A 57,671-nucleotide genomic window follows, 5' to 3' on the forward strand; every position below is an offset into this window, starting at 1 on the left:
GGACGGCCGTCCTCGACCCGGTCGAGGGCGTGAAGCCCGGCTCGTCCGACGACTACCTGTCGGTGCTGCACCGCGACCTCGACACCCTCCGTCCCGCCCTGGAGTGCTCGTGACCCCGTCCCCCTTCGCGATGACCGGCGGACGCGTCCGCCTGGACGGCCGGGAGGTGCTCGCCGGTGTCGACCTCAGCGTCGGCGCGGGCGACGTCCTGGCCCTCACCGGGCCGAACGGCTCGGGCAAGTCGACGCTGGTCCGGGCCCTGCTCGGGCTGCTGCCGCTCAGCGGCGGGCGCACCGAGATCTACGGACGGATCCCGTCCCGCTTCCGCGACTGGGGCCGGATCGGGTACGTCCCGCAGCGGCTCCCGATGGGCGGGGGCGTCCCGGCGACCGTCCGCGAGGTGGTCGCGTCCGGGCGCACCGCCCGCCAGTCCCGCTGGCGGCCCGCGTCGGCGGCCGACCGGGCCGCCGTCGACCACGCGATCGAGGCCGTCGGCCTCACCGGGCGCGCCCGCGACTCCGCGCACCTGCTCTCCGGCGGCCAGCAGCAGCGGGTGCTCATCGCCCGCGCGCTGGCGGGCGAGCCCGACGCGATCGTCATGGACGAGCCGAACGCCGGGGTGGACGCCGGGAACCAGGAGGCCCTGGCCCGGACCCTCGGGACGCTGACCGGCGAGGGCCGCACGGTGCTGCTCGTCCTGCACGAGCTCGGCCCGCTGGAGCCGCTGATCACCCGGACCGTCCGGCTGGAGGGCGGCCGGATCGCCGCCGAGACCCGCCTGCGCACCGCGCCGCGGGCCGCCGAACAGACCGCGGGGAGCCCGGCGTGAGCGACGTCCTGTCCTACGACTTCATGCGGATCGCGCTGGCGATGGCGGTCCTCATCGGGCTGACGGCGCCCGCGATCGGCACCTTCATCGTCCAGCGGAAGCTGTCGCTGCTCGGCGACGGCATCGGGCACATCGCGCTGACCGGCATCGGGCTCGGGCTGCTCACGGGCACGTCCCCGATCCTGGGCGCGCTCGTGGTGACCGTGCTGGGCGCGCTCGCGATCGAGCTGCTGCGCGCGCGCAGCCGCAGCGGCGGGGACGTCGCGCTCGCGCTGCTGTTCTACGGCGGGCTCGCGGGCGGCGCGCTGCTCACCCAGGCGCAGAGCGGCGGCAGCAGCCTCCAGTCCTACCTGTTCGGCTCGATCAGCAGCGTGACCATGGGCGACCTGTACGTGGTCGCCGGGCTCGCGGTCGCTGTGCTCGCCATCGTGGTCGTGTTCGGCCGCGACCTGTTCCTTCTCTGCCAGGACGAGGAGCTCGCCCGCGCGGCCGGGCTGCGGGTCCGGTTCCTGTCGGTGCTGATCGCGGTGACCGCCGCGGTGACCGTGGTGATCGCGATGCGCGCGGTCGGCCTGCTGCTGGTCGGAGCCCTGATGATCATCCCCGTGGCGGCCGCGCAGCAGCTGGCCCGGGGCTTCCGGGCGACGATGCTGACGGCCATGGTGATCGGTGTACTGTCGGCGGTGTCGGGGCTGTTGAGCTCGTTCCAGTACGATCTTCAGCCGGGCCCGTCGATCGTGCTGCTCGCCCTCGCGGTGTTCCTCGCCGCGGTCGTCGCCGGCGCGGCGCTGCGACGGCGCAGGGCGGTCGTGACCCGGCCGGGGCCCGGAAGGGCGGCGGACGGAGACCCGGGCGCGGCGGTGGAGACCGCGCCGGGAACGACAGGGGGCGCGGCGGCCCGCGCCCGCGTGGAGCCCGAGGCGGAGGTGCTCGGAGGATGACCAGGGGAAGCACGACGTCCCGGCAGAACGCGGTGCGCGAGGCGCTCTCGGACTGCGCGGGGTTTCGCAGCGCGCAGGACATCTACGCCGACCTGCGCGCCGACGGCTCCAAGATCGGCCTGACCACGGTCTACCGGGCGCTGCAGGCGCTGTGCGACGCCGGTCAGGTGGACGTGCTGCGCACCGACGAGGGCGAGGCCGTCTACCGCGCCTGCCGCTCCGAGGAGCACCACCACCACCTGGTCTGCCGCGACTGCGGCCGGACGGTCGAGGTGGCCGGTCCCGCCGTGGAGCGCTGGGCGGACGCCGTCGCCGACGAGCACGGCTTCAGCGACATCACGCACACCGTGGAGATCTTCGGCCGCTGCGCCGACTGCACCGCCGCCACCGAGTAGCCCGCCCCGTTCTCACCCCCCGCACACGTCGCCCGTCACCCGCACGCGTCGCTCGCCGTTCGCATGCGTCGCTCCCCCGCTCCCCCGCTCGCGCGGACGCCGTGGGTGCGGGGGTTCACCGGTGCCGCATTGAGAACATCCGTGCCGGTTTTTGACACTTTTCGCCAGATATTCCGAATACCTCTCATGTCATAAATGTCCCCATAGCCAGGGCGGGTCCGACGGTCGGGCCCTCGGGGGAGCCATGGCGCTCGCATGAGAGGGCGTTCATGAGAAACTCCCCCCGCCTGATGGCCGGTGCCGCGCTGCTCGCCGCGCCGCTCGCCGCCGCCGTCCCCTCCGCCGCCTCTGCCGCTCCCACCCCCACCGCGCCCGTCCCCTCGGTCGCCGCGGCCCGCGCGCTCGGCGCCACCGAGTCCCACGCGGGCGACCTCAAGGCGTCGTCGGACCAGAGGTTCCAGGTCGTCGGCGTGACGGTCGACCGGGACGGGACGTCCCACACCCGCATGGTCCGGACGGTCGGGAACCTGCCCGTGCTCGGCGGCGACGTGGTCGTCCACCAGAGCCCGTCCGGCACGTACGAGGGGACGAGCCTGACCCTGCGGTCACGGCCGAACCCGACCGCGCCGAAGGTCTCCGCCGCGAAGGCGAAGAAGGCGGCCGCCGCGAAGCACTACACGCTGCGCGACAACGGGACGCTGGTCGTCGAGGCCCGCACGGCCGACCACCGGCCGCGCCTGGCCTGGCGCTTCCAGACCTCGGGGAAGAAGGCCGACGGCACGCCCAGCCGCGTCTACACCTCGGTGGACGCGCTGACCGGCGCGGTGCTGTTCCGCGAGGAGACGATCAAGACCGACGCGGGCGACGGCCAGGGCCTGTACTCGGGGACGGTCCCGCTCCAGCTCACCAAGTCCGGCACGTCCTACCAGATGAAGGACCCGACGCGCGGCGGCACCTACACGGGCGACGCGCAGAACCAGGCGGACCTCTGCTTCTTCGGCTTCTGCGTGTTCCGCGCCCCGACGAACGTGTTCACGTCGACCACGACGCACTTCGGCGACGGGACGAACACCAACCGCGCCTCGGCGGGCGTGGACGCGCAGTACGGCACGGACGAGACCTGGGACTTCTACAAGGACGTCTTCGGCCGCACCGGCATCAAGGGCGACGGCAAGGGCTCGTCCAACCGCGTCCACTACGACAACAACTACGCCAACGCGTTCTGGGACGACTCGTGCTTCTGCATGACCTACGGCGACGGTGACGGCACGCAGCTCGCGCCGCTGACCGCCCTGGACGTCGCGGCGCACGAGATGACCCACGGCGTGACCAGCGCGACCGCGAACCTCACCTACAGCGGGGAGTCCGGCGGGCTGAACGAGGCGACGTCCGACATCATGGCGGCGGCCGTCGAGTTCTACGCGAACAACCCGTCCGAGCAGGGGAACTACCTGGTCGGCGAGCGGGTCGTCCTGCCCGGCTTCGGCAGCCCGGCGCTCCGCTTCATGGACAAGCCGAGCCGGGACGGCAAGTCGCCCGACTTCTGGTCCTCCAGCCTGGGGAACCTGGACGTGCACTACTCGTCCGGCGTCGCCAACCACTTCTACTACCTGCTGTCCGAGGGCAGCGGCGCGAAGACGATCAACGGCGTCTCCTACAACAGCCCGACCTCCGACGGCTCCACCCTCAGCGGCATCGGCCGGGACGCGGCGACGCGCATCTGGTACCGCGCGCTGACCACGTACATGACGTCCGGCACGGACTACAAGGCCGCGCGGGCCGCCACGCTGAACGCCGCCAAGGACCTGTACGGCTTGGGCAGCGCCCAGTACAACGCCGTCGCCGCCACCTGGACGGCCGTGAACGTCAACTAGTCCGCGGATCCGCACGCCGCGATCCCCGGAACCCCGGAACCCCGAGACCCCGTGTCCCCTCCCTCAGGACACGGGGTCTCACCGTCGCGCCCGGCAGGCAGACCGATTCGGCATGGCTCCCGGCGAGCCGGGCGGGCAAAGTGGTCAACTGCGTCAAACAAGAAACAACAGGCTTCGCCCCCAAGGAGACCCCCATGCTCCTTACCCGGCCGACCCGACGCACGCCGCCCGTCCTCGTCACGGCCTGCGCGGCCGTCCTCGCCGCCGCCACCGCCTGCGGGACCTCCAGTTCCACCGCCGGCACGACCGGCTCCGACTCGTCCCCCAGGCCCGGCAGGTCCGCCTCCAGCGGTCCGGCGGCCGTCTCGACGCGCGCGCCCGGCTCCTGCCACGCGTCCAGCCTCGACCCGGCCACCACGCACCCGGACCCGAACTGCACGCCGGGCGCGACCAACCCCGACGTCACGCAGGCCGACATCCACCAGACCGTCTGCGTCGCGGGCTACACCCAGAAGATCCGCCCGCCGGTGTCGTACACCAACGCGCTCAAGAAACAGCAGATCATCGAGTACGGCTACAAGGACACGACGATGTCCCGCTACGAGGAGGACCACTTCATCCCGCTGTCGATCGGTGGCGATCCGACCGACCCGCGCAACCTCTGGCCCGAGCCGGGCGCGTCCCCGAACCCCAAGGACCAGGTCGAGTTCGCGCTCTACAAGGCCCTGTGCGCCGGGAGGATCACCCTCGCCGCCGCGCAGAAGGCGATCACCACCGACTGGACCACCGCCGGGAGCCTCGCCCACTGATCACCCGATCCGCCGACGCGACCGGTGCGGGAGGTTGGCAGAATCGGTCCCATGGCTACCACTCGCATCGCCAACGCGCACTGGGAAGGGCCGCTCATGGGCGGCCAGGGGACGGTCTCGCTGGACTCGTCCAAGATCGGCACGTACGAGGTGACCTGGCCGTCCCGCGCCGAGGAGCCGAACGGGCGCACCAGCCCCGAGGAGCTCATCGCGGCCGCCCACTCCACCTGCTACTCGATGGCGCTCTCGCACGGCCTCGCCGGGGCCGGGACGCCGCCGGAGAAGGTGGACACCAAGGCCGAGGTCACCTTCCAGCCCGGTGAGGGCATCACCGGGATCCACCTGACCGTCCGGGCGAGCGTGCCCGGCCTGTCCGCCGCCGACTTCGACAAGGCCGCGCAGGACGCCAAGGCCAACTGCCCGGTCAGCAAGGCGCTCGCCGGGACGAAGATCACGCTCGACGCGGCGCTCGCCTGACCCCTCGGGGTCCCGCCTTCGGCGCACGCTCCCGTTCCGTCCTCGGGTGGAACGGGAGCGGAGCGCTCCCGCCGCAGGTCACGAGCCTGAACCTGCGCTCCCCCGCCACCCGGTCGCCGACGTCGCGGACGTCCCGGTGCTGGGTCGCGCGGTTGTCCCAGACCACCACGTCGCCCGGCCGCCACCGCCAGCGGACGGTGTTCTCCAGCGCCGTCACCTGCCCCTGGAACAGCCGGATCAGCGCGCCCGCGTCCGCCGCGCCGCTGAGGCCGGCGACGCCCCGCGCGTGGGCGCCCAGCAGCAGCACCCGCTCCCCCGTCTCCGGATGGACGGTCACCAGCGGATGCTCCAGCACGCCGTCCGGGCCCGCGTGCTCGATCCACAGCCGGTCGGCGACCTCGCGCAGTTCGAGCGGCAGGCCGTCGTAGGCGGTCGCGGTGTTGGCCCACACGGTGTCGCCGCCGAACGGCGGGACGCTCAGCGCGTGCAGCACCGACACGCCCGGCGGACGCATCGTGCCGCTCCCGTCGGTGTGCCAGGCCCCGGCGCACCCCGCGTGGGCGACGGGCGTCGAGGGCTCGCCGAACAGCGCGGCGAGGGCGGTCTGGTCGGCGGCGGCGACGTCGTCCTGGCCCCGCAGGAACAGGACCTTGTGGCGGAGGAGGGCCCAGCGCAGCAGGCGCGCCGTCCCGGAGTCGGGACCGCCCGCGAGCCGGACGCCCGTGACCGCCGCGCCGATCCGTCCCGCGAGGGGCTCCACGCAGGTCAGAGGCCCCTCAGGCGCGGAGGGCGCGGGCGGAGGATCGAGCAGACGGTACGCCATGCGGACGAAGGTAGGCGGCCCGCGCGCAAATGTCAATCAATCAGGTAGGGAATACCGACTATAGGGAGACGCCCCGCCGCGCCACCGAGGGCAACACGGCCGGACGGAAGGGCTGAAGGGCTGAAGGGCTGAAGGGCTCAAGGGCTCAAGGGCCGAAGGGCGGAAGGGTCAGGCGGACGGCGCGACCGGCACCGGGTTCGGCTCGGCGCCGCCGTAGCGGCGGTCCCGGCTGGCGTAGACCTCGCAGGCGTGCCAGAAGTGACGGCGGTCGAAGTCGGGCCAGAGCGTGTCCAGGAACACCATCTCCGCGTACGCCGACTGCCAGATCAGGAAGTTGGACGTGCGCTGCTCCCCGGACGACCGCAGGAACAGGTCGACGTCCGGGATGCCGGGCTCGTCGAGGTACTTCGCGAACGTCTTCTCGCTGATCTTGTCCGGGTTGACCTTGCCGTCCCGGACGTCCCGCGCGAGCTGCGCGGCGGCGTCCACGATCTCGGCGCGCCCCCCGTAGTTCACGCAGAACTGGAGGGTGAGGACGTCGTTGTCGCGGGTCATCGCCTCGGCGTCCTCGAGCTCCTTGATCACGCTGCGCCAGAGCCGGGGCCGGCGCCCCGCCCAGCGGATCCGGACGCCCATGGAGTTCAGCTGGTCGCGGCGGCGGCGGATCACGTCCCGGTTGAAGCCCATGAGGAACCGGACCTCGTCGGGCGAGCGGCGCCAGTTCTCGGTGGAGAACGCGTACGCCGACACGTACGGGACGCCCAGCTCGATCGCGCCCATGATCACGTCGAACAGCGCGTCCTCGCCGCGCTTGTGCCCCTCGGTGCGGGGCAGCCCGCGCTGCTTGGCCCAGCGCCCGTTGCCGTCCATCACGATCGCCACATGCCGCGGCACCAGATCGCCAGGAATCGCGGGCGGACGCGCCCCGGCCGGGTGCGGGTACGGCGGCTGAACGGCGGCCCTGCTCAAACTGTCTCCCTGTCGCTCGCCCCGCCGGGACCGGCGGGGTCGTCGGGCTCGTATCCATCGAAGTCGAGATCACCGGCACCGGCCGCCGCGCCCGGCGCGGCAAGGCGGCCCCCCACGGCGTCACCGGCGGCGTCACCGGCCGTGGCACCGGCGGCGCCCCGGCGCTCCCGCGTGCCGCCGTCGCGCTCGACGTGGCGGAGCGAGCGGATGCCGTGCTCCAGGTGCCACTGCAGGTAGGCGGCCACCAGGCCGCTGCACTCCACCCGGTGCCGCTGCTCGGAGTCGTCGGCATAGTCCCACTCGCCGCGCAGCAACGCCAGCATCAGCGCGAACGTCGGCGGCGCGGGCGTCGCCGTGCCCGGCTGGCGGCAGCGGGAGCACATCGCGCCGCCGCCCGCGATGGAGAAGCCGCGCAGCTGCCCGCGGTCGCCGCAGCGGCTGCACTCGTCGAGCGCCGGGGCCCAGCCCGCCACCGACAGCGACCGCAGCAGGAACGCGTCCAGCACCAGCCGGGGGTCGTGCGAGCCGTCCGCGAGGGTGCGCAGCCCGCCGACCAGCAGCAGGAACTGCCGCAGCGCCGGCTCGCGCTCGCCGGCGGTCAGCTTCTCGGCGGTCTCCAGCATCGCCGTCCCGGCGGTGTAGCGCGGGTAGTCGACGACCAGGCGCTGGCCGTACGGACGCAGCGTCTCGGCCTGGGTGATCAGGTCGAGCGAGCGCCGCTCGTAGAGCTGGAGGTCCACGTGCGTGAACGGCTCCAGCCGCGCCCCGAACCGGGACTTGGTCTTGCGGACCCCCTTGGCCGCCGCGCGGATCCGGCCGGTGCGCCGGGTCAGGACGGTCACGATGCGGTCGGCCTCGCCCAGCTTCTGGGTGCGCAGGACGACGCCCTCGTCGCGGTACAGGGTCACCCGCCCATTGTCGCCCACGTCCGGGCGTGCGCCCGCACGGGAACACCCGATCCGCACACACTCCTCACATCCCCGGCACGCCCCGGCGCTCCGAGACGAGATCATTACGCTCCGCGACCGGATTCGGCCGCGTCACTGTTCCCGAAGACGTGGCCCGGGTCACCTCGGCGGTGGCAGCGTTGTCCCATGAGATGCACCATCGTGCCTCCGCACATCCTCGACCACATCGCCGACCGGGCCGACGACGCCGCGCTGCGCGAGTCCGCCCGCCGCAGCCTGGTGCTCAGCACCGCCCAGCGCACCGAGCGCCGGGTGCTGCCCGTCGCCGCCCCCGCCGCCACCCAGGACTTCACCCCCCACAGGACGATCAAGGACGCCGGGCACACCGAGACCCTGCCGGGCCAGGAGGTGCGCGCCGAGGGCGCCGCCCCCTCCTCCGACACCGTCGTGAACCAGGCCTACGACTGGCTCGGCGTCGTGTTCGGCTTCTACGAGACCGCCTACCAGCGCGACTCCATCGACGGCGCCGGCCTGCCCATGATCTCGACCGTGCACTACGGGCAGGGCTACGACAACGCCTTCTGGAACGGCGAGCAGATGGTCTACGGGGACGGCGACGGAACGCTGTTCACCGACTTCACCGGGCCGCTCGACGTCACCGGGCACGAGCTCACCCACGGCGTCACCCAGTACACGGCCGCGCTGGAGTACTACGGCCAGTCCGGCGCGCTCAACGAGTCGGTCTCGGACGTGTTCGGCTCGCTGATCAAGCAGTGGCACCTCGGCCAGACCGCCGACCAGGCGGACTGGCTGATCGGCCAGGGCCTGCTCGCCCCGGGCGTGCACGGCGCGGCGCTGCGGTCCATGAAGGCCCCCGGCACCGCCTACGACGACCCCCAGATGGGCAAGGACCCCCAGCCAGCCGACATGGCGCACTATGTCGACACGTACCGTGACAATGGCGGGGTACATATCAACTCGGGAATTCCGAACCGGGCGTTCTACCTGGCCGCCACCGCGATCGGCGGCAACGCCTGGGAGCGGGCCGGGCGGATCTGGTACGGGACGCTGACCGGCGGCAAGCTGCCGTCCTCGGTGGACTTCGCCGGGTTCGCGGCCGCGACGGTGGACACCGCGACGACGCTGTACGGGGCGTCCGCCGCCGAGGTGACCGCGGTACGGCAGGCGTGGACGGGGGTAGGCGTCCACGTGTGATCGTGAGAATCCCACCTCAGGGGACGGGACCTCGCGGCCGCGGGACGAGCGGAGGAGAACGTCGATGAAGGTGACGGTGGTCCGCAGCGGCGGGTTCGCCGGGATCGAGCGGCGCGGAGAGGCCGACAGCGCCGACGACCCCCTGCTGGCCGGACTGGTCGGCCGCGTCGACCTGGCGCGGGTGCCTCCCCCCGGACGCATACCGGACCAGTTCGTGTACGACATCTCCATCGACGGGCGGTCCGCGTCCGTCGGAGAGGCGCAGCTCACCGGGCCTCTGCGGGAACTCGTCCACCACGTCCTCGGCCCCGGCGGCTGACCGGGCCCGAAACGCCGGACGACCGGGACCGGGCCACTCGTGGCGGCCCGGCCCCGGTCACCGCGGGCGATCAGGACGGAGACGGGGTTTCCGGGTGCCTCCCCCGCGCGGGAGGCACCCGGAAAGCCTGTGTGCGGGCGGTGCCCCGTTCCGGACCCTCCGCGAGGGAGGATCGGCGGCCCGGGTCAGGCGCCGCGGGCGACCCGGTTGACGGCCGACAGCATCGCCTTCAGGGACGCGGTGACGATGTTCCCGTCGATCCCTACGCCCCACACGGTCTGCCCGTCGACCTCGCACTCCACGTAGGCCGCGGCGCGCGCGTCGCCGCCCGCGCTCATCGCGTGCTCGGCGTAGTCCAGGACGCGGACGCTCACGCCGACGGTCGCCAGGGCGTCCTCGAACGCCGAGACCGGGCCGTTGCCGATGCCCTCGATCTCGCGGATCTCGCCGTGCACCCGGACGTCGCAGGACAGCCGGTCCTTCTCGTCCACCCGGGAGACGGCGCGGTGCGCCAGCAGCCCGACCCGCGGCCCGTTCGCCAGGAACTCGGCCTCGAAGATCTCCCACATGCGCTCGGGCGTGACCTCGCCGCCCTGGTCGTCGGTGTGCCGCTGGACGACCCGGGAGAACTCGATCTGCAGCCGCCGCGGCAGCTCCAGGGAGTGCTCGGTCCTCATGACATAGGCGACGCCGCCCTTGCCCGACTGGCTGTTGACCCGGATGACCGCCTCGTACGACCGGCCCACGTCGTGCGGGTCGATCGGCAGGTACGGGACGGCCCAGGTGAACTCCTCGACCGGGACCCCGGCGGACGCCGCGTCCCGCCGCAGGTGGTCGAAGCCCTTGTTGATCGCGTCCTGGTGGGAGCCGGAGAACGCGGTGTACACCAGGTCGCCGCCGTACGGGTGCCGCTCGTGGACGGGCAGCTGGTTGCAGTACTCGACGGTGCGCCGGATCTCGTCGATGTCGGAGAAGTCGATCATCGGGTCGACGCCCTGGGTGAACATGTTCAGGCCCAGCGTGACCAGGCAGACGTTGCCGGTGCGCTCGCCGTTGCCGAACAGGCAGCCCTCGATGCGGTCGGCGCCCGCCTGGTAGCCCAGCTCGGCGGCGGCGACGGCGGTGCCCCGGTCGTTGTGCGGGTGCAGCGACAGGATGATCGAGTCGCGGTAGGCCAGGTTCCGGCTCATCCACTCGATCTGGTCGGCGTAGACGTTCGGGGTGGCCATCTCGACCGTGGACGGCAGGTTCACGATGACCTTGCGGTCCGGCGTCGGCCGCCACACCTCGTTGACGGCGTTGCAGACCTCGACCGCGTACTCCAGCTCGGTGCCGGTGAACGACTCCGGCGAGTACTGGAAGTGGATCTCGGTGCCGTCCATCTGCTCGGCGAGCTTCTTGCACAGCTTGGCGCCCTCGACCGCGATCGCGGTGATGCCGTCCTTGTCCTGCCCGAACACCACGCGCCGCTGCAGCGTGGACGTCGAGTTGTACAGGTGGACGATCGCCCGCTTCGCGCCGCGGACGGCCTCGAAGGTCTTCTCGATCAGCTCCGGCCGGGCCTGCGTCAGCACCTGGATCACCACGTCGTCGGGGATCCGGCCCTCGTCGATGATCTGCCGGACGAAGTCGTAGTCGGTCTGGCTGGCGGCCGGGAACCCGACCTCGATCTCCTTGTAGCCCATCCGGACCAGCAGCTCGAACATCTTGAGCTTGCGGTGGGCGTCCATCGGGTCGATCAGCGCCTGGTTGCCGTCGCGCAGGTCGACCGCGCACCAGCGCGGGGCCTCGGTGATCACCCGGTCGGGCCAGGTCCGGTCGGCGATCTTGACCGGAGCGAACGGCTGGTAGCGCTGGAACGGCATTCCGGAAGTGTTCTGCTGCGGATACATCTGGGTCTGCTTCCCTCTGCTCAGTCCTTGCGGCCGACGCTCACGTCAGAGTCCCGCAGCGAGGGAGCCGGCCTGTCTACAGGCCCCCGCTGCGGCCGCTAAGGAGAAGCAGCTCCACGAACACGCTTGTCAAGCTAACAGATCCCATCCGGAACACGGAAACCGGGTCTCACCATCCGAGACGCCCGCGTCTCGCGCCCCTCCCACCAGCCCTTTCAGGAAAGGCGTGTCGGGACGAGCACGGAGAGACACGTCACACAGCCCTCGAGCGCCTCGAACTCGCCGATGTCCACGACCGTCACGCGGAACCCGTCGGCGGCGAGCAGGTCCGCCGTGCGCGGCGCGGACGCGGCGAGCAGCAGGTGCTCCGGGCCGAGCACGACCACGTGCGCGCCGGACGGCTCGGGCGCCACCCGAAGGGCCGGGAGGGCCGAGGTGTCCACCCAGTCCGGGACGCCGATGAGCGAGCCGTCCGGGAGGGCGGTCATCGCCGACTTCAGGTGCAGCGCGCCCCGCACGTCCACCGGGACGACCCGGCGGCCGCCGAGGAGCCGGGCGAGCTGGCAGATGCCCTCCTCGTTGGTGCGGGCGCCGCGTCCGACGTAGACGGTGCCGCCCGCCTGGAGGACGTCGCCGCCGTCCAGGGTGCCGGGCGCGGCGATGCGCTCCACGGTCAGCCCGAGGTCGCGGACGACGCCCTCGGTCCCGGCGACCTCCGCGCGGCGCTCGGGCGCGCCCGGCAGGGTCAGCACCGCGACGTCCCCGCAGACCACGACCGTGTCCTCGACGAACACCGCGTCGGGCGCGTCGTCCGCCTCCGGGACGGCCCGGACGGCCCATCCGGCCGCCCGCAGCGCGGCGGTGTACGCCTCGTGCTGCCGCCGGGCCAGGGCGAGGTCCACCGGCCGCCGCTCGATGTGCGTGACCAGCCCCTCCGCCAGCCGCGGGCCGGGCCTCCGCACCAGGGCGATTCCTGCGTCCGCCATTGCTCTCGTCCCTTCGGGGGGCCGTCCGGGCCTGCGCGGCCCGTGACGGTGTTCGAGACCGAGGTTAGTGCGCCGCGGCCTCGGTCATCGTGATGACGCCGAGGGCATGGGCGCGGCTCATGCCGAGCAGGTGGGCGATCTCGTGCAGGGTCCGGCGCTCGGGCTCGTCCAGGGGGCCGTCGGCCAGGCCGACGCGGACGCAGCGGGCCAGGAACCACTCCTTCGCCTCGACGGCGAGGCCGGCCCCGGCACGGGCCACCTCCTCCTCGAGGAACGCCGTGCGGAGATCCAGGTCGGTGTCGATGGCGCCGTCGTCGTAGCCGCGCTCGCCGTAGCCGGCGACGGCCTCGATCGCGCGGCCCCGGCTGCGCTCGTCATCGGGGTCCCCGGAGCGCAGGACGAGCCCGGCGGCGGCGCGCATCCCGGCCGGGAGGGCGGCGGCGAGCTGCTGGGCGGTGGGAGTGCGCAGGGCCGAGACGGCGAACCGGGTCCGGCAGACGCGGCACTCGACCACCTCGCCGAGGCGGCGCAGCGGGAGGACCGGGAGGAAGAAGAGGGTGAGCCAGCGGCGCGCGGCCCGGCGCCGGTAGGCGCGGTCGCCGCCGCAGCGCGGACAGTGGAAGATCCCCTCACCCGTCGCACGGAAGAACACCGAAAAGCCGAAAACAAGCAACACCGGTCTCTCCTCCCAAAACGGACTCACCCAAACTACCGATCACGGCCGTCTCCCGCGCCCCGCACGATCGTCTCCCGCGCCCCGCGCGATGAAGCCCGCGTCGTCCCCTTACGCTGGGCTCATGACCGGTGACATGGGACGGCCCCGGTTCCTGCCGCCCGAGGAGGAGCCCGCCGAGCCCGCCGAGCACGCGGCCGCCGGGCGGGAGCCCGAACCCGAACCCGAGCCCGCCCGGTCGCGTCCCGGGTCGCGCGCGGGGACGGTCTGGAGCGTGCTGACCGTCCTGGCCTCGACGGCGCTGCTGGTCTCGGCGTTCCTGCCGTGGGCGCACCTGGAGATGACCACCGAGCTGCTCGGCACCTCGTTCAGCGACGATCTCGGGTCGGTCGCGGGCATCGACGCGGACGGCACGGTCGTGGTGGTGCCCGTGCTGGCGCTCGCGGCGGCCGTCGTCGCGCTGTGGGGCGCCGTCGTCCGGGACGTCCGGATCTCCGCCCTCGCCGCGCTGCCCGGCGCGCTCGCCCTGGTCGCCTGCGTCCTGTTCGCGCTGCGGCTGCGCCGGACGGGCGACCGGTACGGCGGGGACGGCGCGCTGCTCGCCTCGCACACCCACGCCGCCCTCGACTACGGCTGGTACCTGGGCGTCGGCGCGGCCCTGCTGGTCGTCGGCGTCGGCCTGGTCCGGCCGTTCGCGCGGCGTCCGCGCGGCCGGGGGACGGACGGGCGGCCGCCCCCACCGGTCATCCCGGAGGGGCCGGATCAGTCGTAGAAGCCGAGACGGCGGAGCTGCTTGGGGTCGCGCTGCCAGTCCTTGAGGACCTTGATCCGCAGGTCCAGGTAGACCTTCGTGCCGAGCAGGGCCTCGATCTGGCGCCGGGCCTGCCGCCCGACCTCCTTCAGCCGGGCGCCCTTGTGCCCGATGATGATGCCCTTCTGGCTGTCCCGCTCCACGTACAGGTGGGCGTAGATGTCGGTGAGGTCCTCGCGGCCCGCGCGCGGCGCCATCTCGTCCACCGCGACGGCGATCGAGTGGGGCAGCTCGTCCCGGACGCCCTCCAGCGCCGCCTCGCGGATCAGCTCGGCGACCAGGACCTGCTCGGGCTCGTCGGTCAGGTCGCCCTCCGGGTAGAGCGCGAAGCCCTCCGGCAGGTGCTTGATCAGCAGGTCGCCGACCACGTCGACCTGGAAGCCGTTCTCGGACGAGCAGGGCACGATGTCGGCGAACTCGCCCAGCTCCCCGACCGCGAGGAGCTGCTTGGCGATCTGCTCCGGCGTGGCGAGGTCGGTCTTGGTGACGATCGCTACGACCGGCGTCTTCTTGACGTTGGCCAGCTCGCGCGCGATGTACTTGTCGCCGGGCCCGACGGGCTGGTCGGCCGGGACGCAGAAACCGATCACGTCCACCTCGGTGAGCGTGGACCGGACGAGGCTGTCCAGCCGCTCGCCGAGCAGCGTCCGCGGCTTGTGCAGGCCGGGCGTGTCGACCACGACGAGCTGGGCGTCCGGGCGGTGCACGATGCCGCGGATCGCCCGCCGGGTGGTCTGGGGGCGGCTGCTGGTGATCGCCACCTTGGTCCCGACCAGGGCGTTCATCAGCGTGGACTTGCCCACGTTGGGCCGTCCGACGAAGCAGGCGAACCCGGAGCGGAACGGGTCGGGCTGCGGGGTCTCTGCTGGCGATCCTGGCGATGTCACGTCACCAATTGTCGCCGACGCGGCGCAGCGCCTCGTCCACCGGCGCGCCCCAGGCCCCCCGAACCGGCCGGGAGGCGGGGTCAGGCGGCCGGAATCCCGAGGGCGCGGAGGGCGGCCGCGGCGGCCTGGGCCCAGGGCGCGGCGCCGGCCCGCCCGGCGATCTCGATCGCGAACCGGTAGTGCCCGGCGGCCTCGTCCGGACGGCCCAGGAACACGGCCAGGTCGCCGAGGGTGTGCGCGATCGGCCCGATCGTGGCGACCGCGCTCGCTCCACCGGCGATGTGGTCGGCGAACGGGAGCAGGTCGCCCACGCACTGTTCGGCCAGGTCACGGTCGCCGAGGACGATCGCCCGGCGGGCCCGGACGGCGAGGGCCAGCTCATAGAAGTAGTCCGGGCGGATCGGGCCCGCGTCCTCGACGGCCCGGCGCGCCTCGTCGACGCGCCCGGCGGCGGCGAGGGCCAGGGCGAGGAGGTCGGCGGTCGCACTGATGTGCGGCCACTGCGCGGCCATCCACGCCGCCGGTTCGACCATCTCGGCCGCGCGCCCGCGCACGAGCCGGATGCAGAAGATCCCGAAGAACGTCACGCCCTGCTCGCTGGCCCAGATCCCCGTGCGGGAGATGGCGTCGCCGACCTCCCGGTAGGCGCGCTCGGCGTCCTCGTACTCGGCGGAGAAGGCGTGGCTGAGGGCCCGGTGCCACTCGCTGATCTGGTACAGCAGGGGCAGCCCGTACTGCTCGGCGAGGCGCTGGCCCTCGGCGCGGTGGCGGGCCGCCTCGTCCATCCGGAGGTAGGCCATGTTGACCTGCTGGAGCTGCAGGTGGGCCAGGACCTGGTAGGACGCCAGCTCGTGCCGGGTCGCCAGCTCCAGCAGCTCGGTCGCGACGGCGTGCCGCTCGTCGCGGTCGGACGCGGCCAGGTAGCAGTTGATGAAGCGGCCGTTCAGCGCGGCGGCGAGGGTCTCCGGACGGCCCAGGCGGCGGGCGATCTCCACCGCCTCGTCGGCGGCCCTCCGGCCCGCGCCGCCGGGCTCGCCCTCCAGCTCGACCGCGATCGTGGTGAGGAGCCGGGCGCGCAGGTCGGCGGCCTCGCCCGGGAGCCCCGCGAGGGCCTCGCGGACGGCGTCCAGCAGCTCGGTGTCGAGGACGCCGTACTCGTGGGCCGTCCACAGGGTCGGGACGTCGAACGCGGTGATCGCGCGGCTCAGCAGTTCCACGTCGCCGAGTGCCCGCGCCTCCGCGACGCAGCGGCCGCGCCGCGCCCGGGACGGCACGACCGCCCCGGCCAGCGCGGACGCCCGGATCGCCCGGATCTCCAGCTCCAGCCGCTCGCGCACCCGCCCGGAGCCGAGGGCGGAGGCGGCCCGGTCCCAGAGCTCGGCGGCCGAGGCGTAGGCGAACCGGGCCTCGGCGGCGGCCGCGGCGAGTTCCGCGAACCGGACGGCCCGGTCCGCGCCGGTGCCCGCCTCCAGGTAGTGGTGGGCGATCGCGCCGACCTCGGCGGGCGCGTGCCGCTCCATCGCGGCGGCGATCCGGCCGTGCAGGCGGGTCCGCCGGGCCGCCGACAGCCCGGCGGAGAGCGTGTCGCGGACGAGGGCGTGCGCGAACCGCATCCGGCCGGGCGCGGGCTCGGTGACCAGACCTGCGGCGAGACCCGCGTCCACCGCGTCCAGGACGGCGTCCTCGTCCCCGCCGGACAGCTCGGTCAGCACCCGGACGTCGGTCTCCGCGCCCGCGACGGCCGCCTGCCGCAGGACGGTCAGCGCGGGCTCCGGCAGCCGGGCGAAGCGGCGGCGCAGCACGTCCCCGACCCCGGCGGGCACCTCGCGCGCCGCCGCGTCCGGGCCCTCGGCGTCCAGCAGCCGCGCGGTCTCCCGGGCGAAGAACGGGTTCCCGCCCGTCCGCTCGGCGATCGCGGCCAGCTCACGGTCGCCGACCTCGGCCGCGCAGGACGCCCGGACCAGCTCGGCGACCTCGGCGTCCGCGAGGCCCTCGAGGTCGATCCGGACCGGCTCGTGCCGGGCGAGCCGGGCGAGCGCGCCCGCCATGCCGTCCGCCTCGGCCGGACGGAACGTCCCCATGATCAGGACGGGCAGCTCGGCCAGCCGCTCCGGCAGCCGGGACAGCAGGACGAGCGTCTCGTCGTCGGCCCAGTGCAGGTCGTCGAGGACGAGCAGCAGCGGCCCGGATCCGGCGAGTTCGGCCAGGTAGTCGCCGACGGCCAGGCGGAGCCGGAACCGTCCGGTCGTGGCGTCGGCGGCGGACGCCCCGGCGCGCGCCGCGGACGCGTCGTCGAGCAGCGGGGCGAGCCGTCCCGCGAGACCGGGGTCCGGGGGCGTCCCGGCCGCGAGGACGCGCAGGATCTCCGCCCACGACCAGGCCGCCGGGGCGCCGTCGGCCTCCTCGGACCGGCCCCGCGCGACCCGCCAGCCGTCCGCGGCCAGCCGCCGCGCGAACCGCTCGACCAGCGCGGTCTTGCCGATCCCGGCCTCGCCCCCGACGAGGCCGACCTGGCACCGGCCGGTCCTGGCGCGGTCGGCGGCGTCCGCGAGGCGCGCGGTCTCGGCCTCGCGGCCGACGAAGGTCTCGCCGTCCGGCGGGACGAGGCGCAGCCTCGGCCGTGCCGCCTCCGGGCGGAGCACCTCCGGCAGGGCCTCGGGCGCCCGCCGCGGCGCGTCCAGATGCGCGGCCTGCCGGAGGATGTCGGATTCCAGCGCGCGCAGCGCCGGGCCCGGGTCCACGCCGAGCTGCTCGGTCAGGACGTCGCGGGCCCGGCGCAGCGCGCCGAGCGCGTCCCCCTGACGTCCGGTGCGGTAGAGGGCGAGGGACAGCAGCCGCCAGGCGTCCTCGCGCAGCGGGTTGGCGGCGACGTGCGCCTCCAGATCCGGGACGGCCTCGGCCTCCGCGCCGAGTTCGAGCATCGCCTCCGCTCGGCGCTCGGTGGCGAGCCGGTGCAGCTCGTCCAGCCGGGCGGCCTCGGCGGCGGCCCACGGCATGTCGGCGAACTCCGCGTACGCGGGCCCTCGCCACAGTCCCCGGGCCCGCTCGGCGAGTTCCCGCGCCTCCGCGGGGTCGCCGGCCTCCCCGGAGCGCTCCACGAGCTCGTCGAAGTACCAGGCGTCCACATCGGCCGAGGGGAGGCGGAGCGCGTATCCGGGCGGGGCGGTCACCAGCACCCGCGCGGGCGTACGAGGCGGACGGTCCGGTTCGAGCGCGCGCCGCAGGTGGGACACGAACGACTGGAGACCGGCGGCGGCCCGGGGCGGGGCGCCGTCCGGCCACAGCTCGTCCACGAGGCGGTCGGCCGGGACGAGGCGTCCGTGGGCGGCGGCGAGCCGGGCGAGGACCGATCGCTGGCGGGGTCCGCCGAGCTCGACCGGTCCACCGCGCAGCACGGCCTCGAAGGTCCCCAGAACACGCACCGCCAGCGCCACGGACAAAAGCCTAATGGCCCGACACTCGGGGCGCTGAACGCCCCGTGCGCCGGGCCTTCCCGGGACCTCCGGGCGATCAGGCGGGCACGGGCGTCCGCTCGTCCTCCGCCTCGGCCGAGCCGTGCGGGTCGAACGCGGGCAGGACACGGGCCAGCGGCCCCGGCAGCCACCAGTTCGCCCGTCCCAGCAGCGCCATCGTCGCCGGGACCAGGACGAGCCGGACGAGCGTCGCGTCCAGCGCGACCGCGACGGCCAGCCCGACGCCCATCTGCTTGATCACCAGGCTCGGGTCGGACGCGAACCCGGCGAACACCGCGACCATGATCAGCGCCGCGCTGGAGATCACCCGGCCGGTGGCGGCCAGCCCGGACCCCACCGAGCCGCGCGCGTCACCCGTCCGCAGCCAGTCCTCCCGCACCCGGGAGAGCAGGAAAACCTCGTAGTCCATCGAGACCCCGAACAGCACCACGAACATCAGCAGCGTGATGAAGCTCGACACCGGCACGCTGTGCGGCAGGCCGAGCAGCGTCGCGCCCCACCCCCACTGGAAGACCGCGACGAGCACGCCGTACGCGGCGCCGATCGACAGCATGTTCATCGCGGCGGCCTTCAGCGGCGCGACCAGCGACCGGAACACCAGCAGGAGCATGACGAACGAGGTCGCGACGACCACGCCGATCACGGGCCACAGCCGGTCGTCCAGGCGGCGGTTGAGGTCCACGTAGATCGCGGTGAGGCCGGTGATCTCCGCGCCGTCCGGGAGGGCGTGCGCGCGCAGCCGGTCCACGACGGCGGGACCGCGCTTGTCCTGCGGGCCGTACGCGGGCGTCGCGACGAGCACGGCGGCACTGCCGTCCGGGGAAAGCTGCGGCGGCGCGACGTTCACGACGCCCTCGGTGCGCGCGATGCGCTCCTGGATCGCGGGCAGCTCGGCGCGGTTCACCTTCCGCAGGTCGACGGCGACGAGCAGCGGCCCGTTCGCGCCGGGACCGTACCCGTCCGCGACCAGGTCGTACGCCCGCCGGACGGTGCTGGACGTCGGCTCGCTGCTCGCGTCGCTCGGCCACGTCCGCATGCCGACGGCGGGGGCGGCGAGCGTCAGCAGGATCACCAGGCTCGCCAGCAGCCACGCCCACGGGTGCCGGCCGACGTGCCCGGCCCAGCGGCGCACCATCGGCGCGTCGGTGTGCACGACCGCGCCGGACGCCCGGTCCCGGCGGCGCAGCACCCGGCGCCCGGCGAGGCCGAGGACGGCGGGCAGCAGCGTGAGCGCGCTCAGCACGGTCGCGGCGACGACCAGGCCGGTCGCGAAGCCCATGGTCATGAAGACCGGGATGCCCGACAGCAGCAGCCCGCACAGCGCGAGCAGCACGGTGAACCCGGCGAACAGCACGGACAGGCCCGCCGTCGCGGTCGCCCGCCCGGCCGCCTCCGGCACCGCCAGCCCCTCGGCGAGCCCCTCGCGGTGCCGCGTCAGGATGAACAGCGCGTAGTCGATGCCGACGCCGAGCCCGACCATCATCGCGAGGGTCGGGGCGGTCGTCGCGATGTCGGTCACGGCGGCGAGCAGCGTGATCCCGGAGACGCCGACGCCGAGCCCGGCGACCGCCACCACGAGCGGCAGCCCGGCCGCGACGACCGACCCGAACGCCAGGAACAGCACGACCAGCGCCACGGCGATGCCGACGCCCTCGCCGACACCGCCCGGCGCGGTCACGTTCTCCGGCAGCTGCCCACCGAAGTCGACGGAGTACCCGGCCGCCCGCAGGTCGGCGGTCGCGCCCTTCAGCAGGTCGAGCGACGCCTGGGGCTTGAGGTCGGTGACCTGCACGTCGTACCGGACGGTCAGCAGCGCGGTCGCGCCCCCCTTCCCCGGCGGCGCCGGGTCCACCGCCGCAACGTGCGGAAGCCTGCCCAGCCTCGCCCCGGCCGCGGTGAGCCGGGCCTGGTCCACCGGCCCGGACGGGTTGTGGACGACGACCCGGGCGTCCGCGCCGGACAGCGCGGGGAAGCGCTCGGTCAGCAGGTCGGACGCGCGCTGCGCGCCGCTCCCCGAGAGCCGGTAGTTGTCGTGGTTCGCGCCGCCGAACGCGGCGGCCAGGCCGGCGATCGCGCCGACCGCGACCAGCCAGACGACGATCATGCGCCAGGGCCGCAGGGCCGCCGCCCTTCCCAGGCGGTACAACAGACGGGACATGCTCGGGCTCCCCCAGACGTCGCGAACGGAACGCCCTCAGGCTGTCCCGCCCCGCTTGCCGCCCACTTGCCACCCGCTTGTGACCGCACCGCTCCCACTTGCGGGCACGCCGCTCCCGCTTGCGGGCGCACCGCCACCACTTGCGGGCGCTCGCCCGAGAGCCCCGCCTCCGCTCGCGAACGCCCCGCCCGTGCCCGGCGCCGGGACGGCCCGTCGGTAGGCTTGCGGGCGTGACCGAGCTGAACGCCGAGGACTCCAAGATCATCACGCTCGCCCGCTCGTCCCGGGCCCGCACCGGCGCCGCCGAGGGCGCGGCCGTGCGCGACGAGACCGGCCGCACCTACGCCGCGACCAGCGTCGACCTGCCGTCGCTGAGGCTGTCGGCGCTCCAGGTCGCGGTCGCGATGGCCGTGTCCAGCGGCGCGGAGGACCTCGAGGCCGCCGCGCTCGTCTCCGCCGGGACGCCCACCGACGCGGACGTCGCCGCCGTCCGGGAGCTCGGCGCGAAGGCCCCGATCCTCGTCGCCGCCCCCGACGGCACCCTCACCACGACCCTCTGAACCGCGCTTCCGCGTCCTAGGGACGCGGCGTCGGCGTCTCCCCCGGAGACGGCGTCAGAACGACCTTCTCCCGGTCGCGGGCGTTCGCCAGCCGGCGCAGCACCCGTGCCTCCATGAGCCGCAACCGGCGCTCGCCGTCACCCGCGAACTCCCCCGGCGCGGCGAGCACCAGCAGGTCGGAACCCTCCCGCGCGAAGATCACGTCCAGCCCGTACCGCTGGTCGCCGTCCGGATGGCTGTACCGGACGGCGACCGCGTCGTCCTGCCCCTCCGGATGGCTCAGCCGCCGGCGCTCGAGCCCCGTCTGGTCGAAGCCGTGGCCGTCCCAGCCGCTGTCGCCGGACCGGCCGAAGTCGATCACCGGGCAGCCCGCGACCGCGTCCCGCGCCGCGTCCACCCGTTTGGCCGCCTCACCGGACGGCAGCCGCAGCACGTGCTCGACGAGGGTCGCCGCCGGATCCGCCCGGTAGTACGCCACATGCGACTGCGGGACGTCCCTGTCCGCCGAGGACGACCTCCCGCTCGCGGCGTCCACCATCCGCAGCAGCCTCGCGCAGTCCGGGTCGGACGGGCGCATCCCCCGGAAGACCTCCTGGTCGTCGGCGGGCAGGAACCCCTCCGGGACGTCCTCCGGACGCAGCGCCGCCGCCGTCATCAGCGCGGCCGGGGCCCGCAGCGCCGCCACATCGGGCACGGCCGCCCGCTCCACCGCCCCGCACCCCGACACGAGCAACGACACGGCCGCAGCCACAGCCACAGCCACGGCCGACGACACCGACGCCGCCGCTGACGCCGCCGCCGAGGCGACCGCGCTCCAGGAACGGCGAGCGCCCGCGACACGACGACCCGCCGACCGCGCCATGGAATCCCCCCGAACCCCGTGCCGCCGGCCGCCCCCGGCCGACGTGACGCGCAAGATCATGCCCCTGCGCCGGCGAGGTTTAACCCCGCTCGATCACGGTGAGAGGACGCCCGCGGGCCCCGCGAGCCCGCAGGTCAGGACCCGGATCAGGACCCCGATCGGGCTCCGGGCCGGGCCCCGTTGGACGCCTCGGAGCGCTCGCGGTGCACCAGCACCGTCCCGATCCGGTTCCGGCGTCCCGCGAGCGACTCGGCCTTCAGCCGCAGCCCGGCCACCGTCGCCGTCGCGCCCTCGATCGGCACGCGCCCCAGCGCGTACGCCAGCAGCCCGCCGACCGTGTCCACGTCGTCCACGTCGATCTCGACGCCGAACAGCTCGGCCAGGTCCTCCACGGGCAGCCGGGCCGTGACCCGCGCGGTGTCGTCGTCCAGCCGGTCCACCGGCGGGATCTCCACGTCGTACTCGTCGGTGATCTCCCCGACGATCTCCTCGAGGATGTCCTCGATGGTGACCAGCCCGGCCGTGCCGCCGTACTCGTCGATCACGATCGCGACGTGGATCCGGCGGGCCTGCATCTCGCGCAGCAGCTCGTCCACCGGCTTGGAGTCCGGGACGTAGGTCGCGGTCCGCATCACCGACCCCACCGACGCGCCCCCGGCCGCCGGGTTCTCGTGCGTGGCCCGGACGATGTCCTTCAGGTAGGCGATCCCGACGACGTCGTCCTCGTTCTCCCCGACCACCGGGATCCGCGAGAACCCCGACCGCAGCGCCAGCGACATCGCCTGCCGCAGCGACTTGTCCCCCTCGATGAACACCATGTCGGTGCGCGGGACCATCACCTCGCGGACGAGCGTGTCGCCCAGCTCGAACACCGAGTGGATCATCTGCCGCTCGTCCGGCTCGATCAGGCTGCGCTGCTCGGCGAGGTCCACCAGGTCGCGCAGCTCCGCCTCGGTCGCGAACGGCCCGGCGCGGAAGCCCTTGCCGGGCGTCAGGGCGTTGCCCAGCAGGATCAGCAGCCGCGGCAGCGGCCCGAACACCCGCGTCACGGCCGGGATCACCGTCGCGCCGGCCAGCGCGAACCGGTCGGCGTGCTGCAGCCCGAGGGTGCGCGGGCCGACGCCGACCACCACGAAGCTCACCACGATCATCGAGACCGCGGCCGTCACGTACGCCTGCCAGGTCTCGCCCAGCCAGGACACGCACAGGTCGGCCACGATCACGGTCGCGACCAGCTCGCAGCCGATCCGCAGCAGCAGGACCATGTTCACGTACGGCGCGGGATCGGCCACGATCTCGGCCAGCTTCGCCGCGCCCCGGCGGCCCGCCGCGACGAGCTCGCCGACGCGGTGCCGGGAGATCCGGGCGAGCGCCGCCTCGGTGCCCGCCAGCAGCCCCGCCACGATCACCAGGGCGGCCGCCAGCCCCAGCAGCCACCCTTGTCCGGACGTCATCGCTCGGCGTTCTTCTCCCGCCAGGACCCGAGCAGCTCGTCCTGGAGCCCGAACATCTCCTTGTGCTCCTCGGGCTCGGCGTGGTCGTAGCCGAGCAGGTGCAGGATGCCGTGCGTGGTCAGCAGCTCCAGCTCGGCCTCCGTCGAGTGCCCGGCCTGCTTGGCCTGGCGCTCGGCCACCATCGGGCAGAGCACCACGTCGCCGAGCAGGCCCGGGTCGAGCTCGCCGTCGTCGTTCGCGCCGCCGTCCAGCTGGCCGGGCCGCAGCTCGTCCATCGGGAAGGACAGCACGTCCGTCGGGCCCGGCTCGTCCATCCACTTGACGTGCAGCTCGGTCATCGCCTCCTCGTCCACGAGGAGGACCGACAGCTCCGCCAGCGGATGCACCCGCATCCCGTCCAGCACGTGCCGGGCCAGGTCGGCGATGGCGCGCTCGTCCACGGGCACGCCGGACTCGTTCAGTACCTCGATGCTCACTTCGTGTTACCGTCCCCGCTTGCGCGGCGCGCCCCCGCGCGCCGCCCCCTGCTTCAGCTCCGCCACCCGCAGCTCGTCGAACCGGCTGTAGGCGTCCACGATGTCGGTCACCAGCTTGTGCCGGACGACGTCGTGGCTGTTCAGCCGGCAGAAGTGGATGTCGTCGATGCCCTCCAGGATGGACTGGACGACCCGGAGGCCGCTCTCCTGCCCGTTCGGGAGGTCCACCTGCGTCACGTCGCCGGTCACCACGACCTTCGACCCGAACCCGAGCCGGGTCAGGAACATCTTCATCTGCTCGGGCGAGGTGTTCTGCGCCTCGTCCAGGATGATGAACGAGTCGTTGAGCGTGCGGCCGCGCATGTACGCCAGGGGGGCGACCTCGATCGTGCCCGCCGCCATCAGCCGCGGGATCGAGTCGGGGTCGACCATGTCGTGCAGGGCGTCGTACAGCGGACGCAGGTAGGGGTCGATCTTCTCGTAGAGGGTTCCGGGGAGGAAGCCGAGCCGCTCGCCGGCCTCGACGGCCGGGCGGGTGAGGATGATGCGGTTGACCTTCTTGTCCTGGAGCGCCTTGACCGCCTTGGCCATGGCCAGGTAGGTCTTGCCGGTGCCCGCGGGACCGATGCCGAACACGACCGTGTGCTTGTCGATCGCGTCGACGTAGCGCTTCTGGTTCAGCGTCTTCGGACGGATCGTCCGGCCCCGGCTGGACAGCACGTCCAGGGTCAGGACGTCGGCCGGGCGCTCGGCGGAGCCCGCGCGGAGCATGGCCAGGCTGCGCTCGACGGCGTCGGGGGTGAGCTGCGCGCCGCCGTTGAGCAGGTCGATCAGCTCGGCGAACAGGCGGGAGACCAGGTCGGTCTCGGCGGGGGCGCCGGTGACGGTGATCTCGTTCCCGCGGACGTGGATGTCGCTGCGGAACGCGCTCTCGATCACGTGGAGCAACTCGTCCCGGGAGCCCAGCAGGCTCACCATGGAGTGGTCGTCCGGCACCACGATGCGGATCTGGGAGCGGGCGCCGTTCTGCGCGGCGGTGTCGCGTCCCCGGTGTGTTGATTCGACCATCAGCCGGGCCTTGCGGCCTCTCGGACCTGCCTTCTCGTCGCCACGGATATCACGCGGCCGTCGTTGCGGCGGCCACGACTCCATGGTACCGACCGCCGCACGGCACGGCCTCTCCATTTGCTCCCGGCTCGTCCGGTCCGCCCGGATGGTTCCCGCGCCCTATCCGGGGGGCCACTGGAGGGCGCGGCCGCCCAGCAGGTGGGCGTGCACGTGGAAGACGGTCTGACCGGCCTGCGCGCCCGTGTTGAACACGATCCGGTAGCCCGCCTCGTCGATGCCCTCCTCGGCCGCGACCTCGGCCGCGAGGGCGACCACGTCGGCGAGCAGGGCCGGAGACGCCGCGGCGAGCTCGGCCGCGTTCGGGTGGTGCTCCTTCGGGACCACCAGGACGTGCGTCGGGGCCTGCGGGTTGATGTCGCGGAAGGCCAGCGCCGTGTCGCTCTCCCGGACGATCTCCGCCGGGATCTCCTTCTCGACGATCTTGCAGAACAGGCAGGCGGCCGTGCTCTCGTCCATGCGTCCGTCCATGCGTCCTCCGTCTCGTGAACCGCGTCCGCATCCTAGCGATCCGGTCCCGCGGCGTCCGGCCCGCGCCCCCGTGCGACTTTCCCCGCGCCGACCTGCGACGCCGACTGAGACCGTGACCAAGGCCACCCGCAACCGGTAAGGTCCTTGATCGATCCTCGGTGGAACCTTCGGTGGAACGCCGCATTCCGGCGTGCCACTGGATTAGGGTTCCAAGTCAGGCGTTCCCCCCGGCCCGGTGCCCCGAGCCACGCCTGCACCGGTCGGGTGCGCCCTGTCACGGCCCGCCCCCGCGACCGCCCGAACGGGGGGTGGGGGACGGCAAAGGCGGCGGATAGGTGACCGAGGCACAGCAGAAGATGCCCTTTCGTAAACCGGACGACGAGGGTGCGCGTCCTACAGACGTGACCGAGACCCTCGTGGCCAGGGGAACGGCGGGGGCAGTCGCCGTCGCCTGGGACGCCGACCAGGCGGTGACGGCCCTCTACAGCGCCAACTACCGCTCCCTGGTGCGGCTCGCCGCCATGCTCGTCCGGGACGCCGGGACCGCCGAGGAGGTCGTCCAGGACGCGTTCGTCGCGATGCACGGCGGCTGGCGCCGGCTCCGCGACCCGGACAAGGCCCTGTCGTACCTGCGGCAGGCGGTGGTCAACCGGTCACGCTCGGTGCTGCGGCACCGCGCGGTGGTGGAGAAGTACGCCCCCAAGGGGCTGCCCGACGCCCCCAGCGCGGAGGCCGGGGCCATCGGCGAGCTGGAGCGCTCGGCGGTGGTGGACGCGCTGCACCGGCTGCCCGCGCGGCAGCGCGAGGCCCTGGTTCTGCGCTACTACGCCGATTTGTCCGAAGCGGAGATCGCCGCGACGATGGGCATCTCGAAGGGCGCCGTGAAGAGCCACACGGCGCGCGGGATGGCCGCGATGCGCAACGTTCTGGAGCAGTTCTCATGACCACGGGCCCCCACGACGAGCACGGCGAGATCCTGCGCCGTGCCCTGCACGCGGAGGCGGAGCGGGTCACCCCCTCGGCGGACGGCCTGGAACGCATCCGCGCCGGCATCGCCGAGCGGGAGCGGCGCCGGTTTCCCGTCCGGTCCGGATGGGACTGGTTCACCGCCAACTGGACGCGCCCGGTCCTGGCGGTGGGCGCGGCCCTGGCCATCGCGGGCCTCGGCGTCTCGGCACCCCAGACGTTCGACCTGATCCAGTCGCCCATGGGCAACGACGGCCCCTTCGCCAAGAGCCACCACGGCTCCCCGAGCGGGACGGGCACGGACTCGACCGACTCCTCCACGCCGCCGCAGGGCTCTCCCACGCCGGGGCACGACCCGTCCGGGACGGCGCCCCCGCGGACCTCCGAGGGGCCGGTGTCGTCCACGACGACGCCGACCTGCCCGCCCGAGACGGAGGCGCCGTCCGGGGAGGCGCCGTCCACCCAGGGTTCGACCCGGCACCAGGTGTCCGGGAAGTCCGGGCCGCCGTCGTGTCCGACGCACACCCCGACGCCGCCGACCGGCACCCCCACGCCGACGCCGAGCACGCCGACGCCCAAGCCGACCGAGAGCTCTTCCCCGCCGCCCACGACCACGCCCGAGGGCAACGTCACCGACGCCCCCGCCACCTCGGGCTGAGCCCTCCGGCGGGTCCCTGAGGGATCTACCAGCGGCCGGTGGCGGCCAGCAGGACGGACGCGGCGGCGACGCCCGCGGTGGAGGTGCGCAGGACGGTCGGGCCGAGCAGCGCCGGGCGTCCCCCGGCGGCACCGAGCCGTTCGACCTCGTCCTCGCTGAGGCCGCCCTCGGGGCCGACCACGATGACCAGGTCGCCGTCCGTCGGCGGCTCGAGCGCGGTCAGCGGCTCGGCGGCCTCCTCGTGCAGCAGGACGGCGGCGGACGCGGCGGCGATGCGCTTCTCGACGTCCGCGGTGGACGCGAGCTCCGCCACGACCGGGAAGTGGGCGCGGCGGGCCTGCTTGGCGGCCTCCCGCGCGGTGGTCCGCCAGCGGCCGAGGGACTTCTCGCGCCGCTCGGGCCTCCACTGGGTGATGCAGCGCGCGGCGGACCACGGGACGATCTCGTCCACGCCGACCTCGGTCATGGTCTCGACGGCCAGCTCGCCCCGGTCGCCCTTCGGCAGCGCCTGGACGACGACCAGGCGCGGACGCGGAGCGGGCACGCGCCGCCGGGACAGGACGTCCAGGGTGAGGGACGCCTTGTCGGCGGTGGCCACGACGCACTCGGCGACCAGGCCCGCGCCGTCGGTGAGGTCGACGCGCTCACCGGAGCGCAGCCGCCGCACGGCCGCCGCGTGCCGGCCCTCCGGGCCGTCCAGGAGGACGTGATCGCCCTCCAGGCGGCCCGGCTCGGCCAGGAACACCGGCGCGCTCACCGGCGGCCCCGTCGGGGGCGGCTCATCCGTGCGGGTTGAAGACGTCCCGCAGGCGGGAGAAGACGCCGCGCTGCCCGGGGGCGAACTTGCCGGGCGGGCGCTCCTCGTCGCGCAGCTGCGCGAGCTGCCGCAGCAGGGCCTCCTGCTCCTCGTCCAGCTTCGTCGGGGTCTCGACGTTGACATGGATGTGCAGGTCGCCGCGGCCGGACTCGTTCAGGTGCCGGACGCCCCGCCCGTACAGGCGGATCACCTCGCCGGACTGCGTGCCCGGCTTGATGTCGATGTCCTCCGCGCCGTCCAGCGTCTCGACGGTGACGTTGGTGCCGAGCGCGGCGGCGGTCATCGGGATGCCGACCGTGCAGTGCAGGTCGTCGCCCTCGCGCTCGAAGATCGGGTGCGGCTTCTCGACGATCTCCAGGAACAGGTCGCCGGGCGGGCCGCCGCCGGGGCCGACCTCGCCCTCGCCCGCGAGCTGGATGTGGATGCCGTTCTCGACGCCCGCCGGGATCTTGACCTTGACGGTGCGCCGGGTGCGGACCCGGCCGTCGCCGGAGCACTCCGGGCAGGGGTTGCGGATCACCGAGCCGAAGCCGCCGCACTGCGGGCACGGCCGGGACGTCATGACCTGGCCGAGGAAGGACCGCTGCACCTGCTGCACCTCGCCCCGGCCCTGGCACATGTCGCAGGTCTCGGGGTGGGAGCCGGGCGCGGAGCCCTCACCGTGGCAGGTGTCGCAGACCACGGCGGTGTCGATGGACAGCTCGCGGGTGGTGCCGAACGCCGTCTCGTTCAGGTCGAGCTCGACCCGGAGCGTGGCGTTGCGGCCGCGCCGGGCCCGCGAGCGCGGGCCGCGCGCCGACGCCGTACCGAAGAAGGCGTCCATGATGTCGCTGAACGGGAAGCCCGCGCCGAAGCCGCCGGCCCCCGCGCCCGCGCCGCCGCCCGGGGCGAACGGGTCGGCCCCCAGGTCGTACATCTCGCGCTTCTTGGGGTCGGAGAGCACCTCGTACGCCTGGGTGATCTCTTTGAACTTCTCCTGCGTCTCGGGATCGGGGTTGACGTCGGGGTGCAGCTCGCGGGCGAGCCTCCGGTACGCCTTCTTGATCTCGTCCGCGCCGGCCTCACGGCGGACGCCGAGGGTCGCGTAGTAGTCGTTGGCCACCTACGACCCCGCCAGGATCTGTCCGACGTAGCGTGCCACTGCCCGTACCGCTCCCATCGTGCCGGGGTAGTCCATCCGTGTAGGCCCGAGTACACCGAGGCGGGCCAGAGTGAGGTCGCCGACGCCGTACCCGGCGGCGACCACGGAGGTCGAACGGAGCCCCTCGTCGGGGTTCTCCGTGCCGATCCGAACCGTAACAGTAGAGGAGTCCGCGGACTCCCCGAGCAGCCGCATCAGCACGACCTGCTCTTCCAGCGCCTCCAGGACGTCCCGGAAGCTCCGCGAGAAGTCGACGGAGGCGAGGTTGGCGGCGCCCGCGAAGACGACCTTCTCCTCGTGCTTCTCCACCAGGGTCTCCAGCAGGACCGACAGCACCGCCGCGGCGGCGGGCCGCTCCTCCGGGGAGACCTTCTCGGGCAGGTCGGAGACCGCGCCGGGGACGTCGCCGAACGCCAGGCCCGACAGGCACGTGTTGAGCAGCGCCCGCAGGTGCCCGGCCGACTCCTCGGTCAGTCCGGAGGGGATCTCGATCAGCCGCTGCTCGACCCGCCCGGTGTCGGTGATCAGGACGAGCAGGACCCGCCCGGTCGCGACCGGGACCAGCTCCACGTGCCGGACGTACGAGCGGGTCAGCGACGGGTACTGCACCACCGCGACCTGCCGGGTGAGCTGGGCGAGCAGCCGGACGGTGCGGCCGACCACGTCGTCCAGGTCGTAGGCGCCGGACAGGAACGTCTCGATGGCGCGCTTCTCCGCCTTGGAGAGGGGCTTGATCGTGGACAGCCGGTCGACGAACAGCCGGTACCCCTTGTCGGTGGGGATGCGGCCGGCGCTCGTGTGCGGCTGCTGGATGTAGCCCTGTTCCTCCAGGACGGCCATGTCGTTGCGGATGGTCGCGGGCGACACGCCGAGATTGTGCCGGTCCACCAGAGCCTTGGAGCCGACCGGCTCGTTGGTGGAGACATAGTCCTCGACTATGGCGCGCAGGACCGCGAGTTTCCGGTCGTCGAGCACGTCGTCACCTCCCCTGCCCCCGTTACTGGCACTCCATACTTCCGAGTGCCAAGTGTACGGCCCTGAGGGGACATCCCGAATCCGCCCGGAGCACGGTTCGCGCCCCGGGCCCTTCGCCGGAGTCGTTATTGTCGTCCTCCGTGCGGAGCAAGGACTACGGTGACGACGTTCTGGCGGGCGACTGGCGGCGGCCCCTGAAGGGCACGATCCCGGACGTCCCGGCCGACCCCGGCCTGGTCGCCGAGGACCCCGCGAGCGGGTTCTGCGGCGCGGTCGTCGGCTGCGACAAGTTCGGCGTGACGCTGGAGGACCGGCACGGCGGACGGCGGATCTTCCCGCTGGCCAAGGCGGGGTTCCTGATCGACGGACGGCCGGTGACGCTGGTCCGGCCAGGCCGGCGGAGCCCTCGGGGCCGCTGCGCTCGGCGTCCGGGTCGGTCGCGGTGCGGGGGCTGCGCGCGCGGGTCGCCCAGGAGTCCCGGATCTACGTCGAGGGCGCCCACGACGCCGAGCTGGTCGAGAAGATCTGGGGCCACGACCTGCGGGTCGAGGGCGTCGCCGTGGAGTTCCTGGAGGGCGTGGACGATCTTCCCGCGATCGTCCGGGAGTTCGGGCCCGAGGAGGACCGGAGGCTGGGCGTCCTGGTGGACCACCTGGTGGAGGGCTCCAAGGAGAGCCGGATCGCCGCGCGGGTCTCTTCTCCGCACGTGCTGGTCACCGGGCATCCGTTCATCGACATCTGGGAGGCGGTCAAGCCGTCCGCGGTCGGGATCCGCGCCTGGCCCCGCGTCCCGCGCGGCGTCCCCTGGAAGGAGGGCGTCCTGGACGCGCTGGGCTGGCGGATGGAGACCGGCGAGGCCTGGAAGCGCATCCTCGGGCGGGTGAACACCTACGCCGACCTGGAGCCTGAGCTGCTGGGACGGGTCGAGGAGCTCATCGACTTCGTGACCGCCCCCTGACACTGCGTAACTTTACCATTACTCTCCGCATTCACCCCTGATCTGGCGGAATATCGGACAGCGACCGGTCCGTTACTCGTTACAGGACGTGTCCGTGTTCTCACGCCAGAGGGGGCCGAGATGACCAGCCGAGGCAGAACACCCACGCAGGGCCACAGGTCCACCCTCATCCACCCCGCGCGCGCCCACGAGGCGCCCGACGGCGACCCGCGCGGCCTCAGGCCGGGCGACCGCCCCCGTGGCGACCGCCGGCCGGGCGGCTGGACACCGGGCGCCGCCCCGGCCGACCGGATCCCGGGCGGCTACGTGCCGCGGACGTACGTCCCCGCCGAATGGGCACAGGCCGAGCTGGGGATGCCGCTTCCGCCGCCCGTCACCCCGTGGGAGCGCGACAAGGCCGGATGGGCCGAACTGAGCGGCCTGATCGGCATGTCCGCCGCGGCGGTGTTCTCCGCGTTCACCCTGGGCCTGCTGGTCCTCGCCACGTGGATCGCGCCGTTCGTGTTCCTCACGCTCTACAAGAACCACTCGCCGTACGTCCGCTACCACGCGACCCAGGCCCTGAACGTCCAGCTCACGGGTCTGATCGTCGGTGTGGGCGCGGTGCTGCTCTCGGCCGCCACACTCGGCCTCGCCGCGGTGCTGGCGATCCCGATCACGCTGGTCTTCTGGCTCGTCCAGTTCGTGTTCGTGATCATCGCGACCTCGCGGGCCGAGGCAGGCGAGTGGTACGCCATCCCGGCGTTCCTCGCCTGGCCGATGGTCCGCTGACCGGGCCTCTGCCGTCCGGGCCTTGTTCCGGGCCCAGGGAGCGCTGATCAGGACGCCGCCGGCCGCGGCCCGCCCGCTCAGGTGAGGTCGCGGACGACGGCGTCGGCGAGGAGGCGGCCGCGCAGGGTGAGAACCGCGCGGCCGTCGTCCACCGGCTCGAGCAGGCCGTCCGCGACCAGGCTCCGGACGGCCCCGTCGTCGAGCAGGTCGACCGGGCAGCCGTCCGCGAGCCGCAGTTCCAGCATGATCCGCTCGACGGTCCTGTCCTCGTCGGTGAGGATCTCGCGCGCGTGCGCGGGGGTGACCCCCTCGGCGAGCCGGGACGCGTAGGCAGCCGGGTGCTTGACGTTCCACCAGCGCGTCCCGCCCACATGGCTGTGCGCTCCGGGGCCGACGCCCCACCAGTCCGCCCCCGTCCAGTACAGGAGGTTGTGGCGGCAGGCGGCGTCGGCGTCCTTCGCCCAGTTGGAGATCTCGTACCAGCGCAGGCCCCGCGCGGACAGCATCTCGTCGGCCATCAGGTAGCGGTCGGCCATCGCGTCGTCGTCCGGAGCGGCCAGCTCACCCCGCCTGACCTGCGCGGCGAGCCGCGTGCCGTCCTCGACGATCAGGGCGTACGCCGAGACGTGGTCGGGCTCGCACGCGAGGGCCGCCTCCAGGGACGCCCGCCAGTCGCCGTCGGTCTCCCCCGGCGTCCCGTAGATCAGGTCCAGGTTGACGTGCTCGAATCCGGCGGCGCGCGTCCACTCGACCACCTGCGGGACGCGTCCGGGCGTGTGCGTGCGGTCGAGCACCTTCAGGACATGCTCCCGCGCGCTCTGCATCCCGTACGAGACGCGCGTGAAGCCCACCTCGCGCAGGCGCGCGAGGTACTCCTCGTCGACCGACTCGGGATTGGCCTCCGTCGTGACCTCCGCGCCCGGCGCCAGGCCGAACTCCTTGTCGATCGCGTCCAGGACGCGGCCCAGATCGTCCGGGGAGAGCAGGGTCGGCGTGCCGCCGCCCACGAAGACCGTCTCGACGGGAAGATCCGCCTCACCCAGCACCCGGCGGGCCATCCGGACCTCGGCGACGGCGGTCTCGGCGTAGGAGTCGCGGCTCGCGCCGGGGCCGAGCTCGGTGGCCGTGTAGGTGTTGAAGTCGCAGTAGCCGCAGCGGGTCACGCAGAACGGCACGTGGACGTAGAAGGCGAACGGGCGCGCACCCAGCCCCGCGAGGGCGCTGCCGGGCAGCGCCCCGTCGGCGGGGACGGGATCTCCGTCGGGAAGGGTCGAGGGCACCCTCCAAGTCTGCCCCGCCCGGCGCCCTGCTCGGAACGTCGCCGGGGCCGCCATGATCACGGGCGCGGTCCGGCCCGGTCGGGCCAGGTCGGGTCAGGTCGGCTCAGCGGGCGGGGAAGAGCCCGGCCTGGCGGAGCTTGGCGCGCAGCCACCCCGGGATGTGCTCGTCCGCGCGCGGGAAACGATCAAGGTCCTGCCGGTAGGCGGACGGCCCGAGCGGCGGCCTGAAGTCGGGCTCGGTGTCGTAGTCGAACTCGGCGCTGAACCGGCCGGACCGCTCGACCGACAGCCTCGCGGTGAACCAGGCGCCCTTGTCCCGCCGGTACATCGCGCGGCGCAGCTCGTCCATCCGGCCGACGGCCTGGCCGGGCGGCATCGCGGTGCGGGTCCGGCCGTCCGTGTCGACGATCTCGAAGGTGGCGCTGTCGATGCCGACCGTCGCGCGGAACTCCAGCCCGAGCCGCTCCCAGGTCTCCGGGGCCGCCGCACGCAGCGCGCGGACGGCGCCGTTCACGGCCTCCCGCTCGCGTGGGCTGCGGAGAACCTGCTCGGAGTGGGTCACGGTGGAACCTCCGGACATTACGGGAGCGGCGGGAACATCGGATGCGAACCGGCGCCCCGTGGCGTCCCGGACCGGGCGGCCGGGCCGTTCTGACGACGGTACCGACATCCCGGCGCAGGCCAAGCTCGGCCCGCCGTGTCGCCCCCAACACGCTCCGTCGCCCTGCCGGACATCTCGGATATCCCACCGTGATCATCCCGAACGCCCTCCTCACCGGCCGTCCCGGCGGGGGCCGCGAGGCTCGGGGCCGCGGCGTTCGGGGGCTGCGGTGGGCGCGCGGTTTCGGGCATCCGGGGCGGATAGGGTCGCGGGGTGGCTTGGGAACGGGGTCTGGTACCGGCGCGGGTGCTGCTGCGGGGCGACGAGGACGGCTGGGGGTGCACGGTCGTCTCCGAGTGCGGCCGGTCCGCCGACGAGCGGCTGCCCGGGCCCGGCGTGCGCTGGCAGACCGGCGTCCGCCGCCGCGAGGGCGAGCCGCCGTGGTGGTCCCGGCAGCTCGCCGAGGCCGCCGAGGGCCTGCGCGAGCTGGTCGGCCGGAGGATCACCGACCGGACCTTCGCCGAGCTCGGTGTGGAGACCGAGATCTCCTGGTTCGCGGTGCGCGATCCGGTCGAGTGGGAGGGCCTGGTCACGCTGCGCGACCCCGACCCGGCGCGGTTCCCCGGCGAGGTCCCGCCGTTCGTGGTCACCTTCCAGCCGGGCCGCGGCGTGCTGCTCCCGGACCACCACCTGCTGTTCTCCACCGAGGCCGCCGACGTCTGGACGACCCTCGCCGCCATCGCCGAGAGCTGCGGCAGCCCGCCTCCCCTTTCCCGGTTCCTGTGCGGCTGGGACGGGCACCGCGACATCCGGATCGGCCGCGGCAGCCTCCAGGCGTCCACCGGTATCGGCTCGGACGGCGTGGAGCGGCTCGGCCAGGTCCACGTCGGGCGCCCGCCCGGCTGGGCCGGCAACCCCGAACTGCGTCCCCGGCTGGACGGCATCGACCTGCTCGACGAACCCGCCGCCGACGTCACCGGCCTGTTCCGCGAGCTCGGGCACGAGGTCGAGGAGCACGGGCCGTCCGTTCACCTTCCGGCGATGGGCCTCCGGCTGAGCCGTCCGCTCGACGCTCCGGAGTCGTTCGCGTTCATCGGGGCGTCCCTGGAGTTCCCGGCTCCCCTGGCCGACGGTCTCCGCTAGCCGGGACGCCATGAAAGAGTGTCCGGTTCGCCAGTTGCCCACGAACCCGACACACACCGGGGATCTTCCTTTCACCGGGTCGCAATCAACCGCGCCTAGCTTCCGGGCACATGGACCTTCGCCTGCGCCACCTCACCCTCGGCCTCGCGGCCGGACTCGCCGCCGTCCCGCTCGTCACCGTCCCCTCCGCGTCCGCCTCCGCCTCCGCCTCCGCCTCCGCCGCATCCGCCGCGTCCACGTCCGCCGCGTCCGGGCTGGTCGTGGAACGGTCCGGCCCGGCCCGCTCGGTCGCGTTCACCGCCGCCCGCGACGGCGAGGCGGTGATCGGCTTCACCGTCTCGGCCCCCGGCGTGTCCTGGGCCCGCAAGGGCGCGGAGGCCGCGCTCCTCGCGGTCTCGGTGGACGGACGCCACGTCACCGACCTGCTCGTCCCGTCCGCCGACCCGACGCCCCGCACGCTCGGCCTCGGAACCGTCCGGCACGGACGCCACAAGGTCACGTTCCGGTGGGCCAAGGGCTCAGCGGCCGAGGCGCGGCGCGTCGTGCTGTCCAAGCCCAAGGTGCGCCAGCCCAAGGACGACCAGCTCGTCCTGCGGCACGCACCGATCGTCGTCGGACGCACGCTCGACGCGTCCGGCAGGCCCGGTGGCGACCCGTACCAGAACGCCTACACCGACGCCCCGCTCGTCGCGTGGCACGAGACGCTGCCCGCCGCGACGCCCGGCCACAAGGTCCTCGAGTACTCGGTGATCTGGAGCAACGAGGACGGCGGCACCGACACGCCCGCGCTGATGGCCCGCTGGGGCCGCACCACCGACATCGAGTGGGTGTACCGCGTCGAGGTGGACGCCGCCGGGAACCGCGTCCCGAGCACCGCCGTCTACCAGGCCCCCGAGCACCAGACCCTCGGGTTCACGGGCCGCTACGAGGGCGACCACCCGGTCATGCAGACCTGCACGCTGAACAACAACATGTGCGACACGGCCACCCCCGACGCCAGGCTCCGCTTCCTGCTCGACACCACGGCGACGCGTCCGGCCGACCGCGCCCGCGAGTACCTCATGGACCAGAACCCCTGGACGTACCGCATCACCGCCCAGGAGATGGACCGCGAGGGCAAGATCGAGAACCCCTCCTCCCCGGACACCCAGGCGGTCGGCGACCTGCGCACCTACCTGTACCTCGAGTTCACCAAGACCACGGGCGCGGCGCCCGGCACCGGGTCGGCGCCGGGCGTGAGCCTCGGCGTCCGGCTGAAGAGCGACCCGTCCCGCCTCTACCGCTCCGACCACTCGGTGCCGTCGTGGTCGATCAGCCGGGACGGCTCGCCCGCCACGACCGTCGAGCTCCCGGCCGGGACGACGGTCGCCGACGTCGCGTCCGTCGAGGCCGTCCGGCAGCCGACCGGCGACGGCGACAACGGCGCGTCCGCGACCGTGACCTCGATCCGCCGCGGCTTCTTCCTCGACCGGAACTACCTGCCGCAGGCGAACTCCAGCATCACCTGGACGGGCTCGGCGACGGTGTCCCCGTCCGCCCCGTCCGCCGTCCTCTGGCACTCCTGAGACAAGGGACGGGCCCCTGGGCTGTCGGCCCGGGGGCCTGTCCCTTCCGGCCTCACCGAACCGCCGGGCCCGTGACCGGGTCGAGACGCGGAGCGCCGGAACCGGGGCGCCTGTGGCGGCGTCGTAAGGGTCGTACACTTCTCCCTCACCCTTCGCCGCACCCCGGAGAGGACGCACCGCATGGCCTACGGGCCTCCTCCGCAGCAACCCGGCGCCTGGCAGCAGCAGCCGCAGAACCAGCCATGGCAGCAGAGCGGACGCGACTGGCAGCAGCCGTCCCCCCAGAGCTGGCAACAGCCCCCGGCAGGACAGCCCGGCCCCGGCCAACCCGGCTCCGGGCAGCCGGGCCCCGGACAAGCCGGCCTCGGACAGTCCGGCTTCGGGCAGCCCGGCGGGCAGGCCTGGCAACAGCAGCAACCTCCCGCCGGCGCCGTCCAGAGCGGCTGGCAGAGCGCGCCGCCCGCCGCCGCGCCACCCACCACGGCGCCGCCCGAGCCCGAGCACTACGGCGAGATCGGCTACGACGAGATGACGTGGGCGCTGATGGCCTACATCGGGCAGTTCCTCGTCTCCGTCATCGCCCCCGCCGTCGTCTACCTCGGCAAGGCCCGGCACCCGTTCGTCCGGCGGCACGCCGCGCAGGGCCTCAACATGGGCATCGCGTCCGCCGCGGTCTGGGCCCTCGGCGGCCTGATCTCCCTGATGTTCCCCGCGATCCTATGGCTGCTGGTGCTGTTCTCGGGCGTCGTGATGGGTTTCCTGGTCTACGCGGCGCGCGCCGCGAACCGGGGCGAGTTCCGCCAGGTGCCGGTCTTCATCGCCTGGCCCCTCATCAAGTAGCCGCCGCTCAGGACGCGTCCCCAGAGCCCGCTTCCCCTTCGGCCGCAGGCGCGGTCCCGGCCTCCTGCGCGGGTTCGCTCTCGGGCGCCGGCTCCGCCTCGGACGGGCCCGGCAGGACGGTCATCGTGCCGGGCTCGCCGGGCTCCTGGTCCAGCCGGACGACGCGTCCCGGGTAGGCGCGGCGGGCGATCTCGACGTCCCGGTCGTCCCACTCGCCGTAGAACACGGGACAGCCGTCCCACAGCTCGACCTTCTCCGCGCCGGTCGGCCAGCGGTGGCCGAACGCGTCGATGAGGATCGGGTCCTCACCATGCGGCAGATCGGGGCCGACGCGACGGGCGATGGGGTCGTCGGGCTCGGACGCCGGGTCGGGCACGGCGGGGCTCCTTCCGGGGACGGTGCGGCGGGGCTGCCGCTCGAAGATCTGGTCGGGGGCCAGCTCGATGTCGAACGGGACGGTCAGCTTGGCGGAGCGTCCCCAGGTGACCATCGCGCGCTCGGCGTACCGGCTCGTGTCGTCCAGCTCGAAGGCCTGAAGGCAGGGCTCGTCGCCGCGCAGGTCGACGATCCAGTAGGCGTCGACGCCGGAGCGCTCGAGCAGGGCGCGCCGCGGTCCGAGGTCGGCCGCGCGGGAGGCCGGGGAGACGACCTCGACGGCCAGCAGCGGGGCGCCGCGGATGAACCACTGGTCGCCCGCGGCCTGCTCCTTGCGGAAGACCATCAGGTCGCAGCGCAGCCAGGTGTCGTCGGTCAGGCGTGCGCCGAAGCCGGTGAGGGACTCCTGGCCGCCGAGCTGGGCGAGGCCGACCGGAATGACCAGATCGGACACCAGAACCTGGTGCAGGAGGGTGTGCGTCACGACGGACAGTGTTGTCCTCGCGGCGCGGCGTCACCACCGCTTTGGGCAAAGCCGCATGGCCCCGGAGGAAGGTCCACCGGCCCGCGCGGACACGGCCCGAGCCCGGGCCGGACGCCGAACCGGCCCCCTACGAACGAAGCGGCCCCGCTGAGCAGGGCCGCTTCGGACGATCAAAGGCGGAGGGCTACTTCTTGCCGCCCTTGTCGGCGGCGGACGACGAGGACTCACCGGTGGACAGCGCGGCGACGAACGCCTCCTGTGGAACGTCCACACGGCCGATCGTCTTCATCCGCTTCTTGCCCTCCTTCTGCTTCTCCAGCAGCTTGCGCTTACGGGAGATGTCTCCTCCGTAGCACTTGGCGAGGACGTCCTTGCGGATGGCGCGGATGTTCTCGCGCGCGATGATGCGCGCGCCGACGGCGGCCTGGATGGGCACCTCGTACTGCTGCCGCGGGATGAGCTCCTTCAGCTTGGAGGTCATCAGCAGGCCGTACTCGCGGGCCTTGTCCTTGTGCACGATCTGGCTGAACGCGTCGACCGACTCGCCCTGCAGCAGGATGTCGACCTTGACCAGGTCCGACTCCTGCTCGCCCGCGGGCTCGTAGTCGAGCGAGGCGTAGCCGCGGGTCCGGGACTTCAGCTGGTCGAAGAAGTCGAAGATGATCTCGGCGAGCGGCATCGTGTACCGGATCTCGACCCGGTCCTCCGACAGGTAGTCCATGCCGAGCAGCACGCCGCGCCGCCCCTGGCACAGCTCCATGATCGCGCCGATGTGGTCCGAGGGGGTGAGGATCGTCGCCTTCACCACCGGCTCGTACACGTTGCCGATCTTGCCCTCGGGGAACTCGCTGGGGTTGGTGACGACGTGCTCGGTGCCGTCCTCCATCACCACGCGGTAGACCACGTTCGGCGCGGTGGAGATCAGCGAGAGGTTGAACTCGCGCTCCAGCCGCTCCCGGACGATCTCCATGTGCAGCAGGCCGAGGAAGCCGCAGCGGAACCCGAACCCGAGCGCCGCCGACGTCTCCGGCTCGTAGACCAGCGCCGCGTCGTTCAGGCGCAGCTTGTCGAGCGCGTCCCGCAGGTCGGGGTACTGGTCGCCGTCCATCGGGTAGAGGCCCGAGAACACCATGGGCTTCGGGTCCTGGTAGCCGCCGAGCGCCTCGGCGGCGGGCCGGGTCGCGCCGGTGACGGTGTCGCCGACCCGCGCCTGCCGGACGTCCTTCACACCGGTGATCAGGTAGCCGACCTCGCCGACGCCGAGCCCGCTGACCGGCTTGGGCTCCGGCGAGATGACCCCGACCTCGAGCGTCTCGTGCGCCGCGCCGGTCGACATCATCAGCGACTTCTCGCGCCGCGACAGGTGGCCGTCCACGATCCGGACGTAGGTGACCACGCCGCGGTAGGTGTCGTACACCGAGTCGAAGATCAGCGCGCGGGCCGGGCCGTCCGGGTCGCCGACCGGCGCCGGGACGGTCTCGACCACGCGGTTCAGCAGCTCCGCGACGCCCTCGCCGGTCTTGCCGGACACCTTGAGCACGTCGGACGGGTCGCAGCCGATGATCCCGGCGAGCTCCTCGGCGTACTTCTCCGGCTGCGCGGCGGGCAGGTCGATCTTGTTCAGCACCGGGATGAGGTGCAGGTCGGCGTCCAGCGCCAGGTACAGGTTCGCGAGCGTCTGGGCCTCGATGCCCTGCGCCGCGTCCACCAGCAGGATCGCGCCCTCGCAGGCCGCCAGCGACCGGGACACCTCGTAGGAGAAGTCCACGTGGCCGGGGGTGTCGATCAGGTTCAGGACATAGTCGGTGCCGTCCTCGCCCCGCCAGGGCAGCCGCACCGCCTGCGACTTGATCGTGATGCCGCGCTCGCGCTCGATGTCCATCCGGTCGAGGTACTGGGCGCGCATCGAGCGCTCGTCGACGACCCCTGTGAGCTGCAGCATCCGGTCGGCCAGGGTCGACTTGCCGTGGTCGATGTGCGCGATGATGCAGAAGTTGCGGATGATCGCGGGGTCGGTCTTGTTGGGCTCAGGCGCAGGCACCGGGATCCGTTCGCAAACTCACTGGTGGACAGGACATGGCAGACTTCCTCTACCGTCCTCCATGGTCCCATGTCCAGGGGGATGCTCCGTGCACCGCCCCGGAGCCCGTTCCGACGGGCCGGGTTTTGGCCTGGGCTCACGGATTGGTAAGCTGTGCGACTGCGTGTGGCGTAGCGTCGTGCCGAGGGGCACCGTCCGCCCCGTTCAACGTTCGTACATCTCCGGGCGCGCGGTCGTCGCGTGCCGGGAACAGGATCGCAACCAAGGCTGAGGCACTACGACGTGGCTAACATCAAGTCCCAGATCAAGCGGAACAAGCAGAACGAGAAGGCTCGCCTGCGGAACAAGGCCGTCAAGTCGGAGCTGAAGACGGCGATCCGCAAGTTCCGCGAGGCCGCCGAGGCCGGCAACGCCGACGCCGCGGCCGCCGCGCAGCGCGACGCCGCCCGCAAGCTCGACAAGGCCGTCAGCAAGGGCGTCATCCACAAGAACCAGGCCGCCAACCGCAAGTCGGCCATCGCCAAGCGCGCCGCCGAGCTGGCCAAGTAAGGCCGCTTTCAGGCTTCACGACGAGGCCGTCATCCCGGCGCGGGATGACGGCCTCGTCGTTCTGCTTTCCCCGGATACCGTGGCGGCCATGGACGAACGCCGCCTGGTGAAGATCTCGAAGTATCTCGCCAAGCACCTGCGGCACCGTCCGGAGCGGATCGGGCTGACCCTGGCCGAGGACGGCTGGGCCGATGTGGACGATCTCCTCGCGTCCGCCCGGCGGCACGGCTTCCCGATCACCCGGGCCGAGCTCGAGCACGTCGTCGCGGCCAACGACAAGCGGCGCTACGCCTATGACGGCCACCGGATCCGTGCCAACCAGGGGCATTCGGTCCCCGTCGAGCTGGGCCTGCCCAGCGTCCCGCCGCCTCCCGCCCTCTACCACGGGACGGTCCCTGCGGCCCTGGACGCGATCATGACCGAGGGCCTGCTGCCGATGCGGCGGCACGCCGTCCACCTGTCCCCCGACCGCGCCACCGCCGAGCGCGTGGGCGCCCGCCGCGGCGTCCCGGTCGTCCTCACGGTGGCCGCCGCCGAGATGGCCGCGGACGGCCACGAGTTCCGCCTGAGCGAGAACGGCGTCTGGCTCGTCGCCCACGTCCCGCCGCGCTACCTGACCCGCTAGGCCACCAGATCCGCGCGGATCATCGCGACCGTCTCCGGCCAGGTCAGGGGGTTGGGCAGCCGCTCGGGGACGGGCCCGTCCTGCGGCCCGAACAGGTACCGGCGCCGCACGACCCCGGCCAGCGCCCGATGCACGTCGACCCGGTCGTCGATCATGTGCGTGATGCCGAGCTGGGCGCAGTGCACGGCCTTCTGCGCCCGTTTGCGGCAGAACCGGACGTTGCGGCGCGGCATTCCGGTCCGTCCGGAGACATCGTGGTGATCAAGCCATGCCAGCGTCTTCCGCTGCACGCGCTCACCGCACTTGGAGATGATCCACACCCGTCCACCGAACAGCCGGACCAGCTCCTCCAGGCCCTCGAACGCACCCTCGTTGGGCGGGGACGCGAGCGCGTCGCGCAACGTCCCGCTCAGAAACACCGTGTCGGCCTTCCCCGGCGACAGCGGACCACCTTGAATGACGCGTCCGAAATCAACGCCGAGCCTTGGTTCCATGCGTCCAGCGTCGCGACCCCGAAGCTCGAGCAGAACTATCTCTTGAGCCGCCATCTATAGTTTGTGCCTATGGAACGGCTGTCGACCGACGCGCTCGCCTCCTTCGCCGTGTTCGCCGCGCACCTCAACTTCACGCGCGCCGCCGAGGACCTGCACATCTCGCAGCCCGCCCTGCACACCAAGATCCGCAAACTCGCGGACGACCTGGGCCGCCCCCTCTACCGCCGCCAGGGCCGCGCCCTCGCCCTCACCCCGGACGGCGAACGGGTCGCCCGCTTCGCCCGCGAACTGGACGACCGGATGTCCACGTTCCTGTCCGACCTCAACGGGACGTCCCGGACCCGCGTCCCCGTGCTCGCGGCGGGCGAGGGCGCCTACCTGTACCTGCTCGGCCCCGCCGTCCGCCGCCTCCACGCGGCCACCGGCGTCCGCCTCGTCAACGGCGACCGCTCACGCGTCCTCACGGCCGTCCGAAGCGGCGCCGCCGACGTCGGAGTCGCCGTCCTGGACGTCCTGCCCGCCGACCTCACCGCGACGCCTCTGGCGACGTTCCCGCAGGTCCTGTCCATGCCCGCCGTCCACCCACTGGCGTCCCGCCCCACCCTGACCCTGGCCGACCTCGCCGGGACGTCCCTGATCGTCCCGCCCCCGCACGGCCCCCACCGGGCCTCCCTGGAACGCGCCCTCCGCGCCGCCGACGTCCCCTGGACCGTCGCCGTCGAGGCGTCCGGCTGGCCCCTCATCCTCCACCTGGTCACCCTCGGCGCCGGCCTCGCCGTCGTGAACGGCTGCGTCCCCGCGCCCCCGGGCCTCGTCCACCGGGAGATCACCGACCTCCCACCCGTCCCGTACCACACCCTCCACCACCCCGACCGCACCCCCGACCCCACCGTCACCACCCTCCTGACCACCCTCCACGCCCCCTGAACCCACCACGGCCCAACGGCCGCCAGCCCACCGACCGAGCCATGTCAGTAGGGCGGCAACGGTTCATGTGAAGCAGGGAGGAATGGGGCCAACCGGGCCACGCCGGCGTCCGGCGAGTGGGGGGTCCAACCAGCCGGCGAACGCCGCCGAACACGGGACAAACAGGGCCAGCGGACGGAACAGGGCACGTGGATGACCGACATCACAGGTGCCGACCTGCCGACCTGCCGACCTGCCGACCAAGGCACAGCAGCCCATTCGACGAAGAACGGCATAGGCGAGCCCAACGAACCCCAGCAGGGTGGGACGAACGGTGATCAGCGCGCGGAACGGGCCGCGACGATGTCCGAGACCGCCTTCTCCAGGGCGTACGCCGGGTCGGCCGCACCGCCCTTGACCTGCGCGTCGGCCGCGGCGACCACGGTGAGAGCCCGCGCGACGCCGTCCCCTGACCAGCCGCGCAGCTGACGCTGCACCCGGTCGATCTTCCACGGGGGCATCCCCAGGTCCTTCGCCAGCGACGCCCCTCGAGCCCCCCGAGGCGCGCCCCCGACCTTCGCGAGCCCACGCACGCCCTGCGCCAGGGCACTCACGATCAGGACGGGCGCGACTCCGGTCGCGAGCGCCCACCGCAGCTGCTCCAGCGCGTCCGCGAGCTGCCCTTCGATGGCCTTGTCCGCCACGGTGAACCCGCTGACCTCGGCCCGCCCGCGGTAGTACCGCGCGATCGCCGCATCATCGATCTTCCCGCCGGTGTCGGCGACCAGCTGACTGCACGCGGCGGCCAGTTCCCGCAGGTCGTTCCCGACCGCGTCCACCAGCGTCCGCGCCCCGTCAGCGGAGATCTTCCCCCCGTGCCGCCGGATCTCGGCCCGCACGAAGTCGATCCGCTCGCCCGCCTTGGTGACCTTCGGACACGTGATCTTCCGGGCGCCCGCCTTGGCCAGCCCGTCCGCCAGCGCCTTCCCCTTGGCCCCGCCCGCGTGCACCGCGACGAGCGCCACATCGGGCGCGGGATTCTTCACATAGCCCAGCACCTCGGCCGCGAGATCCTTGTTCAGATCCTGCGACGACCGCAGCACCAGCACCTTCCCGCCGCCGAACAGCGAGGGCGACGTCAGCTCCGCCAGCCGTCCCGGCTCCATCCCCCCGGGCACGAGGTCGATGACCTCGGTCTCGGGATCCTCCGCCCGGGCCCCGGCGACCACGTCCCCGACCGCCCGCTCAACGAGCAGTTCCTCGTCCCCGACGATCAAAGTGATGGCGTCCACTGGCACCCCCCAACAATGCCACACCCCTCCCCCCACCCCGACCCGACAGCCCAAACACCGCCCTCAGGGGGACCTGCATCAACTGGCTTTGTCCAGTCCGATGTGACCTCTCGGGGCCGGCTGACGGCGTGGGGCCGGTGAGGAGGCACGGGTGCTCCCTTGACGGTCAATGGCGGGCAACGGTGGCGATGCCTGTGCGGGTTCGTACGACGGCGATGTCTCCCTGCCGGTCAGTGCGAAGAACGCGGATCCCGAGGTGTTGGAGGAGGCCGACGGTGTGGGGGGACGGGTGGCCGTAGTCGTTGTCCTTCCCCACGGAGACCAGCCCGATCGAGGCGTGGGCGGCGGCCAGGAAGGGACGGTGCTGGCTTCGTGAGCCATGGTGGGGAACCTTCAGGACCTGGACATGCGGCACAGCCGAGACCAGGGCTTGCTGGGCCTCGGTTTCGACGTCGCCTGGCAGGAGGGCGCTGAAGCCGGGACGGGTCGCGACCAGGACGATGCTGGCGTTGTTCATGACTGTGCCCTCGTCCTGCGCGGTGAGCCGGGGCTTGGACGTGGCGGGCGCGAGGACGGTCAGGGCCAGGTCTCCGACATGCCAGCTGTCGCCGGGGCCGGCGGGACGAAGGGGGACGCCACCCGCGAAGCGGGCCTCGCGGCCGAACCCCAGGGGCGTGACCAGCACCAGTCCGACGCGTCGTCCGTGCCGGATGCCCGGAACACCGTCAATGTGATCGGCATGCGGGTGCGTCAGGACCAGCAGCGGCACCTCGCGGACATGGAGACGCTGGAGACAGCCGTCCATCGCACTCGGGTCCGGCCCGGCATCGACAACAACGGCGCGACCTGGGCCCGCTGACAGGACGAGACCGTCCCCCTGGCCCACATCACATGCGACGAGCTGCCAGCCCGGCGGGGGCCATCCGGGAGCGAGGACGTGCATGCACACGACCCCCGCCAGGACTCCCGCCATCGCGGCCGCGAACAACAGTCGCAGGCGTCGCGAGCGCAGCATCGCGATGGTGATGGCACCTGCCGTGAGCAGGCCTGCCGCACCCAACGCGCCGCTCGCCCATGGCAGGGTGGCATAGGGCAGGGTCGAGGCCGTCCTGGCGACCCAGATGATCCACCGCACGGGGTACTCGGCCGGCCAGAGGACGAGACCGGCGAGGGACGGGGAGAACGGCGCGACCACCGCCGCCGCGGCACCGAGCAGCGTCGCCGGCGCGACCGCCGGATCGGCGAGCAGGTTGGCGGCCACCGATACGACGCCCAGCTCGCCCGACATCATCACCAGGATCGGGGCCACCGCCAGCTCGGCGGCCACCGCGACGGCCAGGGCGTCCGCCACGAAGTCGGGCAGCCGTCGCCGGAGCCGCTCGCGCCAGGCCGGGGCGAGAACGAGCAGCCCCGCCGTCGCCGCGGCCGAGAGCGCGAACCCGTACGACCGGCTCAATCCCGGATCGACAAGGACGAGCAGGAGCACAGCCCCGGCCAGTGCGGGCACACCCTGGCGAGGACGTCCCGTGAACAGGGCCAGCAGACCGATGGTCGCCATGACCGCAGCGCGCAGCACGCTCGGATCCGGACGTGCGATCACAACGAACCCGACGACCGCGATTCCCGCGATCAGTGGCGCGCCCCGCCTCCCGAGCCCGCCCATCCGGCAGAGCGCCAGCACGGCACCGACGACGATCGCCAGGTTCGCCCCGGACACGACGAGAAGGTGGCTCAGTCCGGCCGTGGTGAAGTCCTCGGCGAGGTCCGGATCGAGGCGCGAAGTGTCACCGACGACCATGGCGGGCAGCACGCCTCGCGCGTCCGGATGCAGGACGTCGGCCGCCCGCCTCAGCTTCGCGCGGACGGCTCCCGCGACCCGCTGAATCTTCGACGGTCCGCTCATCACGGACGGCGGCCCGCGCACGAGCACCACCGCCGCCAGCAACTCCGCCCGCTTGGGCAGAGCGAGCCGTCCCACGCACCGGACCTTCACACTCGGAACCAGCCCACTCCACTCCCGGCCGGACGCGAGCAGCAAGACCGGAACCCTCGTCCGCACACCTCGCCCACGTCCCTCATACCGCTCCACCCGTGCTCGAACGATCACCGTTTCCCGTCCACCGACCTGCTTGGTCTTCGGATCGCTCGTGACGACGACCACCACCGCCGCGCTGTGATGCGCCCGCGCCCCCGCGAACACCGGCCCCGACCGCACCGCCGACGTCCGAAGCCCCACCCCGGTCGCGGACGCCGTGGCACACAACAACACGACTCCCCCGACCACCAACCAGTCCTCAGCCGAGCTGCCGTCCCGACGTCCCGGCCCGCCCGCCCGCACCCGCCTCCCGACCCCACGCCGCCCCACGAACCGGCCAAGTCTCACCAACCCGCCCGTCCGCTCAGGCCCCTTCGCTCCGCCCTGACTTCCCCACTCGCCCAACCTCACAGACGATCCCGCACCGACCCTCTGTGAACGCCGCTCGAACGAACCATGCGCTCGTCTGAAGCGAGCACGCAGGAGAAGCGCGCACGCTCCAAACGCACAGACCCCGGCCAGCAGGTAGCACACCCACGCGGACCGGCCCAAGCAGACGAAGGCACCAGCCCACGCACCCAACGCCGGGCCGATCAACCGCAAGTCATGCTCAACCGCCGGATGCTCCCCCTCCGCCGCAGCGCCCGGTGGCGCAGAACCCTGAATGGGCCCCGTTCCCCCCACATCCCCACTCACTTCCGTCGCCCTCCTTCACCCTTGGCAGACGCGCACACGCCTGCAGAGGCGGACGCACCTGTGGATGCAGACGTGCGCAGGAGCCCGCCGCCTCCTCCAGATGCGGCCGCCGCGTCCGGAGCCTCCGTGCCCTCGAGCACCCCTTCGTCCCCCCGCACCCGGACTAACTCGGTCGCAGCCGTGGACCCATGTGCCTTCACACGCCCCGGCGCCACCACGGACGTGGTCACCTCAATGCCCCTTCGCGCCTGCGCGGGTCCTGCCGCTTGCATGGAGCCTGACGAACGCGCGAAACCTGACGCTTGCACGGGGCTTCGCGTTCGTACGGGCCCAGCGCTCCCGCGAGACCTGACGCTCGCGCAGGGCCTGATGTACATCGGCGGCAGACCCTCGTCCGCTCCGACGGCCTGGAAGTGGGTTCCGGCGGAGTAAAGGTCGCCGATGCAGTCGAGGACGTCGCACTGGGGCATCTGACGACGCGCCGCCGCCCGGCTCGGCGGCGCATCGCTTGCACGGGGCCTGGCGCTCGCATGAGGGCTGGCGCTGACACCAGGGCTGGCGCTTGCGCGGCCGTGGGCGCGGGCGCGGGCGCGGGCGCTTGTGCGGGGCTTGGCGCCTGCGCGCACGCTGGTGTCTGCGCGGGGTCTGGGACCCACGCGGACGCTGGTGCCTGTGCAGACGCTGCCGCTTGTCGGGGTGTAGGTAGACGCAGTCGCGGTGTGCCTGGGCGAAGCGGGTTCATTTCCCTCCTTGTGGTTGGTGTCCGAGGCGAAGCAGCACCTGACTCCAGCGGCGAGGGCCGCCATGGACGCCATGTGCTCCGGATTCCGGAGCTGAAGGCACCCGTGTCGTCGGTGCTGAAGACACTGCGGGTGCGACGCCCCGCTGGTCTTGGTCCTGATGGAGGTTCGTCTGGGCGCCGGCGTGTGGTCGCGGGTGTCGGTGATGTGGGCCCACACCGTCACTGGTGCGGTGTGGAACTCTGCGGGCTGGCTGGCGGCGCTTCTGATCTGGCTCGCCGGGAACGATCACGCTGGCTGGGAGCCGGCGTGACCTTGCCCGTCTCCCTGTGGTCCCGGCCCGAATGACCACGCGCGGCATGTTCACGACAGGTGTCCTGCATCGAGCCGCGGACCAGAGACGAAGCCGACGGCATCCGGTGGGCCCATGCTCACTGCGGTCGCTTCGCTACGGCCGTCGCCTGCCATCGCTGTGGTCGTCGTTGCCGCCGCTCGAGGCGTCGCTGTGGTTGTGGGTGGGTCAGCCTGTGGTGTTGAGGAGGGGTTTGAGGTCGGTGAGGCGGCGGGCTCCGATGCCGGGGACCTCCTGGAGTTGGTCGACGCTGCGGAACGGGCCGTGTTGGGTGCGGTAGTCGATGATTCGGCGGGCCAGGACGGGGCCCACTCCGGGGAGTTGGTCGAGTTGTTCGGCGGTCGCGGTGTTCAGGTCGAGCGGGGTTCCGGCCGACGTCCCTGAAGGCATGCCCGGGGTGGTTCCGGTGGGCGGGGCCGGGCCTTGGCCTGGTGGGGGCGCGGGTGGGTGGATGCCCACGGCGATCTGTTCACCGTCCATGAGTTTGCGGGCGAGGTTCAGGGCGCCGGTGTCGGTGCCGGGGCGGACTCCTCCGGCGGCGTTGAGGGCGTCGGCCACGCGGGATCCGGCGGCGAGGGTCAGTACGCCTGGACGGCGGACCTTGCCGATCACCTGGACGACCAGTTGCGGCCCCGCCGAGGGGCGGCCGGACGCGACGGTCGTGCTCGTCTCGCTCGCCGACACCGACAGGGACGGCGATACCGCGGCGGACGCCGTCACCGGTTCGGGGCGTGGGCGCGCCATCCAGAGATAGCCGACCGCGACGAGTACCGCGATGACCCCGACGATCACCAGCGCCCGGACGCCGCCCATCCCAGGGTCCAGGCGATCACGTTCGAGGAGGCCACGGGCGCGGGCGAAGATGCGGGCGGAGAGCGGTTCGGCTGGGTGCGTCGGCGGATCTTTGGAGGCGTGTGGGGTCGTGTGCGGAGGCGTCCCGAGGAGGCGCCGTCTTGGGCGCTCGGCGTCCGCGTCCTCTGACGGCTCTCTCAAGGTCGTGTCTTGGAAAGGGGACGGCGGGGCCTGGTCCTGAGGCGGCTGGATGTCCGCTGGACGTCCGAGGCGAATCGGTGGCCTTGTGTGGTGCGCTGGGTCTGCCTCGGCGCCTGGGAGTGAGAAGGGGGCCTGGTCAGTGGCCGCCGCGGCGGGCCAGGCTTGCTGGTCCACGTGGGAGCGTTCGGCCGGGGACGCACTCATTTCGCCGTGCGGCTCCGGGGCTGGACGGGTCGTCGTGCCGGGGCGAAGGTTCGCACCAGGGGCGATGCTCGCGTCGGTTGACAAGGCGCCCAGGGGGCCGGTCGGAGGGGCGGCGGGCGGCCCGGGAAAGCCGGGGCGGGTGGGGGTCGAACGAAAGTGCGCGGCCGGTGGGGCCGTGTTGAGAATGTCCATGCATAAGACGCTAGAGACCCGAACCGCCGAACGAAAGCCAGGCGGCGAACTGTGGATAACCGCCGTTCTCGCAGGTGAGACGGCGATTCCGAGCGAAGGGACCAAGATCATCGGCAACTGTCGGCGGTGATCGGTAGATTGCCGGTCATGACACGGATGGCAGGGCTTGTCGCGGTCATTCTTGTCGGCCTCGTGTCGGCGGATTCGGGGCGAGGTCCGGTGATCAACGTGAGAGGCCCCGCATGGCGCGCGGGTTTCGCCGCCGCGGCCACCGAGGTCACCACAACTCCGCCACAGCCGGACGGAAAGATCGTTTTAGCGGGCTACGTGTTTTCCGGTCCAGATACGCCAACTGCGCGGTGCGTCTCATTGTTCGAGGTCAAGCACGTTCGGAAGGGCGATATCCCGGCATGGCCGATGCCTCGCGGTATCCGTCTCGGGACCAAAGCGGGAGTCGAGTACGAGGCGGGATGGGTCGAACGCTGCCGACGGGCCGGGTCCAGGTAGCAGTCCGTGCCTCAGGGCAGTGGCGCGACGACCACGCCCAGCATGCCCGGACCCACGTGCGCGCCGATGACCGGGCCGACCTCGCCGATGTGGAGGTCCGCCACGTTCGGGACGCGGTTCCGGAGGTCGGCGGCGAGCGTCTCGGCCCGGGCGGACGCCGCGAGGTGCTGGATTCCCAGGTCCACGGGGCGGCCGGCGGCTTCGGCGACGGTGACGGCGAGGTCGGCCAGCCGGGCCAGGGCCCGGGACGTCGTGCGGACCTTCTCCAGCGGGGTGATGCGTCCGGACGAGACGTCCAGCAGCGGTTTCACCATGAGCGCGGAGCCCAGCAGGTTGGCGGCGGCGCCGATGCGCCCGCTTCGCCGCAGGTGTTCGAGGTTGTCGACGTAGAAGAGTGACCGGGTCAGGGCGGCTCGCCGTTCGGCGGCCGCCACGACCTCGGCGGGTGAGCCGCCGTCCAGGGCCTTCGCGACGGCGGACAGGACCGCGAACCCCAGGCCCATGCCGATGGTGCCGGAGTCGACCACATGGACGGGCACGGGCGCGTCGGCGGCGGCGAGGCGTGCGGCCTCGACCGTCCCCGACATGGAGGCCGACAGGTGCACCGAGACCACGGCGGACGCGCCGGACCCGGCGGCGTCCGCGTACGCGGCGGCGAAGCGTGAAGGGGACGGCCGGGACGTCGTGACCCGGTGCTGTTCGCGCAGCGCTCGCGCGGTCTCCGCGGTCGTGGTCGTGTCCTCGTCACGGACGTCGCCGCCGACGGCGAGCTGCAGCGGGACGATCGTGACCGCGTCCGGGTCGGCGAGGTCCGGGGGAAGGTAGGACGAGGAGTCCGTGACGACCGCTACCGCACTGCCCATAAGGGCGAGGCTACTCCGGGCGGCCGGGCCTGGGTGACCGACTTGTCTCCATCTGTGACGGCCTGCACCATGACAGGAACGAACACGCGCCCTGAACCCAGGTCGATGGCGCTACCAGCCGGAGGCGGGCCGTCCGGAGACGGCCCGGGCCGGGTTCAGGGCTACGGCTGGACGGGGACGCCGCCGCGCCAGACGCGGAGCGCGCGGAGACCGAAGGCCCAGGCGAACGCGCCCTCGTGGTCGGCGTCCCAGAGGACGAGGTCGGCGAGCATGCCGGGGGCGAGGGAGCCGCGGTCGCCGACGCGCAGGGCGGCGGCTCCGCCGAGGGTGGCGGCGCGGAGGGCCTCGGTGACCGACAGGCCGTACATGGCGACGGCCAGGCCGATGACCAGGGGCATGGACGTGATGCCGCACTGCCCGGGGTTGTGGTCGGTGCCGAGCGCGACGGTGACGCCGCGGTCGAGCATCGTGCGCACGGGGGCGGCGGGACGGGACGAGTTGAGGGCGCTGCCCGGGCAGACGGTCGCGGTGACGCCCGCGTGCGCGAGGGCCTTCACGTCGTCGTCGTTGGCCTGGGTGAGCAGGTCGGCGGACGCGCAGCCGACCTCGGCGGCGACCTGGGCCGCGCCGACGCGCTCGTTGGCGCAGGCGTGCATGCGCGCCTTGAGGCCGTTGCGCTTGCCGGTCAGCAGCAGGATGCGCGCCTCTTCGGCGGTGAAGTGGCCCTCGTCGCAGTAGACGTCGATGGAGTCGGCGCCCGCGACGGCGGCGTCACCGGCCCACTGCCGGACGGCCTCGATGTAGTCGCGGCGGCGGCCGAAGTACTCGGGCGGCAGGATGTGCGCGGCGAGGAAGGTCGCGTGGATGCGCGGCATGGACGGCTCGGACTCCAGCGACCGCAGCATCCGGATGTCGGCGAGCTCGCCGTCGCGGGTGAGGTGGTAGCCGGTCTTGGCCTCGACGGTGGTGGTGCCCGCGAGGATCCACTGGCGGAGCCGTTCGCGGACGCCGTTGCACAGCGTCCAGGGGTCGGTGCCGCGGGTCACGGTGACGGTGGAGTTGACGCCGCCGCCGGCCGCCGCGATGGCCGAGTGGGACGAGCCGCTGGTGCGCATCGCGAGCTCGGCCCAGCGGTTGCCCGCGTAGACCGGGTGCGCGTGGGCGTCGATGAGGCCGGGCGTGACCAGGCCGCCGCCGAGGTTCTCCACGTGGTCGACGTCGACGATGTCGTCGATGATGCCGGGGACGCTCTGCGGAAGGTCGGAGGCCGGACCCGCCCACACGATGCGGTCGTCGTGGATCAGGACGGCGGCGTTGCTGCAGACGTCGGTGCCCGTCCAGAGACGTCCGATGTTGGTGAGCAGCCTGACCGTCACGGGGTCACCGCCCGATGGGGCTGGGAACGCCGCGCGGCGTGCGGTCTGACGCCATGGACTTGGCCACCTGCTCTCGATACGGAGCGCCGACTGGGTGCCGGCGGTTCACCACTGGGGGAATGGGTGATCGAATGATCACCTTGAGCAACGAGACCGGAGATATCGGTTTCGTCACGGTAGTGCACTGAAGGCCCGGCGGACAACCTTCGCCCGGCCAACGGCGCGCGCCGCCGGAAAGTTCCCCGGTGGCGAAGGCGGTCATGGACGTCGGACCAGGCACAACATGACCGGCATCCGGCCATAACCCGCCCAGCGTCCAATAAACCGCCAAATACCGGGACGCACCTCATCGACGCCATCACCCCACCCTTAGTCCTATGACCGTACGGATTCCGGCAGACCCGTCAAGCGGAATGGAGAAGCTGTCACCTAACGGCGACGGCCGCGCGTCCGGAAACGATCAGAGAACGGGTGCGGCCGCACCACCGTGCGGTCACACCCGTTCTCCTCATGCGTCTGCGCTCACCGCAGCTTTCCCTGAACTCGCGTCGGGCCGCAATCACACGCGCCTGCGCGCCGCCGCGCGTCCCCCGGACCAGCCGAAGGACCATCGGAGCGTCCAGGAAACGTTCAGCTACTCCTGGCGAGGTTCAGCGGACCGGGCGGATTTCAGGACGTCGCGGGGACGGGGTCCTCGTACCGGGCGAGCTCGCCGGCCAGGTCCTCGGGGACGCGGGCGAGCATGACGGTGCCCGCGGCCTCGTGCTCCTGCTTGAGGACCTCTCCGCGCTCGTGGATCGCGGCGACCAGATCGCCCCGCTCGTACGGGAGCAGGACGCGGACCTCGTGCGCGAGCATGGGGAGGGCGGCCTCGATCGCGGCCCGCAGCTCGTCGATGCCCTGGCCCGTGTGGGCCGAGACGACGACGCTGTGCGGCTCGCGCCGGCGGAGCCGGGCGATGGCGAGCGGGTCCGCGGCGTCCACCTTGTTGATCACGATCAGCTCGGGCAGCGAGTCGGCGCCGATCTCGCGGAAGACCTCGCGGACGGAGTCGATCTGCCGCTCGGGGTCCGGGTCGGAGCCGTCCACGACGTGCACGACCAGGTGCGCGTCGGTGACCTCCTCCAGGGTGGAGCGGAACGCCTCGACGAGCTGGTGCGGCAGGTGCCGGACGAACCCGACGGTGTCGGCGAGCGTGTGAGCCCGTCCGGACGGGGTCGTGGCGCGCCGGACGGTCGGGTCGAGGGTGGCGAACAGCGCGTCCTCCACCAGCACGCCCGCGCCGGTGAGCCGGTTCAGCAGGGACGACTTGCCCGCGTTGGTGTAGCCGGCGATGGCGACGGCGGGCACCATGTTGCGGCGGCGCTCGCCGCGCTTGGTGTCGCGGGCCTTGCCCATCTCGGCGATCTGGCGGCGCAGCTTGGCCATCCGCGTGCGGATGCGGCGCCGGTCCAGCTCGATCTTGGTCTCACCGGGGCCACGGCCGCCGATGCCGACGCCGCCCGCGGCGCGTCCGCCGACCTGGCGGGACAGGTTGCCGCCCCAGCCGCGCAGGCGCGGGAGCAGGTAGTTCAGCTGGGCGAGTTCGACCTGGGCCTTGCCCTCGCGGCTCTTGGCGTGCTGGGCGAAGATGTCGAGGATCAGCGCGGTCCGGTCGATGACCTTGACCTGGACGATCTCCTCCAGGTGGCGCAGCTGGCTCGGCGCGAGCTCGCCGTCGCAGATCACGGTGTCGGCGCCGGTGGAGATCACGACGTCGCGCAGTTCGGCGGCCTTGCCGGAGCCGATGTAGGTCGCCGCGTCCGGCCGGATGCGGCGCTGGGTGAGGCCCTCCAGGACCTGCGACCCGGCGGTCTCGGCGAGCAGCGCGAGCTCGCGGAGCGAGTTCTCGGCCTCCTCGGCGGTGCCCTCGGTCCAGACGCCGACGAGGACGACCCGCTCCAGCCGCAGCTGGCGGTACTCGACCTCGGTGACGTCCTCGAGTTCGGTGGACAGTCCCGTGACGCGGCGCAGCGCGCGGCGCTCCTCGAGATCGAGCTCGCCGGTCAGCGGCTCGTCCCCGTCGAAGCCGTCGAGCCCGTCCAGGACGTCGTGGGTGCGGTGTTCTGAGAAACGTTGAGTCATATGCCCTCTGTCAAACGCCGTGGGGGCCCGGTCGATTCCCCACGACGGCTCGTACCCGCGTTGCACCGCGGCATCCTCGCGATCACCGCCTTCTGGGCGGTCGCGTGGTCGCCCGCGGTCGTCCCGGACGGTTCCCAGAGATCGTCCCACGCGCGCAGGGGCAGGTCACCCGATTATCCGGGCCCCACCGAGGGGAGTTTCACAGGGATGCCCCCGCTTTGACCCGGATCCGTACCGGCGAGTAGCGTTCTCCACACAACAGAACCGAAATTTCACCATACGAAATTCGAGAAGGCACGGCGAAGGGAAGGGCGGGCACATGACCGACGGTGTCGAGGTCCGGGGACCTCTGGGCGAGCGCTATGACGAGATCCTCACCCCCGAGGCTCTCGGCCTGCTCGCCACGCTCCAGCGGGAGTTCGGCGCACGCCGCGAGGAGCTGCTGAGGGCCCGTGAGGAGCGCCAGGAGCGGCTGTCGGCGGGCGGCACGCTGGACTTCCTGCCGGAGACGGCCGAGGTCCGCACCGACGAGACCTGGCGGGTCGCCGCCCCCGCGCCGGGCCTGCGGGACCGCCGGGTCGAGATCACCGGCCCGACCGACCGGAAGATGACGATCAACGCGCTGAACTCGGGCGCGAAGGTGTGGCTGGCCGACTTCGAGGACGCCAACACGCCGCTGTGGACGAACATGATCGAGGGCCAGCTGAACCTGCGGGACGCCCTCGACCGCACCATCGACTTCACCGACGCCAAGAGCGGCAAGTCCTACAGCCTCAAGGACGACGAGGAACTCGCCACCATCGTCGTGCGCCCGCGCGGGTGGCACATGGAGGAGAAGCACCTTCTGGTGGACGGCGAGCCGATGTCCGGCTCCCTTTTCGACTTCGGCCTGTACTTCTTCCACAGCGCGCGCCGCCAGCTCGCCAAGGGCAAGGGCCCGTACTTCTACCTGCCGAAGATGGAGTCGCACCTGGAGGCCCGCCTCTGGAACGACGTCTTCAACCTGGCGCAGGACATGCTGGAGATCCCGCGCGGGACGATCCGGGCGACCGTCCTGATCGAGACCATCCCGGCCGCGTTCGAGATGGAGGAGATCCTCTACGAGCTGCGCGACCACTCCGCCGGGCTGAACGCGGGCCGCTGGGACTACCTGTTCAGCGTGATCAAGAAGTTCCGGGACCGGGGCGCCGACTACGTCCTGCCGGAGCGGAACGCGATCACGATGACCGCGCCGTTCATGCAGGCGTACACCGAGCTGCTCGTCCGGACCTGCCACAAGCGCGGCGCGCACGCGATCGGCGGCATGGCGGCGTTCATCCCGTCCCGCAAGGACGCCGAGGTCAACAAGGTCGCGCTGGAGAAGGTCCGGGCGGACAAGACGCGCGAGTCGGGCGCCGGCTTCGACGGCTCCTGGGTCGCGCACCCGGACCTGGTCCCGGTCTGCCGCGAGGTGTTCGACGGCGTCCTCGGGGACAAGCCGAACCAGCGCGAGCGGCTCCGCGACGACGTCAAGGTCTCCGCGGCCGACCTGCTGAACTTCAAGGCGACGCCGGGCGACATCACCGAGGCGGGCCTGCGCAACAACATCGACGTGGCGCTGCGCTACCTCGCCACCTGGCTGAACGGCTCGGGCGCGGTCGCGATCCACAACCTGATGGAGGACGCGGCGACCGCCGAGATCTCCCGTTCGCAGGTGTGGCAGTGGATCCGCAACGGCGTGACCCTCAAGGAGGGGCAGCCCGTCACCCGTGAACTGGTCGAGCGCCTGCTGGACGAGGAGATGGCCACGATCCGCGCCGAACTGGGCGACGCCTACAACGAGCCGCGCTTCACCGAGGCTCTGGCGCTGTTCAAGGAGGTCACGCTCGCGGACGAGTACTCCGAGTTCCTGACCACCCCGGCGTACATCCGCTTCCCGTAAGGGAAGACTCCCGGAACGCATGGGCGCGGTGGCCTGACCGAGGCCGCCGCGCCCCTCGCCCTAGCGAGATGGCAGGGGGACGGCATGGCAGACACTCTCCGGGCCTTGGCCGAGCGTTGTACCCGCTTGCTCGGCCCTGAGTGGACCATCACCGATCCTGTGCGGTTGCGCACGTACGAGTGCGATGGGCTGACGTCCCACCGTGCCTCTCCCGGGCTGGTCGTCCTGCCGGAGACGGCCGAGCAGATCGCCGCCATCGTGCGCGCGTGCGCCGAGGTCGGCGTCCCCTATGTGGCCCGAGGTTCGGGGACGGGTCTGTCCGGTGGGGCGCTCCCCCGGACGGACGGCGTGCTCATCGTGACGTCCAGGATGCGCCGCATTCTCGATGTCGATGTGGCGAACCAGCGCGCGACGGTCGAGCCGGGCGTGATCAACCTGGACGTGACACGCGCCGCGCGCCCGCACGGGTACTACTTCGCGCCCGACCCGTCCAGCCAGCAGATCTGCTCGGTCGGCGGGAACGTGGCGGAGAACTCGGGCGGCGCGCACTGCCTGAAGTACGGGTTCACCGCGCACCACGTGCTGGCCTGCGAGATCGTCACCCCGGACGGCGAGATCACGGAGCTGTCCCGGGACGATCCGGGCTTCGACCTGCTGGGCGTCTTCGTCGGCTCGGAGGGGACGCTCGGCGTCACGACCAAGATCACCGTGCGGCTGACCCGGCTGCCGGAGACCGTCCAGACGCTGCTGGCCGCGTTCGACACGATCGGGCAGGGCGGCGAGGCGGTGTCGGCGATCATCGCCGCCGGGGTGGTGCCGGCCGCGATCGAGATGATGGACGCGCTGTCCATCGAGGCCGCCGAGGCGGCCGTGGCCTGCGGGTATCCGGACGGCGCGGGCGCGGTCCTGGTGGTCGAGCTGGACGGCCCGGAGGCGACGGTCGCGCACCAGTTCGCCGAGGTCGGACGGCTGTGCCGGGAGACGGGCGCGTTCGAGATCCGGGTCGCGGCCGACGACACCGAGCGGGCGCTGATCTGGAAGGGGCGCAAGTCCGCGTTCGCCGCGATGGGCCGGATCAGCCCCGCCTACATCGTCCAGGACGGCGTGATCCCGCGGACCGCGCTCGGTGAGGTGCTGGACCGTATCGACGCGCTCAGCCGGGAGTCCGGCGTACGCGTCGCGAACGTCTTCCATGCCGGTGACGGCAATCTGCATCCGCTCGTGCTTTTCGACGATGCGGTACCGGGCGCGCAGGAGCGGGCCGAGACGGTCTCTGGCGCGATCCTCGATCTCTGTATCGAGCACGGGGGTTCCATCACGGGCGAGCACGGCGTAGGCGTGGACAAGGCCCGGTACATGCCGCGCATGTTCAGCGACGACGACCTGGACACGATGCAGATGGTCCGGTGCGGTTTCGACCCGGCGGGGCTGTGCAACCCGGGCAAGGTGTTCCCGACGCCGCGCCTGTGCGGGGAGGTTCCGGGTGTCCGGAAAGGCCCGCACCCACTGGTCGCGGAGGGAAAGGCTGACCTGTTCTGATGTCCGTTCTGGATGCGTTCGCCAAGGTCTGTGCCGACGTCCGCCCTGGTACGGGCGCCGATCGGGTCGACGGCATGATTCCGCAGGTCATCGCCGCTCCCACCAGCCTGGACGAGGCGTCGGCGGTGGTGCGGACGGCCGCCGGGCACGGTTGGGCCGTCGTCCCGTCCGGCACGGGGACCAAGCTCGATCACGGCCGTCCCGTCGAACGTTGCGACGTGTTCGTGACGACCCGGAACCTCGACCGGATCATCAAGCACT

50 protein-coding genes and 2 pseudogenes (2 of these 52 cut by a window edge) are annotated in these 57,671 nt (G+C 72.7%); 24 read left to right on the forward strand and 28 right to left on the reverse strand.

What is annotated here, in order from left to right:
* From EBO15_RS04170 to EBO15_RS04200, 7 genes are all read left to right on the forward strand, one after another.
* On the forward strand, positions 1-113 hold the 3' portion of the coding sequence (locus EBO15_RS04170) for a metal ABC transporter substrate-binding protein (RefSeq protein WP_233615928.1). It extends 826 nt beyond the left edge of the window; 113 of the gene's 939 nt are visible here — the last part of the coding sequence; its start codon lies beyond the left edge, outside the window; the stop codon is at positions 111-113.
* 17 nt (positions 114-130) lie between these two features.
* A complete protein-coding gene (locus EBO15_RS04175) occupies positions 131-829 on the forward strand; it encodes a metal ABC transporter ATP-binding protein (protein ID WP_122193039.1) in 699 nt (232 codons plus the stop codon).
* Positions 826-1,770, forward strand: a complete 945-nt coding sequence (locus EBO15_RS04180; RefSeq protein WP_122192957.1) for a metal ABC transporter permease — start codon at positions 826-828, stop codon at positions 1,768-1,770. The genes EBO15_RS04175 and EBO15_RS04180 overlap by 4 nt, the downstream gene beginning before the upstream one ends.
* Positions 1,767-2,165, forward strand: coding sequence for a Fur family transcriptional regulator (locus tag EBO15_RS04185; RefSeq protein ID WP_122192958.1), 399 nt, complete (start codon positions 1,767-1,769; stop codon positions 2,163-2,165). The genes EBO15_RS04180 and EBO15_RS04185 overlap by 4 nt, the downstream gene beginning before the upstream one ends.
* 269 nt (positions 2,166-2,434) lie before the next feature.
* On the forward strand, positions 2,435-4,039 hold the full coding sequence (locus tag EBO15_RS04190) for a M4 family metallopeptidase (protein ID WP_122192959.1): 1,605 nt from the start codon (positions 2,435-2,437) through the stop codon (positions 4,037-4,039).
* 194 nt (positions 4,040-4,233) lie between these two features.
* Entirely contained in the window at positions 4,234-4,848 is a 615-nt protein-coding gene (locus EBO15_RS04195) for a hypothetical protein (protein WP_199744319.1), read from the forward strand.
* A gap of 51 nt (positions 4,849-4,899) precedes the next feature.
* Entirely contained in the window at positions 4,900-5,325 is a 426-nt protein-coding gene (locus EBO15_RS04200; RefSeq protein ID WP_122192960.1) for an OsmC family protein, read from the forward strand.
* Here the strand turns inward: EBO15_RS04200 and EBO15_RS04205 are convergent.
* From EBO15_RS04205 to recO, 3 genes and pseudogenes are all read right to left on the reverse strand, one after another.
* Positions 5,300-6,148, reverse strand: a complete 849-nt coding sequence (locus EBO15_RS04205; protein WP_122192961.1) for a TauD/TfdA dioxygenase family protein — start codon at positions 6,146-6,148, stop codon at positions 5,300-5,302. The two genes, EBO15_RS04200 and EBO15_RS04205, sit on opposite strands and share 26 nt — an antisense overlap.
* Before the next feature lie 168 nt (positions 6,149-6,316).
* Entirely contained in the window at positions 6,317-7,117 is an 801-nt protein-coding gene (locus tag EBO15_RS04210) for an isoprenyl transferase (RefSeq protein ID WP_122192962.1), read from the reverse strand.
* Between the two features lie 182 nt (positions 7,118-7,299).
* A pseudogene (gene recO / locus EBO15_RS04215) lies at positions 7,300-8,025 on the reverse strand (DNA repair protein RecO); the annotation flags it as partial.
* Between the two features lie 186 nt (positions 8,026-8,211).
* On the opposite strand from recO, the gene EBO15_RS04220 reads away from it, so the two are divergent.
* Positions 8,212-9,240, forward strand: a complete 1,029-nt coding sequence (locus EBO15_RS04220; RefSeq protein WP_122192963.1) for a M4 family metallopeptidase — start codon at positions 8,212-8,214, stop codon at positions 9,238-9,240.
* Positions 9,241-9,304: 64 nt separating this feature from the next.
* Entirely contained in the window at positions 9,305-9,559 is a 255-nt protein-coding gene (locus EBO15_RS04225; RefSeq protein ID WP_122192964.1) for a protealysin inhibitor emfourin, read from the forward strand.
* A 185-nt stretch (positions 9,560-9,744) separates the two neighbouring features.
* On the opposite strand, the gene leuA is transcribed toward EBO15_RS04225, so the two are convergent.
* The 3 genes from leuA to EBO15_RS04240 all read right to left on the reverse strand — a co-directional run bounded on the left by leuA (position 9,745) and on the right by EBO15_RS04240 (position 13,113).
* Positions 9,745-11,451 (reverse strand): 2-isopropylmalate synthase, encoded by a 1,707-nt coding sequence (gene leuA / locus EBO15_RS04230; RefSeq protein ID WP_122192965.1) that lies wholly within the window; start codon positions 11,449-11,451, stop codon positions 9,745-9,747.
* A 215-nt stretch (positions 11,452-11,666) separates the two neighbouring features.
* Positions 11,667-12,437, reverse strand: coding sequence for a dimethylargininase (gene ddaH, locus EBO15_RS04235; RefSeq protein WP_122192966.1), 771 nt, complete (start codon positions 12,435-12,437; stop codon positions 11,667-11,669).
* A 64-nt stretch (positions 12,438-12,501) separates the two neighbouring features.
* Complete coding sequence (locus tag EBO15_RS04240; protein WP_199744320.1) at positions 12,502-13,113, reverse strand: zinc-ribbon domain-containing protein; 612 nt, start codon at positions 13,111-13,113, stop codon at positions 12,502-12,504.
* A gap of 121 nt (positions 13,114-13,234) precedes the next feature.
* On the opposite strand from EBO15_RS04240, the gene EBO15_RS04245 reads away from it, so the two are divergent.
* The gene (locus tag EBO15_RS04245; RefSeq protein WP_122192968.1) at positions 13,235-13,882 is read left to right on the forward strand and encodes a hypothetical protein; all 648 of its coding nucleotides are present in this window, start codon (positions 13,235-13,237) and stop codon (positions 13,880-13,882) included.
* Here the strand turns inward: EBO15_RS04245 and era are convergent.
* The 3 genes from era to EBO15_RS04260 form a co-directional block, all read right to left on the reverse strand.
* Positions 13,873-14,808 carry a GTPase Era gene (gene era, locus EBO15_RS04250; protein ID WP_199744321.1) on the reverse strand — a complete coding sequence of 312 codons (936 nt, stop codon included), beginning with the start codon at positions 14,806-14,808 and terminating at the stop codon, positions 13,873-13,875. The two genes, EBO15_RS04245 and era, sit on opposite strands and share 10 nt — an antisense overlap.
* 80 nt (positions 14,809-14,888) lie before the next feature.
* Complete coding sequence (locus EBO15_RS04255; protein WP_158628129.1) at positions 14,889-18,242, reverse strand: AfsR/SARP family transcriptional regulator; 3,354 nt, start codon at positions 18,240-18,242, stop codon at positions 14,889-14,891.
* Positions 18,243-18,318: 76 nt separating this feature from the next.
* Positions 18,319-20,439, reverse strand: a complete 2,121-nt coding sequence (locus tag EBO15_RS04260) for an MMPL family transporter (RefSeq protein WP_122192970.1) — start codon at positions 20,437-20,439, stop codon at positions 18,319-18,321.
* Positions 20,440-20,669: 230 nt separating this feature from the next.
* Between EBO15_RS04260 and EBO15_RS04265 the strand changes: the two genes are divergently transcribed.
* On the forward strand, positions 20,670-20,999 hold the full coding sequence (locus EBO15_RS04265) for a cytidine/deoxycytidylate deaminase family protein (protein WP_122192971.1): 330 nt from the start codon (positions 20,670-20,672) through the stop codon (positions 20,997-20,999).
* A gap of 16 nt (positions 21,000-21,015) precedes the next feature.
* On the opposite strand, the gene EBO15_RS04270 is transcribed toward EBO15_RS04265, so the two are convergent.
* From EBO15_RS04270 to EBO15_RS04295, 5 genes are all read right to left on the reverse strand, one after another.
* Positions 21,016-21,693, reverse strand: a complete 678-nt coding sequence (locus EBO15_RS04270; RefSeq protein ID WP_147481375.1) for a hypothetical protein — start codon at positions 21,691-21,693, stop codon at positions 21,016-21,018.
* Positions 21,694-22,007: 314 nt separating this feature from the next.
* The gene (locus EBO15_RS04280) at positions 22,008-23,315 is read right to left on the reverse strand and encodes a hemolysin family protein (RefSeq protein ID WP_122192974.1); all 1,308 of its coding nucleotides are present in this window, start codon (positions 23,313-23,315) and stop codon (positions 22,008-22,010) included.
* A complete protein-coding gene (gene ybeY / locus EBO15_RS04285; RefSeq protein WP_122192975.1) occupies positions 23,312-23,791 on the reverse strand; it encodes an rRNA maturation RNase YbeY in 480 nt (159 codons plus the stop codon). The genes EBO15_RS04280 and ybeY overlap by 4 nt, the downstream gene beginning before the upstream one ends.
* A 6-nt stretch (positions 23,792-23,797) precedes the next feature.
* Positions 23,798-24,859 carry a PhoH family protein gene (locus tag EBO15_RS04290; protein ID WP_122192976.1) on the reverse strand — a complete coding sequence of 354 codons (1,062 nt, stop codon included), beginning with the start codon at positions 24,857-24,859 and terminating at the stop codon, positions 23,798-23,800.
* Between the two features lie 159 nt (positions 24,860-25,018).
* Positions 25,019-25,387 carry an HIT domain-containing protein gene (locus EBO15_RS04295; RefSeq protein WP_233615929.1) on the reverse strand — a complete coding sequence of 123 codons (369 nt, stop codon included), beginning with the start codon at positions 25,385-25,387 and terminating at the stop codon, positions 25,019-25,021.
* Positions 25,388-25,743: 356 nt separating this feature from the next.
* Here EBO15_RS04295 and EBO15_RS04300 point away from each other — a divergent pair, with 356 nt between their 5' ends.
* Together EBO15_RS04300 and EBO15_RS04305 are read left to right on the forward strand one after the other, a co-directional pair.
* On the forward strand, positions 25,744-26,331 hold the full coding sequence (locus tag EBO15_RS04300; RefSeq protein WP_378237246.1) for a SigE family RNA polymerase sigma factor: 588 nt from the start codon (positions 25,744-25,746) through the stop codon (positions 26,329-26,331).
* A complete protein-coding gene (locus EBO15_RS04305) occupies positions 26,328-27,011 on the forward strand; it encodes a hypothetical protein (RefSeq protein WP_122192978.1) in 684 nt (227 codons plus the stop codon). Before EBO15_RS04300 ends, EBO15_RS04305 begins: the two co-directional genes overlap by 4 nt.
* Positions 27,012-27,036: 25 nt before the next feature.
* On the opposite strand, the gene EBO15_RS04310 is transcribed toward EBO15_RS04305, so the two are convergent.
* The 3 genes from EBO15_RS04310 to hrcA are packed head-to-tail and all read right to left on the reverse strand — an operon-like array spanning position 27,037 to position 29,944.
* Positions 27,037-27,768: a 16S rRNA (uracil(1498)-N(3))-methyltransferase gene (locus EBO15_RS04310; RefSeq protein WP_122192979.1), complete on the reverse strand. Its 732-nt coding sequence runs from the start codon at positions 27,766-27,768 to the stop codon at positions 27,037-27,039.
* A gap of 22 nt (positions 27,769-27,790) precedes the next feature.
* Positions 27,791-28,930 (reverse strand): molecular chaperone DnaJ, encoded by a 1,140-nt coding sequence (gene dnaJ, locus EBO15_RS04315; protein WP_122192980.1) that lies wholly within the window; start codon positions 28,928-28,930, stop codon positions 27,791-27,793.
* Positions 28,931-29,944: a heat-inducible transcriptional repressor HrcA gene (gene hrcA / locus EBO15_RS04320; RefSeq protein ID WP_122192981.1), complete on the reverse strand. Its 1,014-nt coding sequence runs from the start codon at positions 29,942-29,944 to the stop codon at positions 28,931-28,933.
* 140 nt (positions 29,945-30,084) lie between these two features.
* On the opposite strand from hrcA, the pseudogene EBO15_RS04325 reads away from it, so the two are divergent.
* Together EBO15_RS04325 and EBO15_RS04330 are read left to right on the forward strand one after the other, a co-directional pair.
* Positions 30,085-30,902 (forward strand): annotated as a pseudogene (locus tag EBO15_RS04325) (DUF3097 domain-containing protein).
* 120 nt (positions 30,903-31,022) lie between these two features.
* Positions 31,023-31,673, forward strand: a complete 651-nt coding sequence (locus EBO15_RS04330) for a DUF4870 domain-containing protein (RefSeq protein WP_122192982.1) — start codon at positions 31,023-31,025, stop codon at positions 31,671-31,673.
* Between the two features lie 77 nt (positions 31,674-31,750).
* Here EBO15_RS04330 and hemW read toward each other — a convergent pair whose 3' ends face one another.
* Together hemW and EBO15_RS04340 are read right to left on the reverse strand one after the other, a co-directional pair.
* Positions 31,751-32,953, reverse strand: coding sequence for a radical SAM family heme chaperone HemW (gene hemW, locus EBO15_RS04335; RefSeq protein WP_122192983.1), 1,203 nt, complete (start codon positions 32,951-32,953; stop codon positions 31,751-31,753).
* 103 nt (positions 32,954-33,056) lie between these two features.
* On the reverse strand, positions 33,057-33,515 hold the full coding sequence (locus EBO15_RS04340) for an antitoxin YezG family protein (protein WP_122192984.1): 459 nt from the start codon (positions 33,513-33,515) through the stop codon (positions 33,057-33,059).
* Between the two features lie 312 nt (positions 33,516-33,827).
* On the opposite strand from EBO15_RS04340, the gene EBO15_RS04345 reads away from it, so the two are divergent.
* The 3 genes from EBO15_RS04345 (at position 33,828) to EBO15_RS04360 (ending at position 37,102) form a co-directional block, all read left to right on the forward strand.
* Entirely contained in the window at positions 33,828-34,697 is an 870-nt protein-coding gene (locus EBO15_RS04345) for a hypothetical protein (protein WP_147481376.1), read from the forward strand.
* Positions 34,698-34,807: 110 nt separating this feature from the next.
* Positions 34,808-36,262: a hypothetical protein gene (locus EBO15_RS04355; RefSeq protein ID WP_158628130.1), complete on the forward strand. Its 1,455-nt coding sequence runs from the start codon at positions 34,808-34,810 to the stop codon at positions 36,260-36,262.
* A 180-nt stretch (positions 36,263-36,442) separates the two neighbouring features.
* On the forward strand, positions 36,443-37,102 hold the full coding sequence (locus EBO15_RS04360) for a DUF4870 domain-containing protein (RefSeq protein ID WP_122192987.1): 660 nt from the start codon (positions 36,443-36,445) through the stop codon (positions 37,100-37,102).
* A gap of 7 nt (positions 37,103-37,109) precedes the next feature.
* On the opposite strand, the gene EBO15_RS04365 is transcribed toward EBO15_RS04360, so the two are convergent.
* Together EBO15_RS04365 and lepA are read right to left on the reverse strand one after the other, a co-directional pair.
* Positions 37,110-37,961: a Uma2 family endonuclease gene (locus EBO15_RS04365; RefSeq protein ID WP_122192988.1), complete on the reverse strand. Its 852-nt coding sequence runs from the start codon at positions 37,959-37,961 to the stop codon at positions 37,110-37,112.
* Between the two features lie 184 nt (positions 37,962-38,145).
* Positions 38,146-40,002, reverse strand: a complete 1,857-nt coding sequence (lepA, locus tag EBO15_RS04370) for a translation elongation factor 4 (RefSeq protein ID WP_122192989.1) — start codon at positions 40,000-40,002, stop codon at positions 38,146-38,148.
* Positions 40,003-40,284: 282 nt separating this feature from the next.
* Here lepA and rpsT point away from each other — a divergent pair, with 282 nt between their 5' ends.
* Entirely contained in the window at positions 40,285-40,551 is a 267-nt protein-coding gene (gene rpsT / locus EBO15_RS04375; protein ID WP_122192990.1) for a 30S ribosomal protein S20, read from the forward strand.
* Between the two features lie 88 nt (positions 40,552-40,639).
* A complete protein-coding gene (locus tag EBO15_RS04380; RefSeq protein WP_122193042.1) occupies positions 40,640-41,176 on the forward strand; it encodes an RNA 2'-phosphotransferase in 537 nt (178 codons plus the stop codon).
* Here the strand turns inward: EBO15_RS04380 and EBO15_RS04385 are convergent.
* Positions 41,173-41,670, reverse strand: coding sequence for a hypothetical protein (locus EBO15_RS04385; RefSeq protein WP_122192991.1), 498 nt, complete (start codon positions 41,668-41,670; stop codon positions 41,173-41,175). The genes EBO15_RS04380 and EBO15_RS04385 overlap by 4 nt on opposite strands.
* 69 nt (positions 41,671-41,739) lie before the next feature.
* Between EBO15_RS04385 and EBO15_RS04390 the strand changes: the two genes are divergently transcribed.
* The gene (locus tag EBO15_RS04390) at positions 41,740-42,597 is read left to right on the forward strand and encodes a LysR family transcriptional regulator (RefSeq protein WP_267898378.1); all 858 of its coding nucleotides are present in this window, start codon (positions 41,740-41,742) and stop codon (positions 42,595-42,597) included.
* A 317-nt stretch (positions 42,598-42,914) separates the two neighbouring features.
* On the opposite strand, the gene holA is transcribed toward EBO15_RS04390, so the two are convergent.
* From holA to hflX, 6 genes are all read right to left on the reverse strand, one after another.
* On the reverse strand, positions 42,915-43,874 hold the full coding sequence (gene holA / locus EBO15_RS04395) for a DNA polymerase III subunit delta (protein ID WP_122192993.1): 960 nt from the start codon (positions 43,872-43,874) through the stop codon (positions 42,915-42,917).
* A gap of 160 nt (positions 43,875-44,034) precedes the next feature.
* A complete protein-coding gene (locus tag EBO15_RS04400; RefSeq protein WP_233615931.1) occupies positions 44,035-45,846 on the reverse strand; it encodes a DNA internalization-related competence protein ComEC/Rec2 in 1,812 nt (603 codons plus the stop codon).
* Between the two features lie 2,013 nt (positions 45,847-47,859).
* Positions 47,860-48,504, reverse strand: a complete 645-nt coding sequence (locus EBO15_RS45120; RefSeq protein WP_199744322.1) for a ComEA family DNA-binding protein — start codon at positions 48,502-48,504, stop codon at positions 47,860-47,862.
* 1,094 nt (positions 48,505-49,598) lie between these two features.
* Complete coding sequence (locus EBO15_RS04415) at positions 49,599-50,450, reverse strand: DegV family protein (protein WP_122192995.1); 852 nt, start codon at positions 50,448-50,450, stop codon at positions 49,599-49,601.
* 161 nt (positions 50,451-50,611) lie between these two features.
* Positions 50,612-51,826 (reverse strand): imidazolonepropionase, encoded by a 1,215-nt coding sequence (gene hutI / locus EBO15_RS04420; protein ID WP_122192996.1) that lies wholly within the window; start codon positions 51,824-51,826, stop codon positions 50,612-50,614.
* Between the two features lie 669 nt (positions 51,827-52,495).
* Positions 52,496-53,950 (reverse strand): GTPase HflX, encoded by a 1,455-nt coding sequence (hflX, locus tag EBO15_RS04425; RefSeq protein ID WP_122192997.1) that lies wholly within the window; start codon positions 53,948-53,950, stop codon positions 52,496-52,498.
* Positions 53,951-54,269: 319 nt separating this feature from the next.
* On the opposite strand from hflX, the gene aceB reads away from it, so the two are divergent.
* The 3 genes from aceB to EBO15_RS04440 form a co-directional block, all read left to right on the forward strand.
* Positions 54,270-55,871, forward strand: a complete 1,602-nt coding sequence (gene aceB, locus EBO15_RS04430; protein WP_122192998.1) for a malate synthase A — start codon at positions 54,270-54,272, stop codon at positions 55,869-55,871.
* A gap of 84 nt (positions 55,872-55,955) precedes the next feature.
* On the forward strand, positions 55,956-57,410 hold the full coding sequence (locus tag EBO15_RS04435; protein ID WP_122192999.1) for an FAD-linked oxidase C-terminal domain-containing protein: 1,455 nt from the start codon (positions 55,956-55,958) through the stop codon (positions 57,408-57,410).
* Positions 57,410-57,671 carry the start of an FAD-binding oxidoreductase gene (locus EBO15_RS04440; RefSeq protein WP_122193000.1) on the forward strand. It continues 893 nt past the right edge of the window, so the window shows 262 of its 1,155 coding nt (coding positions 1-262); it begins with the start codon at positions 57,410-57,412; the stop codon falls past the right edge of the window. Before EBO15_RS04435 ends, EBO15_RS04440 begins: the two co-directional genes overlap by 1 nt.

The sequence above is a fragment of the Actinomadura harenae genome, from assembly GCF_003696215.1.
GTDB classification, from domain to species: domain Bacteria; phylum Actinomycetota; class Actinomycetes; order Streptosporangiales; family Streptosporangiaceae; genus Spirillospora; species Spirillospora harenae.

What these genes read in the sequence shown, in the direction of transcription:
- EBO15_RS04175 (WP_122193039.1), top strand. Translation starts at nt 131, where the DNA reads ATGACCGGCGGACGCGTCCGCCTGGACGGCCGGGAGGTGCTCGCCGGT.
- EBO15_RS04185 (WP_122192958.1), top strand. Translation starts at nt 1,767, where the DNA reads ATGACCAGGGGAAGCACGACGTCCCGGCAGAACGCGGTGCGCGAGGCG.
- EBO15_RS04190 (WP_122192959.1), top strand. Translation starts at nt 2,435, where the DNA reads ATGAGAAACTCCCCCCGCCTGATGGCCGGTGCCGCGCTGCTCGCCGCG.
- EBO15_RS04195 (WP_199744319.1), top strand. Translation starts at nt 4,234, where the DNA reads ATGCTCCTTACCCGGCCGACCCGACGCACGCCGCCCGTCCTCGTCACG.
- EBO15_RS04200 (WP_122192960.1), top strand. Translation starts at nt 4,900, where the DNA reads ATGGCTACCACTCGCATCGCCAACGCGCACTGGGAAGGGCCGCTCATG.
- EBO15_RS04205 (WP_122192961.1), bottom strand. Translation starts at nt 6,148, where the DNA reads ATGGCGTACCGTCTGCTCGATCCTCCGCCCGCGCCCTCCGCGCCTGAG.
- EBO15_RS04220 (WP_122192963.1), top strand. Translation starts at nt 8,212, where the DNA reads ATGAGATGCACCATCGTGCCTCCGCACATCCTCGACCACATCGCCGAC.
- EBO15_RS04225 (WP_122192964.1), top strand. Translation starts at nt 9,305, where the DNA reads ATGAAGGTGACGGTGGTCCGCAGCGGCGGGTTCGCCGGGATCGAGCGG.
- leuA (WP_122192965.1), bottom strand. Translation starts at nt 11,451, where the DNA reads ATGTATCCGCAGCAGAACACTTCCGGAATGCCGTTCCAGCGCTACCAG.
- ddaH (WP_122192966.1), bottom strand. Translation starts at nt 12,437, where the DNA reads ATGGCGGACGCAGGAATCGCCCTGGTGCGGAGGCCCGGCCCGCGGCTG.
- EBO15_RS04245 (WP_122192968.1), top strand. Translation starts at nt 13,235, where the DNA reads ATGACCGGTGACATGGGACGGCCCCGGTTCCTGCCGCCCGAGGAGGAG.
- EBO15_RS04260 (WP_122192970.1), bottom strand. Translation starts at nt 20,439, where the DNA reads ATGTCCCGTCTGTTGTACCGCCTGGGAAGGGCGGCGGCCCTGCGGCCC.
- EBO15_RS04280 (WP_122192974.1), bottom strand. Translation starts at nt 23,315, where the DNA reads ATGACGTCCGGACAAGGGTGGCTGCTGGGGCTGGCGGCCGCCCTGGTG.
- EBO15_RS04290 (WP_122192976.1), bottom strand. Translation starts at nt 24,859, where the DNA reads ATGGTCGAATCAACACACCGGGGACGCGACACCGCCGCGCAGAACGGC.
- EBO15_RS04295 (WP_233615929.1), bottom strand. Translation starts at nt 25,387, where the DNA reads ATGGACGGACGCATGGACGAGAGCACGGCCGCCTGCCTGTTCTGCAAG.
- EBO15_RS04300 (WP_378237246.1), top strand. Translation starts at nt 25,744, where the DNA reads ATGCCCTTTCGTAAACCGGACGACGAGGGTGCGCGTCCTACAGACGTG.
- EBO15_RS04305 (WP_122192978.1), top strand. Translation starts at nt 26,328, where the DNA reads ATGACCACGGGCCCCCACGACGAGCACGGCGAGATCCTGCGCCGTGCC.
- EBO15_RS04330 (WP_122192982.1), top strand. Translation starts at nt 31,023, where the DNA reads ATGACCAGCCGAGGCAGAACACCCACGCAGGGCCACAGGTCCACCCTC.
- EBO15_RS04355 (WP_158628130.1), top strand. Translation starts at nt 34,808, where the DNA reads ATGGACCTTCGCCTGCGCCACCTCACCCTCGGCCTCGCGGCCGGACTC.
- EBO15_RS04360 (WP_122192987.1), top strand. Translation starts at nt 36,443, where the DNA reads ATGGCCTACGGGCCTCCTCCGCAGCAACCCGGCGCCTGGCAGCAGCAG.
- EBO15_RS04380 (WP_122193042.1), top strand. Translation starts at nt 40,640, where the DNA reads ATGGACGAACGCCGCCTGGTGAAGATCTCGAAGTATCTCGCCAAGCAC.
- EBO15_RS04385 (WP_122192991.1), bottom strand. Translation starts at nt 41,670, where the DNA reads ATGGAACCAAGGCTCGGCGTTGATTTCGGACGCGTCATTCAAGGTGGT.
- EBO15_RS04390 (WP_267898378.1), top strand. Translation starts at nt 41,740, where the DNA reads ATGGAACGGCTGTCGACCGACGCGCTCGCCTCCTTCGCCGTGTTCGCC.
- EBO15_RS45120 (WP_199744322.1), bottom strand. Translation starts at nt 48,504, where the DNA reads ATGGGCGGCGTCCGGGCGCTGGTGATCGTCGGGGTCATCGCGGTACTC.
- EBO15_RS04415 (WP_122192995.1), bottom strand. Translation starts at nt 50,450, where the DNA reads ATGGGCAGTGCGGTAGCGGTCGTCACGGACTCCTCGTCCTACCTTCCC.
- hflX (WP_122192997.1), bottom strand. Translation starts at nt 53,950, where the DNA reads ATGACTCAACGTTTCTCAGAACACCGCACCCACGACGTCCTGGACGGG.
- aceB (WP_122192998.1), top strand. Translation starts at nt 54,270, where the DNA reads ATGACCGACGGTGTCGAGGTCCGGGGACCTCTGGGCGAGCGCTATGAC.
- EBO15_RS04435 (WP_122192999.1), top strand. Translation starts at nt 55,956, where the DNA reads ATGGCAGACACTCTCCGGGCCTTGGCCGAGCGTTGTACCCGCTTGCTC.